We start from the raw sequence: 57,671 nt of genomic DNA, 5'->3' as shown, positions 1-57,671 counted from the left end.
GCTGCCCTTGCACCAGGATGGATCACTCCAATGACAGGAACATCCACCTTGGTCCGGATATATTCCAGTGCTGCGGCTGTCGCCGTATTGCAGGCGATCACAATCACTTTCGGATTAAACTGAATCAAAAAATCAACGATTTGCTCCGTAAATTGTTTCACTTGTTCGGACGAACGGGGTCCGTACGGTGTCCGGGCAGTGTCCCCAAAATAAATGATCTTTTCCCGCGGGAGCTGACGCATCACTTCCTTCGCAACGGTCAATCCCCCTACACCGGAGTCTAATATAGCAATAGCTTGCTGCACGAACACACCGCTTCCTTCTTCATTAAATTCATTCTGATCATCCATAGTAAAAAAGCTTTCTACCTACCCTATGATATTTCCGGCAAAAAGGTACCTACATCTTACCCGATTTCATCGCCGGGTTCAAATTTAAGTCATTGAATCCTGTTGTCATGCATAGCATGAGCACACAACAAAGCAGGCTTTCCACCGGACTGGGGAAAGCCTGCTAAACCCGCATTGCTTAGTTTTCGTCTTTGGACTCATCGGTAGTAAGCTTGACAATATCTTCGTTCCCCTGCTCTGTTGGTACCAATTTCAAGCCTTGAGTTTGTACTGAATCCTCTACTTGATCTTGAACCTGGATCTCAGGTTGGACATGCCCCTGTACTCCTTCAGCTTTATCCGCATCTGCAATTGCAGCAGAAATCCGAATCTCTTTACCGTCCGAAGAACAACGCCAGGACTGGATATCCTTAATAACTACATCCGCCGTTTCCTTCACTTTGGATACGATCTGTGAGCTTTGCTCTCCCACTTTTACAGCCAGTTCTTGACCTTTATCCGTAACTTGACGAGCACCCTCGGAAATATCCTGACGCAATTCACGTCCTGATTTTGGTGCAAGCAGCAGTGCAGTGACCGAACCAACGACGGAGCCGATTAAAGCCCCCCACAACAAGCTTTTATTCGAATCTTTCATGATCCATCTCTCCTCTTCAATGGGTTAGACATCGGTTTATGAAACAACGATAGGATCTGTTCATCTGGGCCAATGCCTACTCTGTTCATGCATTATAAGCAGGATGGGCTTGACCTGACACTCTGGAGTGAAAAAAAAACGGAACAAACGCATCTCTGGGTTAAGATACCCATCCTCATTCTTTTTTACCGAACTGTCTGAGGCGCGGGTACAGCATGCTCTTCTCCGGGGTTCAGATCTACGACGTATCTCCCTGGTGCAATTAAAGCAAACTGATGCTCACAGCGCCAGCGCTGTCCACCAGATGAGCCCAAGGTCTGACCATCCTGCAATACATCTCCCTGATCAAATATGTAGTACGCAGCACCCAGAAGTGTCTGAGCCACCGTATCGGGGTCAAGTCCAGTAAAGTGACATTGCACATCAGGTACGCCAAGCGCAGATAAACCTACGGTATCCATAACCAGTTCTCGCTGTTGCTCCGTCCCCCCCGCTTGATACATCCGCACATTCATCGCAGCATAGAGATGCTCCTCGCGTTCCTGGGATTGAATGTAAGCATCAGGTTCAACCAGTTTGTCACTGCCGTACCAGTAAAGCGCATCACAATCCAGTGTGTCCAGCACAGCCAGCACCGTTTTCTGGAACAAGTCCAGACGCTGTTTACGCGGCATGGCAGCAGTAAACATATCATGAATCCGAATGGAATAACGGGCAGAAGCTATAGCTTGTCCTGCTTCAGGCCAGTGCCATGCTTGCTGTAAAGCCCCTGCAAAACGTGTACGGTCCACAATTTCATGTACGGGTAGCAAGCAAGTCTGAGCGGGGATGCTACCTTCCTGAAAGGAAACCTTATGTTCCATATGGTAGAACACCATCATCTCCTGCGTTCCCTGTTCCTTCTCTTCCTGTTTTACATCCAGTCTCCCTTGTCCCGTTCGATGGATGAGCGCCTCCTGTAACACATGCCGATTCACATCTGGCTTTTCATTAAACAGGAACTCCAACATGTACACGGGGTGAAATCCTGATGACATTTCATCGCTTTCCCGCTTCCCTTGATCTGTCCCTTTCGAATCTTTCTCCATACAGCTTCCCTCATTCCTTACTCTCTCACTTGGCCTTCATTTCCCTGAAAAGGTCCAAGTTCTTTTTCCACATAAGTGCTTACCTGGCCGGAGAACTGTTCAAGCACATCCGGCAAGGCTGCACTAAGTGGATTCAACACGGTTCGCTGCCAGCTGTAATAATCTTGCACAAGCGGTTTACGCAACGTAACGAGTTGACGCAAAACCCCGTATGTTGATTCATCAAATACGTTCTCTTCATAATTAATCTGAATAATATCATCGTAACTGCTTGCATCTCTCATAATGAAACCATCAATGAGATAACTGCCCACATCAGTCACAATCTCAACGGCAAGATGCAAACATCGTTCTTGCACCATCCCCAATATCAGACCACCATCCCAGGCCTGTACAACCTGCCGAAGCCCTTCAGCAACTTCCGGTATCGCGTCAAGCCGGCGAGCGATCTGCTCCCTATTCACATAATACATTCATTCACTTCCCGTTCAGTGAGTTATCGGTTTCGTTTCCCTCTGCGCTTAAGCCAGAAGATCATAACAGGGCAAGCGATCAGAAACACAACAAAAATATATAGAAATTCCATAACGTCTCTTAAATCGCTCATGCAGATTCCCCTTCAAATCCAGAATAGAATGTGTAAAACCTTAGATCACATAGTCAACAGCAATGGATTGTTCTCTCACTTCGTTCATGTACTTGATGACATCCTGATGGAGTGGGTGAACCTGATACGCCTGAAGATCTTCCAGCGAAGCAAACTCCGCTGTCAGTGAAATGTCGAATGATCTGTCCGAACGCAGTACATCGATACCCACCTCAAGGGACATGAGAACATCGATTTTGCCTTCCAGATTACGCAGAACCTGGGCAGCCGCCTCAACGCTTTCTGCAGAGCGATCTTTCATTTTGAACAGGACAATATGCTTAATCATCTTGGTAAACACCTCGTTTGGATTAATAACTAGAACTATTAGCTATGTTTCGTGTATCCAAAATATATCATATCACCGTCTATTACGAAAGGATGCTTTGTATGCGTTTCCCGAACAACAATAATATTCCCCCAGGCTAATCCTTCGTTGAATCCGACTGCCGATCAGAAGACACTCCCCCATTCTCAACCCTTTTCTCCTGACCTTGAACAGTTTGAACATCTTCTTTTGATTGAACCTCTTCTTTTATTGGGGAAGGGATAGCGGAATTTGGCTTAGGCATGTTCCATTCCCGGTCAGGCAGACTGCTCTGTTCCTCCTGTTTCTTAAGTACCGCGATAGCCTGTCTGAGCTTGGCAGGTAAAGGCAATCCAATTTTGGCATAATTCTCTGTGATTGAGATCAATTCATTGACCAAGTAAAAATAAATTGCTCCTCCCTTAATAATATCGGTCCCCATAATCAGATCAATACGGTGAGCAAGCAGAACAACGGTCAGCATTAGCCCTTTTCGTGCAAGTCCCCAGAAGCCAATATTACTGTTCAATCCCGTTCCCGTTCTCACAGCTGCCGCCAGACCTGTAACATAATCAATAGCCATAGCGATCGCAAGCAGACTAAGTAGCTGATCCCACCCGCCAAAAGCGAACGTCACAACCGCTCCCGAAATAGCAGTAACCGAACTCACCGCTGGGCTCACGTTCCTCACCTCTCCCTTGTTCTTTCTTGTTTGAACACCCTACAATATATGTGAGAATGAGAGATTGTGATCGTTCATCTGTCTTGCTGAACATGCGGATTTATCATTTCAGATTTGTGCACTTTTTTGGTTTGAACACCAAAAGTAGATTTACAAATGTAGTAGGAGTTCAGGGGAAAAACAGCATGAAATCAACAAAAATAACACAAAAGTTCTAAAGACCTATGAGTGGGTAAATAGAACTAATTAATTTGTAATCTCGTACAATTCATTCCATCTTTTTTAGTGAATCATTGTAATCTAGGAATATACTAGGATGTGTTTCGCAAGAGGTCTAGTTCGTAGTTCCCTCTTTCATGTAGAATGACGCACAAGCGGTTTTCAAACCAGTAATTGCGGCACTTGAAAGTACCCCTTTATTTATTGTAGTATTTGGTTAAAAAAATCGGAGGAAATATGCCTAATCAACCAGAACAACATTCCATCCAGGCGTGGTCTCTGATCAACCGTAAATATTTGGGAAAAGGTGTCCGTGTTAAACGGTTCCGCAAACCGACACGCTGTCAAATCCGCAATCGTGTTCTTCTTGCCGTGCTGATGGCCAACGATATTAAATTGTCTCAGCTCGCTGAAGACCTCTCGATCTCCTCACGCAGTGTAAGCGCGTGGGTGTATGAAGGGCGAATACCCGGCAGTACCAATCTGGACAAAACTTGTCAGTTGCTTGGCTACCCGCGACATATTCTTTTTAATGAAGAGGTCGTGCGCAACAGTCCTGTCATCTGTCAACCCGAGCCTTCCCGCTTTATGAAGCGGACGGTAACCCGCTCTCCAGTGAGTAACCGTATTTTGACAGGCCTGTGTATGGTCCATGATTTGTCGGTGACAGATGTCAGCCACTGGATCGGGGTTCATCCCGGCACTTTCCGCAAATGGCTGCATCAGGGAACGCTGCCTTCTGCCGCGTTTCAGGAACAAGCGGAACAATTTTTCCGCATCCCGAAAACTATTCTGTTCGCAGATGTCATTCTTAAGGATCGTCGTAATCAATAAAACAGCGAACAGCCAAAAGGCTCTGCGCCCTCTCCCGGGGGCCAGAGCCTATTTTAGTTGGATACGCCAAGATGATGAACGATGCATAATTTACCTGAAAAGACCACAAAATGAAACTGTGTAGCGAGCGGATTATTGCATTACAAAAATGGACCACTCCATACTCTATTTTAGAAGCAGGTGAATACAATGAAGTCATTCAAACATCTGGGGGTCGCCTTGGGCTTTCTCGCTGGAACCACCTTTGGTAGTGGAATTGCGTTTTTGTTTCGTTTCTCGCCCGTTCAATTAATGCTCAGTGTTGCTCTATTCGGTTTAGCTGGTATCCTTTCAGGATTGCTGACCAGTAAAATTTGGTATAACCAGATTCAGGAGCATTAAGGAAAAAGCAAACGAAAAAAGGTTTGTACATTGCCCATTCGGGCAACATACAAACCTTTTTGTTATGCGGTCGAGAGGACTCGAACCTCCACGGGGGGTTAGCCCACACGGACCTGAACCGTGCGCGTCTGCCAATTCCGCCACGACCGCATATTATGTATCTCTTCATCATCGATGAAAAGTATATCCGGTGAAACAATTCCTTGTTTTACTGTAATTCAGAGTATACATGTTACATTTTTATATTGCAACAACTTTTTTAATCCCTTAGAGGGACATATGTCCTTTTCTCACTAATTCAAACCACATATGTTTATCAATAGTAATTTTATAATGACATAAAGCACATATACCAATGAAGGGGACTTTCATTTGCTGAATTCAAAACTATGTTTTATCGGAGCCGGATTCCATGCCTCCACGAATATTTACCCTGCAGCGATCGAAGCGGGTGCAACCATTCAGGCTGTGGCTACAAGGAATCTTGAACGATCTAGGGCGGCCCTGCTTCGCTTTGGCAGTTCAGGTCAAGCCTATGATCATGCCGGCCAGATGCTGAAGCAGGAAACCTGTGACGGAGTCGTCGTCGTTGCTCAGCCAGTGGATCAAACCAAACTTGTGCTGGAATGCATTGAGGCAGGTAAACATGTCTATGTGGACAAACCACTTGGCTGGACTGCAGAAGAAGCCGCTAAGGTGGCCCAAGCAGCAGATCAGGGTGCTGTTGTGGTCATGGTCGGTTTTATGAAACGATATGCTCCGATCTATCAAAAACTCAAGACACTCATTGATGAGAGAACACTCGGTAAAGTGCGCTCGTTCCAGATGAAATTTGCCGTAGATAGCACGCCTTTTTGTGAAAATGAAGAACAGTTTATGAAACTTGCTGCCATACATATGGTGGATCTCATGCGTTATTTGTTTGGCGAAGCTATGCAAGTAACAGGAACGACTGTAAGAGATGGAAAACATATTAACCAGAGTATTTCCTTGATTTTTGATGAAGGTGTCACGGGCAGTGCCTATTTTACAGGGATGAGTGCATGGTCACGTGAAAGCGAAAGTGTGCTGGTTACTTTTGAGCATGGATTCGCTCTAGCCGATGAGATCACCAAACTTACAATACATGAATCTCATAAAGGGGATCTTCTTCCATGGAAGTCTCTTGAAGAACACGATTCGTTATATACTCCTTCCGGCACCCCAATGTCTGGAGCTTATAGGGATCTTTATCTGCGTGGCTTTGTAGGTGAAATGAGACACTTTATGTCCTGTTGCCAGACGGGGGCCGTTCCACTCTCAAGCGCTCGCGATAATGTTAGCACAATGGCTTTATGTGACCGAATCCTGTCATCTTTCATATAGAAACAAACAGAAACAGACCCTGTTCATAAGGGTCTGTTCGTATTCTTCCGTTTCTCTGTTCTTCTGTGCTACTATTTTGCTTTTTCCACCGTCTGAATGATGACGGTTCGATTGCGTCCCTCTTCTTTGGCCAGATAGAGCGCATTATCTGCCAGATGAAACAATTCCGTTTCCGAGCGGGAATGCATTGGAAACTCAGCAATGCCTGCAGATATCGTAACCGTACGATCAACAGCTAATATACTTTCTTCAACTGATATCCGAATGCGTTCGGCTATCTCATACGCCTTTTTGGAGTCGTAATCCCTTAACAGTACAACAAACTCTTCACCGCCAAACCGAAAACAAACATCCTCAGGCCTTACAGACATCTGAATCAACTTCGCGATCTGTTTTAGAACCTCATCTCCGGTCGAATGACCATAGGTATCATTAATTAACTTGAAGCGGTCTATATCGAGAACAATGATCGCAAATGGATTCTCATCATGAGTCCATGCCTGAATCACTTCCTCAAAGGTTCGGCGATTATTCAAACCAGTTAATACGTCCGTTCTAGCATCATACACCAACTGATCCGTCTTGTTTCTGAAACTTGTCATTGCTCCAAGCACCGCTCGAGTAAGCAGATCGGCTTCCCTGTTCCAATGCGGCTTCACGACAGGTAACTCCACCTGCCCTTTGTCCACTTGCTGCACAAGATCAGCCAAGAATACAAACGGATGCACCAGCTTCCGGGCAACTCTTAACACAATTAGAGTCAACAATATAAAGGGTACCGCTATGTATAGCAGCAACAGTCCGATCTGACGGTTTAACTGATCATATACGATTTGGGTTGGAGATACGACAACCACTCCCCAGTTGGTTGCTGGAACTTTGTAATATCCGGCAAGCGTATTAACCCCATCCAAATTCGTATATTGCTCTTGTCCCGTCTGATTTTTGATCAGTTTCTGCACCACTGTATTGGCTCTAATATCTCTGCCAATTCGGCTGACGTTGGGATGAAAAAGCAGCGTTCCCTTATGGTCAACTATAAAAAAGTATGTTCCGTTGTCGGTTTTAAGTTGACTCCCAAACGACAAATCGAGTATATTATTTTCCTGCAAATAGATACTCCCACTAATCATGCCTTTGTATTTTCCCATTGGATCAACAATTGGTTCACTGAGAAAAACAATTCTACGATTCGTTCGCGGTGTCACGTAAGCATCTGATATGTATGAGGCTTTGGATTTGATCGCCGCTTTGGCCGCCTCGGAGCTCACATGTGTACCAATACTGGCCTGAGAATACGGTGACCTCGACAGCACAAGCCCCATCTGGTCTGCCAAGACTACAGCGTTAAAATAATCACTGCTATTATGGATGAGATCCAGCGTAGTGTTCAGTTTCTCCTTATCATTGAAATCGACATTTTTAAAATGTGCGGCTCCATACTTTAAGCTTTTTTTCATGGATTCAAATAAGGAGTTTAACGTTTGACTCATCTGTACAGCACTCGCATAGTTAACAGAAAGAGTATTGTTAATAAGAGACTGTTTCTGCGTGGTATACGAGGTAATCACCATAATGGTTAGCGTCATCAATACGGAGATTGTAACGAATCCACCAAGTAATGCGGTCAGACTGACTTTTTTGAACTTCTTTACTTTTCTGCGTAATCTGGATTTTTTTTTATTTGCAATCATTTTGCTTCCCCCGGATTTTCATAAAAAAGCATACCTACATCATCATATAATAAAGTTGTTAAGAAACAATGAAGAAATGACGTATATTAACTTTGAATTTATAGGATTGACGAATTTATGACAAAATAACGCATCCGGGGAATAAGCGAATTCTCTTCATCTATTTACCCTTCAATGACATAACCCTCTTCCAGGTTTTGCTCCACAAAGCCCGCCATATACCGCACCTGAACATCAATTGGGCGAAGACTTCCCATCAATATGCGATTCTGAACGTCATTAGGCTCGGCCGGAAGTGCAAAGGCACGTACATAAGGGAATTCTATTCCAAGCGTTGTGTAGATTGCGTTGACAAGCTGATCGTTACCACAACGTCCAAACACATTAAGCAGCACAGCACCACCTGCATACAGTTTGTCTTTTGCCATGTTAAAAAAAGAACGGTTCGTAAACTGCTCTGGTGTGCCCGTTGCCGTAAATGCATCTATAACGATATAATCATACGTCCCAGCCTGTTCCCGTTCCAGCAGTTCCCGACCATCCCCCACCAGGACAGGGGACCCTTTGTATCCAAAAAAGTGCTGACTGATTTCCACAACCTCCGCATCCAACTCCGCTACCTTAACTTGTCGATCAGACAAATAAGAAGGGATTGTGCCAATACCCTGCCCCACGACGAATACGCGATTGTAATGCGGGTTATTTCGCTCCATCAGATGTAGCATAGCCCTCGGGTACTCTAGAACAATCCTGGAAGGTTGCTCTACATCGATCGCCCCCTGCACGGCATCATTAGAGAACTGCAATACACGAAAATGTCCTTTTTCCCCGTAAAGCCTTTTCGTCTCGTACACCGTCAGCTCATGTTGCTCACTTTTATTCCGGTATAATACTCTCAACTTCCTGCTCCCTTCAGATGAACCTTTGAACCTATAAAATCCATATTACAAAGACCCTGTGACTCAATCTTGCAAACCAATTGCTTCGTGTAATGCCTGCACATAAGCCACGCCGAGATTGGAAAGTGACGTGCTTTTATGAGAAATCCACCCGACATTAATGGACTCTTCACATTCGAGGGGAACCGGAATGATCTCGTTGCCGTTCAGATCGGCGCTAAGCACTCCAGTCGAGATCGTATACCCATTTAGACCGATAAGCAGATTAAATAAAGTCGCCCGGTCGTTGACCTGAATGCTTTTGGGATGAGATAACGTACTCAGAATTTCTTCGGAAAAATGAAAAGAATTATACTCCCCCTGGTCAAAGGACAGGTAAGGATAATCCTGAAGCTGTTCAATGGCCACAGACTCCTGCTTCGCAAGCGGATTGTTCACACTGATGAAAATATGCGGTTTCGCTGTAAACAGGCTTGTAAACACAAGTCCGGCATCTTTCAACAATTTATTGATAACTTTGGCGTTGAATTCGTTCAGATAAAGGATGCCAATCTCACTCCGAAGACTTTTTACATCCTGAATGATCTCATACGTTTTAGTCTCGCGCAGTGCGAGTTCATACTCATCATGACCGTGCTGCTGAACAAGCTTTACAAATGCATTCACCGCAAAAGCGTAGTGCTGGGTGGATACCGAAAAGTGTTGCGGAGACGGCTTCGCATTCAGATAACGATTCTCCAGCAGTTCGGCCTGTTCGACGACCTGACGAGCATAACTTAGAAACTCCACCCCTTCTTTGGAAAGAGTAATGCCTTTATTGGTCCGTTCAAAAATGGTAATACGAAGCTCCTGTTCCAGATCGCGAATCGCGTTTGATAAGCTCGGCTGGGAGATAAACAACCGTTTGGCTGCTTCGTTCATCGATCCGTGTGTGGCAACCTCGATTACATATTTAAGTTGTTGTAATGTCATGACTTGACTCCTTTTCCTATATCCCTCGTATATCTTATATTCCATCAAGAGAAAGTTTTCTTTTGGGCGATCCCTGTCACTAGATTCTCTGCTTCCAGCGAACAACGTTCAGGAAACATACTACGTTGCTCCAGCTTATCCTGAATAAAATCAACGACCTGTTGCAGCGAGGCGATCTGATCTTCTACTTTTTTCTGATAATTGACCAGCATCTCCCGTTCCTCCGGAAAATCGTTCAAATCCGACTCCAGCGACATCTGTAGAAATGGCTTCATATCCTCAAGTGACATGCCTGTTTTCTTCAGACAAGTAATTAGGCTCATCGTCTGGATGTCCTGTTCCGAATAGACCCTGTGGCTACTTGCTTTACGCTCCGCACGGGGGAGTAGACCAATTTTCTCATAATAACGAATGGTATCTTTGGATAACCCCGACCGCTCCGATATTTCATGAATGGAGAACGTACTTTGCTCACTCATCATTAGCCCTCCCATACCCATACTTCTCTCTATCATATAACTTGGAGCTGGCTCCAAGTCAAGCCTCAAATCTACTCTTGACTTGGAGTCAGCTCCAAATTGTAGAATGACTCGAATACATGAGGAGGTCATTTTAATGAACCCAGTAAATCCGCTTCGCACAGCCGTAATAACCGGCTCATCTTCAGGAATTGGACTGGAACTAACAAGACAGCTTCTAAAGGATCAGTGGAAGATTATCGCTCTTAACCGCTCCGCGTTCCCGGCAGATGATCGTGTAATTCAGTCCGCATTAAGCTCAGGTCAATTACGATCCATTCAAGCCAATTTCACGAATTATGCCAGCCTTCGCTCAGCGCTGGACCAGATTCGATCACAGACGGATTCCATTGACGTCCTGTTCAACAATGCAGGCGGAAGCACCTCTACCCTCCAATACTCCGACCAGGGGCGTGAGTTGCATTTTGAGCTTCAGACGGTGGTTCCTTATATCATTTATCGGGAGCTGTATGAGTCGCTCCGCCAAGGGAGGATGAAAACCGTTGTGAACACCTCCTCGACTGCTTTTCGCATGCTAAAAGCGTTCGACCTTGATACGTTGGAGCGGCCAGCTTCCTTCAAAAAGCTTTTTGGTCCTTACGCTGCGTCCAAGCTCGCCCTCTCATTGTGGACAGCTGAGGCTGCATCCAAAGCTATGGCGGATGGCATTCGACTTCTTAGTGTTGATCCGGGTGGAAACAACACGCTAAGAAGCAACAAAACATCCGGTTTGCCCTTCTATATCAAACCTGTTATGAAATTATTCTTTTCTCATCCAAGTCGAGGTGCATCACTGCTTCATAACGCAGTGCTCGGGAGCGTGAAGCATGATTCTGGTGCGTTTCTGGTTAATAATAAGGCAGCACGCCTTCGTTTTCATGAGCAAGGATCTACCATACTTCAACGTGTGCATGAAATCTATGAGCAAAATTATCTGAATACCTAATTCATGCTTGAAATTTACCGCTCTCGCCCTGAAGAAGTCTGATTCCAGACTTGACCGAATAAGGTCAGGTCTTTTTATCTTTGTCCTTCATATTTTCCAAGCCTTCGTTCATAGGTGTAAGCATGGTGAGTAAACCACATGACGCGGATTGCAGCGGATATCGGAAGGAGACATCAGAATGAGTAAAGAAAAACAACCCAGTGCTCAGCCGTATATTATCCCCCAACCTATTCGAAGCGACGGTGCAGGCGGCCCGGATTATGGACCAAGAGATGTGTTAAGAGACAAGCAAAATCCCGATATGCTTGTCCCCCCTAAGACAGATAATGGCTTGTTACCTAACCTCAGGATGTCCTTCTCCGACACCCATATGCAGCTCAATCACGGCGGCTGGTCACGTGAAATTACGGTACGTGACCTGCCTGTTGCCACTACGCTCGCCGGCGTGAATATGAGCCTGACTCCAGGCGGCGTCCGCGAACTGCATTGGCATCAGCAATCTGAATGGGCTTATATGATCTGGGGTACTGCGCGCATCACTTCTGTGGATCAGAACGGACGGAATTTTATCGCTGATGTGGGTCCCGGTGATCTTTGGTTTTTCCCAAAAGGACTTCCTCATTCGATTCAAGGGTTGGAGAACGGGTGTGAATTTTTATTGGTATTCGATGATGGAAGCTTCTCTGATCTGAATACATTGTCCATCTCAGACTGGTTTGCCCATACGCCACCAGAGGTACTATCCTTGAATTTTGGCGTTCCTGAATCAGCCTTCCAATCGATGCCCAAGGAACAGGTTTATATTTTTCAAGATGATGTACCTGGTTCACTTGAAAGCCAGCGCGTTCAATCCCCCTACGGAACCGTTCCTCTTCCGTTTACCTATCGTTTGCTTGCACAGGAACCTTTGATCACACCTGGAGGAAGTGTGCGCATCGTTGATTCCACCAACTTTCCGATCTCCACTACAGTCGCTGCAGCGCTAGTCGAGATCAAACCTGGGGCGATGCGTGAGCTACACTGGCACCCCAATGCCGATGAATGGCAGTACTATTTGACGGGTGAAGGCAGAATGACCGTCTTTGGTGGCAATGGGATCGCACGCACCTTTGATTACCGGGCCGGAGATGTAGGGTATGTTCCCGTTGCCATGGGGCACTATATACAAAATACCGGAAAAGACACATTATGGTTTTTGGAAATATTCCGAAGTGACCGTTTTGAGGATGTCTCTCTCAATCAATGGATGGCTCTAACACCGCGTGATCTGGTTCGAGACAATCTGAATGCTCCTCCAGAACTGCTGGATGCATTACGGAAAGTGAAGTGGCCTGTCGTATAAAATAGTATAAACCTATATCATATGCACGAAAATGGGGTAAAAGGAAGAGAACCCCACATAGACCAAGGAGGAATATGAAGATGAAAGCCGTTACGTTTCAGGGCATCAAGGACATTCAGGTGAAACAGGTCGAAGATCCGGCACTGCAACAGCATGATGACATTATCGTTCGTATTACTTCAACGGCGATCTGTGGATCGGATTTGCATATCTATCAAGGCGCGCTACCTGCTGCAAAAGACTATGTGATCGGTCATGAACCGATGGGCATTGTGGAAGAGGTCGGACCTGAGGTTACGCGAGTCAAAAAAGGGGATCGAGTCGTCCTGCCTTTTAACATCGCTTGCGGTCAATGCTTCTACTGTAACCACGATATGGAGAGTCAATGTGACAAATCCAATGGAAATCCTGATATTCATACCGGGGGGTACTTCGGGTTCACCGAGCGATATGGTGGTCATCCGGGCGGTCAGGCTGAACTGCTACGAGTGCCTTACGGCAACTTCACTCCATTTGTCATTCCCGAATCCTGTGAGCTGGAAGACGAGGCATTATTGTTCCTTTCCGACGTGTTGCCGACGGCATACTGGAGTGTTGAAAATGCTGGCGTCAAGCCTGGGGATACCGTCACTGTACTCGGCAGTGGCCCTATTGGGCTAATGACGCAAAAGTTTGCCTGGATGAAAGGAGCCAAGCGGGTTATTGCCGTGGATCGTCTGCCTTATCGACTAGATAAGGCTAAACGTATGAATGACGTAGAGGTTTTTAATTTTGAAGAGCATGATGATATGGGTGAGCATATCCGCGAGATCACTCAGGGTGGAACAGATGTTGTTATTGACTGTGTTGGCATGGATGGCAAAAAGTCCATGCTGGAAGAGATCGGTCAGAAGCTAAAACTCCATGGCGGGGCGCTGAGTGCCATCGAAATCGGCATGAAAGCCGTGCGCAAGTTTGGAACACTACAGCTTACAGGCGTATATGGCTCCTCCTATAATATGTTTCCTTTGGGAAACCTGTTTGAGCGTAACATCAACATTAAAATGGGACAAGCTCCTGTTATTCATTATATGCCCGAACTATTCCGTAAAATTACAGCCGGTGAATTTGATCCAACTGAGATTATCTCACACCGTGTATCACTGGATAACGCGAGCGAGGCTTACCGGATATTTAATGACCACGAAGATGAATGCACCAAGGTCATTTTAAAACCCTGAATGAACGAAGGAAAGCTTTGGTAATGGATACTACATTACAGGCTCATTCTTTTGGCAATACAATGAAGGCAACAAGACCAGGAATAAAAATAAAAGCAGGCTTCTCTTACAAGAGAGGTCTGCTTTTTGCTTTTGAAGTTTCTTTATTCTTTAGGATATGAACCGTGCCTCTTCCCCTCTCACACTCCACGCTTGATTGCCTGGATATACACACTTTCTCCTTCAAAGCTGAGAATTTCATCCTGCTCTTTCTCCACGATATTAAAATAACTTCTCACCTTTCCCGTCGCATGTAGCATTCTTGCTTCAAGCTCCAGCCGCCCTTCTCCAAAGAGGGATGCACGTGTGCACCAATCATCAAAATGAAATTTTTTTGCAAAAGAAACCATCGTTTCAACCCGATACCCCATACGTTCCAAAAGTCCAATCCATTCTGTTTTCCGCCATGCCCGAACATGACTTGGGTCACGCCTTTTCTCTATGTCGTTGTAGAAACGATCTAGTTCATCCTGCTCGGGAGCCACATTGTCAATAAACAATAATCGGCCGCCAGGTTTGGTCACCCGATAAGCCTCGGAAACAAACGAGGATACATCCGGAAAATGATGTGCTGCAATCCGGCAGGTCACCAGATCAAAGCTATTGTCCGGAAAAGGAATATGCTCAGCATCTCCCGTTACAAAATCCACATTTTCATGACCATTGCCCTGGATAAAACGTGCAGCCACCTCTAACATTCCTTCAGTCAGATCGAGGGCTGTCACGCGACTTACCAGCGGAGCAAGCGCATTCGCGACATGTCCTCCACCCGTTGCTATATCCAGCACACTCATATGTTCTGCCGCCTGAGATGATGCAACGAGCAACGCAAGGTCCTCACCTTGTGCATGAATTTCACTTGTGACATAATGCTCGGCATTCTGAGAAAATTGCTTCCGCATCTGATTTTTGATCTGATCCTTCTCCATTTTGATTCCTCCTCTTTCTCTCGGACATATCTTACGAATATATCCTTGATTTTACTTTCCGTCATCCCCAAAGTTCCATCTAGTGAAACCGAGTTTCATTTAGTCTAGAATCATCATATCATACCCCCTATCCAAACGAAACAAAAAACACAAAAAAAACATCCCTTCAATGAAAATTTCACTGGAGGGATGCCTAGAGTTGATAATCGTTTTACCATTGGTACAGCAAGTTCACCTGAACTTAAATTAACCTATTTTATTATTTAACAAGTGTAGGTGATTTTTTCCACAATCCCAGAATGAGACCCGAGATGACAGAACCAATAACAACCGCGAGCAGGAACAATATGGTGTGGTTAGCCAAGAGAGCTACAAAGACACCACCGTGCGGAGCGGGAACATTAATGCTCCACAGCTGAGTAAGTCCACCTGCTACCGCAGAACCAATAATACAGGAGGTCAGTACACGAAGTGGGTCAGCCGCTGCAAATGGAATTGCACCTTCTGTAATAAAGGAAAGACCGAGTACATAATTTGTTAGACCGGATTTACGCTCTTGCTCCGTGAATTTGGATTTGAAGAACGTTGTTGCAAGGGCAATCGCGAGTGGAGGAGCCATACCACCTGCCATAACCGCTGCCATCCATGCCCCGTCTGTGTTTCCGCTGGATGTAAATACACCAATCGCAAAGGTATAAGCCGCTTTGTTAAACGGACCACCCATATCAATCGCCATCATACCGCCGAGCAACAAACCAAGCAATACTTTGTTACCTGTTCCCAGGTTACCCAGTGCATCTACAAGCCATGTGTTCAAAGCTCCGAAAACCGGATCAAAAATGTAATAAGCAATCGTACCAACGATCAGCAAACCAAGGACCGGATAGAGCAGGATCGGTTTCAAGCCGTCAATCGCTTTTGGAAGACCTTTTAGCGCTTTACGCAATCCAATAACAACATAACCCGCAAGGAAACCGGCAGCTAAACCACCAAGGAAACCGGCATTGGAGTTTACAGCCATCAATCCACCAACCATACCAGGCATCAGGGCTGGGCGGTCACCAATACTCATCGCAATAAATCCGGCAAGTATAGGAATCAGGAAATGGAACGCGCCTGTTCCTCCACCAATCGTTTGCAGCAATTGCACGATCGGATTGTCAGGACTTGCAAGTTGTTCAAACAAGAAGGAGATCGCAAGCAGGATACCACCGCCGACAACGAATGGCAGCATGTGTGAAATCCCGTTCATCAAATCTTTGTAAATTTTGCTTCCCACGCTTGTCTTGCTATCGCCTGCACCTTCATCGCTCGCTTTTCCACCTTGGCTACGATAGATTGGTGCATCGCCGTTAACCGCCTTGCGGATCAGTTCTTCGGATTTACGAATACCGTCACTTACCGGTCTTTGCAACACAGGTTTACCGTCAAAACGAGCCATCTCGACGTTTTTGTCAGCTGCAATGATAACCCCTTTGGCACGAGCGATCTCATCAGCTGTCAATACGTTTTGTGCGCCTTCGGAACCATTGGTCTCAACACGAATGTTGATGCCCATCTCTTGGGCTTTTTTCTTCAAAGCATCCTCAGCCATAAATGTATGGGCAATCCCCGTTGGACATGCTGTAACAGCAACAACAAATTCTTCTGTATTGGCGTTTCCAACAATGACACCGGAGTTGTTTTTCACGTTGTTAGCACCACTTTCAGTCGAAGATGCTTGAGCTACTCTCTCTGCTTTAGCCTTCTCTTTCGCAGCTTCCTTCTCCGCAGCTTCAGCTTGTTTCGCATCAAACAAAGCGCTAACTTCTTGCGGCGTATTCGTGTTCATCAGCTCAGCGATGAAATCGCTATCAACCAACAGCCTTGAAAGAGCCGCTAGTGTGCGGAGATGTGTATTGCCTGCGCCTTCTGGTGCTGCAATCATGAAGAAGATATGAGCAGGCTCGTCATCCAATGCTTCAAAGTCCAAACCCTGTTTACTTTTTGCAAAAACGACTGTTGGTTCATTGACCGCTTTGGTTTTTGCGTGTGGCATAGCAATACCGCCGCCGATGCCAGTGCTGGACTCGGCTTCTCTTTTGTAGATCATTTCTTTAAACAATGCTGGATCATTAATACGTCCACTCTGGTTAAGACTTGCAATCAGTTCGTCGATCGCCTCGTCTTTGGTTGTTGCTTGCAGATCCATAATCATCGTTTCCTGGATCATTAAGTCAGTGATTTTCATCTTGGAACACTCCCTTAAGTTCAGTCGGCCTGCACATGGCAGGCCTTATATCAGTTATTCAAGGTAATTAAGGTAATTAAGGTAATTAAAGCGTTGTAATCGTCACCTGATTACGCAATTCGTCAATAAACTCACGTGTAGCGAGGTCATCTGAGAAAGCTGTCGCACTGCCGGAAGCTACCCCTGTACGGAATGCTTCAAGCAAGTCTCCTTGCAACACATAGGTACCAACAAATCCGCCAATCATCGAATCACCAGCACCAACCGAATTTTTAACAGTCCCTTTGGGTACAGTTGCGTGATAGACATTCTTCTCGGTGATGAACAATGCTCCTTCTCCAGCCATGGAGATCAACACATGTTTGGCACCTGCTTCGAGCAATTTACGTCCGTAAGAAACCAATTCCTCACGTGTTTCGATGGTTACGCCAAACAATTCAGCTAGTTCATGATGGTTCGGCTTCACCAGCAGCGGCTGGTGAACGAGTGCTTCCATCAGAGCAGGCCCTGTTGTATCAATAACAAACTCGGCTTCTGTCTGTTTGCATACATGAATAAGCCGATCATAGAAATCTGAACCAAGTGATGGCGGAACGCTACCAGAGAGAATGACGATATCTCCTTTTTGCAAGGAAGATAGTTTATTCAGTAATTGCTCTGCCTCTTCTGTACGAATCGCTGGTCCAAGACCGTTAATTTCTGTCTCATCCCCGTGCTTCAGCTTAATGTTGATGCGAGTATCATCTGCAATGGTGACAAAATCCGTTTGAATCGCATCCTCCTGCAACTTGTCATTGATGAAACGTCCCGTGAACCCACCCAAAAATCCAATAGCTGTGTTCGCAGCACCGAGTTGATTCAGAATTCTGGAAACGTTAATGCCTTTCCCGCCAGGTAATTTCAAATCCCGATTCATGCGGTTAAGTCCGCCGAGCTTCAAATCGTGCACTTCGACGATGTAATCAATGGACGGGTTGAGTGTTATCGTATATATCATCGCTATCCCTCAATTATTTTAGTTTTCTGGGTGATTACTGCACGCCAATGTTCAGGCATTCGCTCCGTAATCAAATCTGCCTCCTCCAAATCAAACAATTTGGCAAAAGTAATATCCCCGATTTTGCTGGAATCAGCCAGCACATAAGATTTCCCTGACAATTGATGTGCACGCCTCTTAATCAAGGCTTCCTCTGGATCAGGAGTTGTATACCCCATTTCCGGATCTACTCCGTTACTTCCTAGAAAACACTTGTCAAATCGGAAATTGTCCATGTTCTGTAGCGCGATACTGCCGATCACCGCTTTGGTATGAATTTTCATCATGCCACCCAGCAAGTAACTGCGAATTCGTTTGCTTACCAGCGCCTCCACATGGGATAGTCCATTGGTGACCACGGTTACATCCCTGGCTTCTATAAAAGGGATCATAGCGAGTGTTGTTGTGCCGGCATCTAGATAAATGCACTCCCCGTTCTGGATTTCCTGCGCTGCCAGACGGGCAATCACTGTCTTCTGTGGAATGTTTTTGAACGTTTTCTCCTCCATGCCTGGTTCTAATGACTTTTCATTCACCAGTGAAGCACCACCATGAATACGTTTGAGCATCTGACGGCTTTCCAGATCAATCAAATCTCTTCTAATCGTGGATTCAGAAACACCCAACACATCAACAAGCTCTTGCAACTTCACAATTCCCTGTAAATGTAAGCGCTCTACAATTGCAGCATATCGTTCTTCAGTCAGCATATGCATTCCTCCAACTGCTTCTATAGTATCATAAATCCCGTAAAAAACAATCATTTTCATTCAAAATAATTCGAAAACCTTCAAAAACTTTCACCGTTCGACTTATTTTCTTGTCCAAGTGTCCCTATCCAATAGTCCATAGTACGCATCTGATAACCTAGTCCCTACAACGGAGAGGTGATGACTTCAATGTCAGACCGTACAATCAAACGACGGAAACCCTGTGTGTTACATCCAACCAAAGAATCTTCACGCCCGCGTTCGGGCTGGATTTCCTTCAATTGGAGCGGTTACGCAAAAAGAAAAACAACTCATCCCTATCGGCGGATTTCTGCTGATTGGACTGTACCATATGTTCTTCCTTCCTCCCGCAATTCGTATTCCTCTGCATGGATTGGCATTGACGGCTTCGCAAACACAGATCTGATTCAGACGGGAACAGCCCACGATTGATACAAGGCAAACCCGTCTATTATGCCTGGTGGGAGATTCTTCCGGCAACCGAAACCATGATTCCCAACCCAGTAAGCCCAGGTGACTGCATGCGCGGTATCATTACGAAGTTAACTCGCCATTCCTGGTGCATTAGCTTGATCAACCTCACTAAAGGCTGGACTTTCCGAACCATTCAACGATATACAGGCCCTCAAAGCTCTGCCGAATGGATCGTTGAGGCTCCCTCCGTAGGTGGTTCCATTGCCTCCATGTCTCGTCTTAGTCCAGTTGCTTTCAGAAACTGTCGTCTGAACTGCCGCCCTCCTGCCTTCTATACTAGAGATAAAGGAATCCTGATTCAGGGCCAGCGTATCTTATCGATACCTGGATCTCCCAATTGTTGCAGAGATGGATTTGTAGTTCGTCGTGCTCATTAAGACTTGTCATTAAAAATCCTGCAACTATCGCCCTTCTGGTGGCAGTGCTGCAGGATTTTGACGTTTTTGTATAATACGGCTTATTTCTACAATAACTCCGCGCTTTCCACTTCCGGTTTGGGTTTGAGCCATTTTCCTTCTTCATTAATAAAAGCACCCTTGAATCTTCCCATCTCCAGTTGCTCGATTAGCTTCTCCTCATCCGTTGCCAGGATCTCAATTAACTGTTCTAGGGTGTAATATTCATCAGGGTCATAATCCATCAAGATGGGGACAGCAGTATCATATAATTCACGGATCAGATTTTCGAAAGAAAGCCGCCCAAGATTGGGCATCTGCCGATAGACCTGTAATGGTTGGGACACCATATTACGGAATGATTTGTTCTCAAGGTTCATCCACAACGTATTACAGGCCTGTACACTCATATAATTTTGCTCCACATCATAGAACTGTATTTCCTCAATTTTCATAAATTTCTCTTGAAATGCCACAATTTTAATTAGAGGTACATTGCGTATACGTGATGCCTTTTTCACATGAGCCCTGAATTGCTCATAATTCATTTGTTTTATTTGTTTCTTTTGTTCCATTTTTTATCCCTGCCTTTAACATGATCCAAACGACATTTTACAATAAATCGACACCGAGTGTAAGTCACAATGTAAAAAAACAAAAAAAACGTACAGCATCCCATCGCTGCACGAAATATATCATATGATCGCCTCAGCCAAGAACCCGGCGTTTCACCCATGTCTCCGTAAATTCCAGCTCATTGTAATCATAAAACCCACGAAGTGTCTCCTCCCGGTCATCGAGGAACAATTGATCAGCTATACCTGCAACCAGTTTGGGGATGGCACTTCTGGTGCCCGATATCGCTGAAGCAGACAATCCACAACTGGCCAGTGCAGAATAATTGAATATAAACAAGCCATGCAGTAGCGTTTTTCCCTGTTCACTTTTACTGGTCATTGCAAATCCAGGGCTTAAAAAGGGGTGTGCATCAAGTAGCACATTTCGAACTTCCAGCGGGGCTTCGTAACAATCTTGCCAGCGAGCAATGTGCTGTTCCACGAGTTGCAGTTCGGGACGAAGAGCGGGATCGCTGAGCAGACCTGTGCTTACAATAAGAAAATCAAACGTATAAATTCCATGTGCCGTTTCAACCTTTGCTCCTTGATCCGTAGCTTGCACGCTTAACCATGGTGAGTCCAGATGCAACTCGAATCCAGGCCAAGATGCGGCCCGGTTGAACGTATCATTGGTAGGTGGCTGATTATATTTGAAAAAGTGAGATATCACCTGATACTTATCAGCTATAGGTAAAGCGTGAAACCGCTCGATCATGCCGGATTGTTCCATTTGGCGAATCGGATTGACTCGTGGTAATTGTTCACGTCTGACAAAAACATGAGCTTCAGCCACACCTGAGGATAGCGCGTGGTTTGCATTATCAAAAGCTGAGGCTCCACCGCCGAGCACTGCAACCTTTTTTCCTTTTAACCGTTCAAAATCAATCATTTCTGAAGTATGGGCATACAACTCTCGCGGCAGATGATCTGAGATCAGTGAGGGTACATGCCACTCGCCGCCTCCTTGAATACCCGTTGCAAGCACAACTTTCCGAGCCAAAATGTGCTTTTCACGAATTCCTTGTTCGGTTACATGTAGACGATGAATTCCATCCTGCCCAGGTTCAATGAGGTTCAACTTAAATTCGTTCTGTACTGGAAGGTCCAGGATTTCCCGATACCAACGCAAATAATTCATCCAGTCACTGCGAGGAATTTTATCGATCTTCTGCCATCCCTCAACACCCTCCTGAGCCTCCCACCATGCACGAAACGTCAGAGAGGGAATACCCAGGTCAATGGAAGTTAGATGTTTCGGCGTCCGCAACGTTACCATCCGTGCATAAGTTTCCCATGGCCCTTCTTGCCCTGCCACATTTTCGTCGATAATCAGAATATTCGAGATCCGTTCGCGCAAAAGTCCAAATGCAGCCCCAAGGCCACTCTGTCCACCGCCTACAATAACAACATCATAGACATGCCCCTCTGCATGCTCTCTTGTACGAACCCAGCTGGTACCTCCAAAACATAAATACGCTAAATCATGCTTCACACGTTCATTCAAAGCTTCGAGGCCCATACTTCACCAACCCTTTCATGATCTATCTGGAACAGGCTCCGTTGCATTCATACATACTTATCTCTAGGTTACATTGCAATATCCGAATAGAATTAGCGTTATTATATGAGTTGAAATCCAGTAGGGGAAGCTAACAGAAACGTAATTGTCATTCAACCTAAAAAAGCTGGGGATACTTGTTTCCCTATACTAAAGAAAATTACTATGTTTAAAATTTGCGCTGAGATACTCTTTATTCTTTGAAGATCACTTGCGCTCTTGTCAGGGTATACCACTCATAAAAACAACTCTCTCTAACGCAAAAAAACAGCTACCTTCGGAGATTAAAATACACCGACTGTAACTGTATTTTTATAAAACAAATTCTTTAATCATCCGATTTCAAAAGCATGCGCCATCGCGATTCTGAATCTAGTTTTGGACAAGTGTTACAATAGCCATGGGCAGAACTGCCGCTACCCACTTGATACGCCAGACAGCAATACCTGCGGATCAGAAGCTGAGGGCCCTGCCATTCCGGATGTTCAAAACGTTGTAACCGAGTGAAAAATGTATTATCGGTTGACTCCTCTAGCCATACATGTGCATCATGCTTAATGAGCTCAAGACGCTTATCCGTCTTCCATATCGCGTGATCTTCGATCGCTCGTGTAAATAATTGTTGTACATTATGCGCCACCAGTTCATTCATAATCCTTGTGCTTGCTCCTGTTGCCGCAGCAACTGATTGGAAAATACGTCTCAAGTGTAGCTGTAAACGATCCCGTAGCATACTAATTTCTGTCCTGCGCTGAGCCAAAACCTCATTAGTTGGAGCTACATTTTCCCCAATCCCCAGCCCTGAACCATTATCTAGACTTCTTTCCATCCGGGTCTCATAGCGCATGCCGCCCGTGCCATTCAATTCGATTCGTACAACATCATCCTCGATATTTAGAACAGTATCGTATAAACTGCAAGCTGAGATTACAGCCATAACCCATACCGAATATCGTTTGGCAAAAAGGGTACCCACCGCTACACTTCCTGTGCCGCCTTGATCGAGTCCTTGTTGTATGGCTTGTTGGTGTAATATCAAGTCTCTCTTCTCATCATGCAGCAAGTCACCGGCAGCAAAAGCATAGGTGGAAGAATCATCGGCCCCACGGATACTCGTCACAAAAGACGATTCCAAAAGAGCCACCATCTCTTCACGGTCATTCCCTGAATAAAGTACCATCTATTGAATCATATCTTTAATTTCATTTAATATTTCGATTCGTCCTATAGCTCCCCATCCTTTAAACAACCAGAAGGAATCGGTTTGATAGACCTGACCAGTTACAACAGCCGGGACGTTTTTCCAAAGTGAGCTTTCTTTCATCTTACTTAAATAATCCTGGGCATTGGGATCTGCTTCAAGCACAACATAATTGGCATCGATATCTGCTATCTTCTCCATAGACAGATCCTCACGTTGTTCTGCAGGTGTCACTGCAGAAGGTTCAAACCCAAGATCATGATACAAGAGCGTGTTGGTTGGGTGACCTGTTGCCGCATAAATCTGCAGGTTCTTCTCCCTTACTCTTAGGTAAGCCAGTTTTTTCTGATCCAATTGCTCTATTTTAGCTTTAAGTTGATCGGCTTGTTGCTCTACTTCCGCGATTTTTTCTTTAGCCAAATCAACCTTATTGTACATTCCAGCAATAGTCAGTAAATCTTGAGTCCAATACTCTGTATCGCCGTTGTAATCCATCCAATCGTCACCTAATACAATCGTAGGAGCAATTTTCTCCAACTGATCATATGAATTTTCAGCTGTTCGACTCTCAATTACAATCACATCCGGATCAATCTGAACAATGGCCTCAAGGTTGGGACTATCTGCCGAACCTACCGTTGGAACCCCTTGAAGCTGATCTGCCAGATAAGGCAAGTAATCTCCACCGTAGCGTATTTCTACATTAACACCAGCAGGTTTCTCACCAATGGTAAGCATGTGATCAATATAAGCAGCAGATAACACAACCATACGCTCTATTTTTTTGGGTACAACCGAAGTACCCTTTAGGTGTTTAATTGTTTGTGTGCTCTTGTCTTCCACCGTGGTTGCCTTTTTTGAAGATGTTGCATCTGTTGCTTCCGTTGTCGACTTACCACATGCTACTAGAACGAGCATGAGCAGGGACAACAAGATCATATAGGCTGTTCTCTGTCTTAGCATTTCTTTTTAATTCCCCTTCTCTACTTAATAATAATAATCATTATCATTATGGTAGAAAAAAGCAAACAAGCTTTCCATGGATTATTCCACTCTCTTTACGTGTAAAATATCACCCTACGGTAACACCAAGCTGCTTGGCCACATACTTCATAGCTCTTACACGCCCGGTTGGACCCAGCGTTTGGAAGAACATATCCCCTGCATCATAAACATGACCTTCCTGTACAGCCTTCGATGTTATCCATCCATCAGATTTCATCAAACGTTGAAATTGAGTTCTCGCTTCTGCTGTAGGATCCACCATAACAAATAGATGATCCGCGTTGTATAGCTGTACATCATTGATGTTCATCTCCACAGCCCACTGTTCGCTTGGGTAATTCTCTGGCATATGTAATCCCATATCATCATACAGCAAGGAACCGGTCTGATTATGCAATCCATACATCCGATAGAATTCGGAGGAAACGCGGATAAACATTGCCGACTGCTTTCCCCATTCGGAGTGAATACGATTTTGAAGAACATGGCTTAAATCCGCATGCTGTTCAATCCAGCGAATAGCATATTCATTCCGTCCCATGATATTTGCCATATAAAGCAAACTTTTGCCTACTTGATTCGTGTGTTTAAGGATAGCCGTAGGAGCAATATGATGCAGAGATTCATTCGGTTCCATACGGTCACTCGTAATGATTAAATCTGGCCGCAATCCCTTCAACTTATCATAGTTCTGACCGGAACTGTCCAGAATAAGTCCTTGAGGAGAATCGGCTTGATGTGCAGGCATAAGGGTAGGATGAGTCACTCTCTGAACATAAGATAAAGCAGACACAGGTTCCAACCCGAGTGTTAGAACAACATCATCCAGTCCATAGTATAATGTTGCAATACGGTTAACTTTATTTTTCATATAAAACGTTGGAGCAACACCTTCATTTTTTTTAAATACCCGGCTGAAATAGTGCTCGTCCTTGTATCCGACCTGCTCCGCGATCATCTTGATTTTATCTGTAGAAAACAATAGCTGTTTGGCCCGAGTCATCCGTTGTTTCTGAATATAATCCATCGGTGTTATCCCAAACTGACGTTTGAATGTTCTTATAAAATGATTCACACTAAGCCCTGCAAGGCGGGCCATGTCATGCATTCGAATGTCCTTCGTATAGTGATGTGTCATATAATCTATGGCCAAGTCCATTGCAACATGAGGTTGAACAAACGATTTAACATTAGTCATCAACTGAATTAGTAGCTGGTGCAAAAGATATTTCTTGCCTATGTTATCCGATTCGGCTGCAGCAAAGTTTGTATAGATGAATTGATCCATCATTTCTTGAATATCTCGTCTATTGGTTTGAAGTTGAAGCTTACCCGTAATAGGAAAATCAAGCGGCTTCGTGTGCCAAACATTGTTTGTTCGGACAAGTTCAACACCGGAAAATAAGATTAGTTGCACTCGGACAGGGGCTTCAATATCTGTCTGTAACTCCACGTTCATGCCTGGACTAAGCACAAACCAATCGTCACGGGACAATGTATGCATTACGTTATCAATTGTCAAAGTCCCTTTGCCATCCATTACTCTGCATACGGCGAATCTTTTCCATACCCTGTGCTGGGCTTCTCCTGAAATACCGACATATTGGCAGATATGAACAGATGAAAGATATAATTGTTCCAGTCGTTTAATCCAGCCATTCCTCTCCATGATAACTCCCTTTCCATATGGTAAGCCGCTACTTCTCACCAAATTAATTATCTAATTTACTCTTCATCAGCAAAATCCGACAATTTTTTATTTTCATTATAGTTTGAATGATAATAATTCTCAATATAACTCATACCGAGTTAAATTATTCTTTTAGGGACAACCTATATTATTAACCTCTCCTTTTTATGAATATCTACGTTAAGATAGGTTCTGAAAAAATCTATTTTTTCTTTTTTTCAACCTGTTGCATTCTCATCTATGACATGTTATATTAATTGAGCCATCAATGATTGACGTATCAACTATTGATCCATCAACGATTGAGAGAGCTACAGAATCATGAAGCAATGGCATTGTATACTGGCAACTTTAATTATTTGTTAACATACGCCGTTGTTGATTGGATTCACCCGGGAGGTCTAGTCATGACACGTATGGTTTCCAAAGAAGAGCAGATCATTAATCTGCTGAATGTACTGGGGAACAAAATCAGTCCCAAGTTCGAACGCTGTACCGGGATCAGTTCCTCTCGCTTTGAAATTCTGCACGAGCTGGATCAGGTAGATGAGATCAACCAATCTATGCTCCAGAAAATCATTAACATCGACAGTGCTGCCATTACTCGCCACTTGAAACAACTTGAAGCTGACCTCATGGTTACAAGACGCAAAAATCCCGAGGATAATCGGGTAACTTTTGTTCGTCTCACGGATCATGGGCGCAAACAGATTGAAGGATATAAAGCAGAGAAAACCAACTATATTCATCAGATTCTGGATGGTTTCAGTGAAGATGAGATTCAGGCACTGGCCGATTTCTTGGAACGTATGCAAAACAATTTTTAAACCATATATAGAGGAGAGATTTCCATGTCTACAACACAAAGCAAATTCCAAAAAACAAATGATTTTAACGAAATTACGTACGGTCGTCGTTCCGTCAAATTGTATGATCCAGAAGTGAAAATCAGCCGTGAAGAAATGACTGAAATTTTGGCAGAAGCTTCTCGCGCTCCATCTTCCGTAAACATGCAACCTTGGCGTTTCCTTGTTGTTGATACACCTGAAGGCAAAGAAAAGCTCGCACCACTTGCAAAATTCAACCAAAATCAAGTGCTGACTTCTGCTGCTGTTATCGGTGTGTTTATTGATATGAAAAACGGTGAGTACTTGGAAGAGATTTTTGGTAAAGCTGTGGAGCATGGATTTATGCCAAAAGAAATCGCTGAACAACAAGTTAAAGTGGTTAAACCTTATTACGACAATATGCCTGCTTCCGATCTGCGTGACGTTAACCTGATCGATGCTGGTCTGGCTTCCATGCAATTGATGCTGGCTGCACGTGCCCACGGTTACGATACAAACCCAATTGGCGGATACGAAAAAGCTCAAATTGCTGAGACATTCGGCATGGATAAAGACCGTTATCAACCGGTTATGCTGATCTCGATTGGTAAATCTGCCAAAGAAGGTCACCCATCTTATCGTCTGCCTGTAGATACGATCACAACTTGGGCTTAAGCGAGTACAACCGCGTTTATTATAAATTGCTCAATCTGCTTCTTAAGATGAAACACATAACGTTATTGTCTTGTATTGATTAAATCTATTTGTAAACATACAACTATCTGGAGGTCACAACTATGATTATCATTCATGCACATTTGCAAGTACAAGCCGCTCAAGAGCAAGCTTTCTTGGCTGCTGCCAAAGAACTGATCGCTGCGACACGTCAAGAAGAAGGCAACATCAGCTATGATCTGGTGAAAAGCACAGAACGTGAGCAAAGCTACACGATGATCGAGCTGTGGAAAGATGAGCCAGCAACCGCTGCTCACAACTCTAGTGCTCACTTCCTGGCCTTTGTTCAACAAGCTGCGGCATTCATGGCTGCACCAATGAACGTTGAAGTGTTTGCCGGCGAAGCTGTTAAACAATAATACAACTAAAAGGAACCGTTTGGATCTCACCTAGAGGTGATTTTCAAGCGGTTCTTTTGCATGTTAAACAGCAGGAAATGTTGCAATATTTCCCATGTTCCTCCTGAAATGGTACAATGATAAAGGTGACATACATAATATATTCGGAGGTATATGCTGATGAAGATGAAAAAAGGACTGCTTTCAGGTTTCCTGGCTCTGGCTTTAACTTCCACTCTCCTCGCATCCACAAATGTAAGCGCAAACAATTCTACCGAGTCACGCACTCCTTTCTCCTACTCCCTCGTAACCAAAGGTTATGACTGGGGTCCGGGTGTTTACAAGATTATTCTGGATACAGGTGTAGCCATTCAAGGAAATACACTGACCAAAGACACCTTCAAGGTTCTTGCGGAACGTAATTATCCAATGATTAATTTTCAAACGCAGCAAAAGTATGATGGCTCAGACAGCAGTAGCAGAACGATCGAGAGAGCTTATCTTTCGGACAAAGACGGCAATAAAACCTCCCTCTCCGCAGGACAATATATTACGATTGAGATGAAAGTCCATCCCGATCTAATGACCGCAAGTCCGTTTATGTTTGATCTGCAATCGTTTACCAATAAGTATGTTGAGCTTCAATATACGATTGTTCAGCAAAAATCCCTTCAAGATACCATGGGCAATGCCGTTGAGCATTTGACCACAAGACCAGACACCCCGCATACCATGATCGAACAAGGTGTCGACGTGTTTGATACATCCGGCAAATTCAGTTACAAGGACTCCAAGTTCGGTCAGATTAATCTAACGTACGCTTCCTATATGCCGGAAACCAACAAGAAAAAACCACTGATCATCTGGCTTCATGGTGCCGGTGAAGGAGGTACGGATCCGCGAATTGCCCTGCTGGGTAATAAGGTGACCTCTTTAGCCGATGAATCGATCCAAAAGTATTTTGGAGATGCTGCTGTGTTGGTGCCCCAGACTCCAACCTTCTGGATGAATGACGGAACCGGGCAATATACCAAAGACGGAAAGAGTATGTATACGAAATCGTTAACTGCGTTGATCAAACAATATGTGAAGCAGCATGCTACGGATATTGATACAGACCGAATCTACATTGGCGGTTGCTCCAATGGCGGATTTATGACTTTGAACATGTTGCTTGCGAACCCGGATTACTTTGCAGCTGCTTATCCTTCCGCAGAAGCGTACGAGGATCGTTTGTTGAGCAAACAGGATATCGCCAAACTTAAAAATATTCCGATCTGGTTCACGGCGGCAGGAGCGGATCAGACGGTGGATACGTCCAAAACGTCAACAGCTACCTACAAACGCCTGATTGCTGCGGGAGCCAAAAATGCTCATTACTCCTATTTTGATAAGGTGCTGGATTTAAGTGGAGTATACACCAAAGGAAATGGCGATAACACCCCATACGAGTATAATGGACACTGGTCCTGGATTCCTGTTTTAAACAATGACATTTCCAAAGACTTCGATGGTAAACCTGTGAAAATCAAAGGTAAAAGCGTAACGCTTATGGAGTGGCTGGCTAACCAGAAAAAGTAACAGGCCAGGCATGTCTACATCGCTGGAGCCGCACCAAGCGGCTCCTTTTCTATTCCTTTGATATAACTACAGGCCACGTGCCGGAGGAATGCTTTGCGGGTTGTTGAACACATTTTGGGGATCGTATTTGGCTTTGACTCTGCGTAATCTCGCGTAGTTCGCCCCGTAGTACACCGGACCTGAGCGTTTGATGCCTTGATCCGGTACATTAATGTAGGAACCGACGATGTAAGGCTGTAATTTTTGGCGTGTGTTACGCACAATGGCAATATTTTTGGCTGCCTGGGACGGTTTCGTCCAGGAGCTGTTCCATTCCACATAGAACTTGGCTTTACGCCAGTAGAATGCTGTAGATGTAGGTGATTTACGACTGACAGCTCCGCCCCAGTTGAGGAAAAAGAAACCGGCGAATTCGCCTTCCACATTTTCCAGAAACGCTCGCATCGATTTGATTGCCCGATCCGGGAACGGCTTTCGTCCAAATCCGGAAGAAAATTGATTGCTGTATCTCTGAGTAAGCACAGGATCTGGAGGTAGAAGAAAAGTAACCGCCTCTGTATAAGGCACTGAACGTATGATCGTCTGGGATGGTGTGCCCGTGCTGGTCATCGGCTTTAACAAACGCAGTGCCTCGGATTTAGAACCAAGAAACAAACCTTCCATACTGACATTGCCGCCTTTTTTGGGGCCGATAGACAGCTCACTCCCGAGCCGGGTATCGACGGAAGGCGCCCACTTTTGCCACACTTTGAGTACCTTCTCGAACTGAGCCCAAGGCCAGGTGATCCGATATACTGTCGCTCTGGCTGGTGCCCGGCGTACTTTGAATTTGTAACGGGTATAGACTCCAAAGTTTCCTCCGCCACCACCTTGCGATGCCCAGAACAGATCAGCGTTACATTTTTTGTTCGCACGAATGATTTTCCCGTTTGCATCCACCATCTCGAATTCCAGCAGATTATCACTGATCAGACCGATCGTTCGTTGAAGAGGCCCGATCCCTCCCCCAAGCGTAATACCACCTATACCAACGGTTGGGCTATCCCCGAATGGAGCAATGAATCCCTGACGTGCGAGTGTATGTGCAATTCTGCCAACTCGGTTTCCCGCTCCCACAACGGCTGTTCCTGTTGTTTTGTTCAGCTTGATGGTGTTCAGATCACTGACATCAATGACAATCCCGCCGTTCACCTGTGACAGATTAACCTCAAGCGCATGTCTTCCACTTCGCGGACGAATCGGTACGTTGTTCTCACGAGCCCATTTGATGGCATTGGAGACATCTTTCGTTTTTTGAGCAAAAACGAAGACTTTAGGATACCTGTCGGTATGCGGGTCCCAGTTTTTACGTGCTGCCTCATACCCTGGATCCCCTTTAAAAATGACACGTCCGGTTAGTTTTGTTTTACTGTTGGTTTTCACATATCCCACTCCCTGCGTTTAGCATCGTTATACAGCATTTCTGCATTAGGCATTTTATACTGTATGAACGACATTCGCGGAGGGAATGGGCTGTAGAATGTCCTATACGCAAAAAAATTCCCTTAAAGCGTATAGACCGCTGTAAGGGAATTAATTTTCATTTCGTAATTTTCATCAACTATCCGGTTCGATTTTGATGAGTTTCCACGGCTCTTGTTCTTTTTCACCATACCAGACAAGCACATCAGCGAACAGATCCATGATACGAATAAAGCTTTTTTTGTCGGCTTCCGTAATCTGATCTGCGAGCTTAAATATGTCATCAAAACAAAGCTCACGAACAAATGCGGTGTACTTCGTGTATACCTCTCGACCTTTGGCAGACGGTTTGACGTAAATATCTTTGCGGTTACCACTCAGATGATATTTTTCAAGTAGTCCTTTTTCAGTCAAATTCTTCACATTTTTAGAAAAAGTACTGCGGCTAACGCCCAAACGAGCAGCCATCTCGGACATCTTCTCTTCCTGATCCTCTGCTTCCAGAATGTATTCAAGCGTCTGAATCTGGGCTGCAGAGAATGTCATATCTGTTCCGTAGCTTCGTTGCAGCTTATAGGTGTTCGAGTAGGCATTGCCGTATTTGATGATCTTCTCGACAAGCTCCCGATGGTCACCCATCCAATCTAATTTCATGCGTAATCCCTTTCGTCTTCGAATTCTCTCTCTATTACTCTACTGAAATCAGATTCGTTTTTCAATCCATGAGATCGCTTCTTCAATCACTTCATCCCGTGCTGTCTCATTAAATATTTCATGCATGAGATGTGCATAGATTTTCAGTGTTTTATCTGCCGAAGCGATATCTCCGTAGAAGTCACGGGAATCCTTTTCGCTAACAAGTCCATCATTCGCTCCATGTAACACAAGCACCGGATCAACAAATTGCTTCGCATGTTCTTTCAGCCATTCTACTCCATACCCCAGACTGTTAAACAAATCTACAGAAATCTGCTTTTCTACCAGCGGGTCATTAGCGTAAGCGGATACAACCTCAGGAACACTGCATACTCCGCTGCCGAGTTCATTCGGGAAATACGTGCCTGCTGGCAGAGCCATCGGCAGTTCTCCAGCCACTTTCGTATTAAATCGAGTAAGCGCTCCTGATAATACGATACCTTTCACTTTTCCCGGATATTTCGTTCCAAATGATGAAGAAGCAAAACCGCCCATACTATGTCCAATAATATACAGTGGCGTATCGCCGCTCTCCTCCAGTGCAACCTCCACTACAGCGTTGACATCATCAATCAGATGATGAAAATCACTATAAAATGTTCGTTGTCCTTCCGATCTTGCATGACCCCGATGGTCAAAACGGTATACGTTGAATCCACGGCCGTTCAATTTCTCTGTCAAATAATCATAGCGGCTGGCATGCTCTGCCAATCCGTGTACAATGACTATGGCGGCCTTCGCATTTTCAACTAAATTTTTGCTGAAATAAAGCTGTGTTCCGTCAAAGGATTTAAGTGTTGTTTCGATGCTGTTCATCGTGTATCCCATCCTTTTATTCATTTTTATATTCGTTATAAATAATATTGTTTCTTACAGAAACAATATATCACCCTTATGAAGCGTTTGTCCATGAATTTTTAAAGCGTTTACAATTAAGTTTTTACGGAAGTGCATCTTCTTAAGGCATGTCATACTTTGTGCTCCTAAACGGTCAAAAAAGCCTCGTTCTTCTTCTTTTCCGCTTATTATTTCTGATGAACGTAACAACAATAAAAAAAGGACAGGCACTGTTTAACAGTACCTGTCTTCTCTCTCTGTATTGCTCTGTATTTATTCTGGTTCTATTACTACTCTATATCCAGTGTAAATCCAAGACTCGCATTTAACATGAGCAAAATCATAAGCAATGATTCCGATCTTGTAGCATTGGCATTGGGTTTAAATGAACTAACTCTAGATTAATTCTAGCTTAACAACGTTTGTTGGATGATAAGCCTGCATCTTATGTTTGTTCGACGAATTCCAAAATTCTACTCACGCCCTCCACCATACCTCCCGTTTCAAAAAAACTGCTCCCCAATCTCACCGCTTCAGCTCTCATCTTCTCACTTCTCATCGTTTCAAACGTCATGTCCTTTAGATCTGAAGCAGGCATGTTCATATCACGGCCATACACACCGACTCCCAATTCTTCCAATCTCGATGCAATTGCAAATTGATCAGCCCCTTGAGGGAACAGAATCATTGGCACGCCAAATGCAAGGGCTTCGGACACACTGTTATAACCGGCATGAGAGATAAAAATATCTGCCTTGCTTAAAATCTCCAACTGAGGAACAAATGCAGATACCGTCATATTTTCGGGAATGTCTCCCAAGGATGAAATATCAATCCTTTTCCCTACTGACATAATGATTTGAGCTTCGCTGTATCTGAAAGCTTCAATACATTTCAGGTAGAAATCCGGGCGATCTGTATAGATGGAGCCAAACGAAATGTAAATCAGGGGAAGCTCATGCTCCTGTTTCGTTCTTATCCTCATGGATTGAAGCATTTCAGAGCTAACATTAGGGAACTGTGGACCTATAAACACAAAACGGTCATCAAACACATCCGAATGTGGCTGGAATACTTTTGACGTATATACTAGATTTAATTCTTCATTCCCACTAAACGCATCTACCAGGCCAAAATCTTGAATATGATGCCTTTCAGCCAGTTCTCCCGCCAAACGGTTTAGTTCGCTGGCCGTCGTGTCTGCAAATGCGTAGCCTTCTTGGATTCTGAATACCTTGTGTATGAGAAAATGATGGTCTTTCTCCAAAAGCGCCTGATTGATCGCAAACGTTAGGACATAACAGGCCACTGGCACCTCAAGCAGTTCTGCAATCAGTTTGCCCCAATGAGCGTCACTGTCCCTGACAATGTAGTCCGGTTGCTCAGCCATAACTTCTGCCAAAATCGCATGAAGAACGGCCCTGCTTTTCTGGATCACTCCAGGAACTAGATGCTCCAGCATCGTCTGCGGGTTACTCAAAAATAGGCCCGGATCATTGTCGTCCACAAACAACTCTCTCATATTCCCATAGCTTCGAAAATCCACATCATAATCGGCAAGCAACCCTCTATATTGTTCATCCGAATAATAAATCACGGTCTCTCCACGTGCCAGCAACTCTGCAACAAGGGGTAGTGTTGGTTTAACATGGCTGAAAAATGGAAGGCTAAATATCATTACCGTTGCCATAGCGGACTCCCTTCGTCATACGATTCACACGTCTTACTCATTTGTATTACCTATCAGAACTCCTTCGTCAAGATACGCAAAAATACCGTCAACGCCCAGCTTCACTCCGCCTTCCGTACGGATCTCTTCCCCGACCCTCTTGCAGGACTCAGCATAAGCCTTATCATGGAGGATACGTTCCGTCATAAACGAAATATCTGAAGGTGTGCAGTGTTGGCTATCGCCGATGCTTCCTGCCCCCAATGCCTCAATCCGGCTGGACACAGCAAACTGATCCGCTGCTTGCGGGAACACCAGCATAGGCACTCCGTGGTAGAGTGCTTCATTGGTACTGTTATGACCTCCATGTGTAATGAACACATCCACATATTGGAGCAGTCTTCGCTGAGGAACATGGGATCGAACAGTAAAATGCTCGGGAAACTCCCCCAATTCTTCAAGAGAGATTCGCTGTCCGACAGACATGATTACGTTCCACCGATGTTCCTGGAATGCTTCGATACATTTTCGATAAAAAAGAAGACAGTCGTTATATACGGTTCCCATCGATATGTAGATTACAGGCAGATCCTGTTCAACATGCGGCAGGTCTCCGCCCTCTTGTTCCTCCTCACGAATCATCGGACCCAGAAACAGATAATCCGAACCAAACGACTCTATAAATGGCTGGAAAACCCGTGAAGTAAAAACAAGATTAAGGTCGTCCGCCCCGGAAAAGGCATCGATCGCCCTATATTCTACAGAATATGGAAGAGAGAGTTGCCTTGTATATTCATTCAAATATTCGCTGAAACTGCCGGACTCGGGAAGCCACGCCATACGTCCTGTCGTATTTCCGAATACATTGGCAACAAAATAGTCATGATGAATATCCATCATCGTTTCATTCAAAGCAATGGTAGTGATATAACAAATCACCGGAATATCAAGCATAGTGCCGATCATTTTCCCCCAATAAGATTCGCAGTCCCGGATAATGTAGTCTGGATCATCCTCCATCACCTGTTCAAGGAGTAAACGGACCATCTTCTGATGTTTATTCAGTTTATGTGGAACAAGCTGGTCTAAAACTTTCAATGGGTCTGTCGTAAGAATAGGGATCTCTTCGTCCAACAGTGGAAGCACATCTCCATAACTTCGACATATCACGCCTTCCATTTGTACATATTTCATATACGCATCTGTTGTATAGTAATAGACCTGTTCCCCTCGGTTGGCCAGTTCTTGAACCAACCCCACTGTAGGATTAACATGACCAAAATACGGAAAACTGAACACAACGGTTGTGCCCATTGCTGCACCGCCCTTTCGTACATCAAGTCTGAAATCTCCGAACATCGCAACATGCCCGGAGATTTCAAGAAAGTTTTAGTGATTTGAGCTACTGCACCGTAATCATTCCTGCTGTCAGTTTCTTCTCCAGTTCTTCGGCACTCGTCTCGAATGGAAGAGCGATATGCACTTGCATGTTGCAACCGACATGTCTGACGTAGAAATAAATCCCATAATGATCAGCCGCTTCTGCAAAAGAAGGTCCCCCATCAGGTATGACGTTATCTTCTGGTTCCGCTTGTATAGCTCCAAAATAATTGAGCAGAATCCCCTTGCCTGTGCCTTGATCCTCCATATCAGTGAAACGGATCTGGTGAGCGGAAGTCGTTTGATTCAATGCTTGAATTTGCTGCAAGAGTTGCTCCGCTGGGGAATGGGTATTCAGCACCAATGGGATATAGTCCGTAAAATTACCGACAAGATGATAATAGGTATGCTCCCCATATCGTCTTCCACTGCTGACCAATTGTACAGGCAATTGCGGTAGTTCAAGATATTCCCGCCCAAAAACCGCTAGCAAACCGAGCACCTTCAGCCAGCCTTCCTCCGGGTTTCCTTCTGCAAGTTCCCATTCCAACGTGATCGATGTGCTCTTCTGGGCCGGGAACTCCGCGAGCTTGTTACTTATGCCTAGAAGAAGCTGACGATACGTTCCCAGTTCGAAGCGACGCTCCAGTTCCATAAAGCTGATTCCGATCGGCCCCTCCTCGATCCGTCGAAGGTAATCACGATATCGGGTAGGATGTTTTCCCCCGTGCAACGTGGATGCCGCCCCTGTTAATACCTCAGCAATTAAACTGCAACTTAACCCGTCGGATAAAGCATGATGAGAAGAGTACACCAAAACTTTCGCTCCGGTTCTGCTGTTCTCAATGACTACCATTCGGTACAACAAACGGTCTGGTCCATCCTCTTCAAATCTGTCATAGTACAATTCCGAAACCAATTGTTCCATTACTGCTTCGGAGCAGGTTGACTCAAGTTTGACGTGTGGTACTTTAAATCCGGCAGGATGCTCCCGCAAGCTCCAACTTTTGGCCATAGTGCCATTGTACAAACACCTCATCATTTCCTGCTCCTGCACCAATCCATGAATGGCTTGATGGATATCCTCATATGTCTTGTCGGCAGGGAAATGCATAACAACACCAACGTTTTCTGCGCGTCCGAGATGTGTGGACTGGGAAGCGGTAAGAGGCAATATGGCCAATTCCACCTCTGCGGTCAATTGTCTTCTGTATACCTCTTGTTGATCTGCAATGGTTGCACGGGCAACCATCAGTTGCTTCCGTTCCGAATCACCCAAAACCTGTTGCAATTGCTTCTGTTGTGAACCGAATGTCTTCGCTCCACCGGATATTCGTTCTGGTAAACCTTCCGATTGAAGCTGCTGATCATCTTCAGATGTAGTTTGAAGTAACCGTTTCCCTAGAGCAACAGGAGATTGATGAACTAACAAGTCTCTCACATCCAGAGCAACCCCCTGCTCTTTCAACAAAAAGCTGGCTTTCATTGCCGAGATAGAATCGCCACCCAGTTCGTGGAACAAGTCATCGGTTCCGATTCCATGAACATTCAAGACTTGTTCAAACACACGAACGATCGTTGCCTCCAGTTCATTCTCAGGCATACGGGATAGCTCCCCTGCCTCTTGCAACAGTTCCAAACGTTGAAGTGCACCATGATCTACCTTGCCATTTGACGTCACAGGGAGCCCGTCCAGCTTCACCAAGAATGATGGAAGCATATAATGAGGAAGAACAGTCGTAAGCTCGATCTTCAGTTCGCGCGATGCTGGTGCATGGTCACCCGTGTAATAGGCTACTAGTGAATTTTCATTTTCCCACAGTCTAGGCAATACAACGGCTTCACGAACACCCGTTATTTGTAGCAGTCGTGCCTCAATCTCACTTGGTTCAACACGGTATCCTCTGATCTTAAGCTGATTGTCCATTCTGCCTTGGTATATCATCCTGCCATCTGGTAACAGTTTGACTAGATCTCCCGTGCGATACATCCGTTCAAACCCTGGCATGTCTGAGGAGACGAAATGTCTCGCAGTTATTTCCGGCAGATTCAAATAACTCCGCGCAAGTCCAGTACCTGCGATGCATAGTTCTCCAGACACCCCGACAGGCAGTGGGTTCAGTTCTGCATCTACAACGCACAGTCTGCTATGAGGGATGGAGTATCCAATAGGCACAGATAACATATCGGCCTCTTGTTGATATTCCCATATCGCTGCACATACAGATGCTTCGGTTGGTCCATAAGCATTCACACAGCGCATATGCTGGCTCCATGTCGACAGCATGGCCGATGACGGCTCTGAACCAGCTGTGATCATGAGGCGAAGACCAGGTAAATGCTCAGGTTGCAAACGTGCCATGTAAGGAGGCGGAAGCGTCATAACTGTAACATTCGCCTTTTCCACGTACCGTTCGAAGTGAACCGGATCAGCAATGGTCTCTGCTGATACTAAACACAGTGTTCCTCCGGTAGTAAATGCCATGGCAAACTCCCATATTGATGCATCAAAAGAGCAAGAAGCAAATTGAAGAATGCGATCTTCGGAATGTATTCCGAGCGTAGAGATAAAGAGTGTCGAAAGATTAGCTAGTCCTGCATGTTCTAGCGCCACACCTTTAGGTCTGCCTGTAGTCCCTGAAGTATAGATAATATAAGCCAGATTGTTTCTTTGTGGTCTGTGCAATGCGTTGTTTGTGTTCACATCGGTAAATTGCATATCCTGAGGCAGATAAACAGGCATATGATTTGCGGTATGCTGTGTATCTGCCTGATCCGTAATCATTAGCACTGCTCCGCTGTCCTGAAGCATGTATGATGTGCGATCCGCCGGAAATTCCGGATCGATTGGCAGATATACCGCTCCTGCCTTGAGTACCGCCAGAAACGCAATGACAAGTTCGAAGGAACGCTCCATTCTGACCGCTACGACATCTTCCAGGCCCAGGCCCCTTGAACGTAGCCAGTTAGCCCATAGTTCTGACTGTGTGTCCAGCTGTTCGTACGTCATATGTGAATCCCCAAACAACAAAGCTTCCTTATGGGGAGATCGTTTGGCATGCAGGGCAAACTGCTCCAGTAAAGTCAGGTCAGGTGCATCATATCGATTCTTACTGTTAAGTCCCTTCCATTGTTCATGCAAAAGCTCTTGGGGTAGCAGCGTCATCTGCGATACCAGTATCTGCGGATGTTCTATAACGGTCTGCATAATATGCATAATATAGTCCACATAACGCAGTACGCTGTCCCTTTGGAAAAGACGGGTGCAGTACTCCAAGTCGAAATACAACACACCATCCCCGCCCTCAAACCCGGCTAAAGTAAGATCAAATTTGGACACAGTTTGCTCGAAGCCAACATGTGAGAAATGCAGTCCTCTAAAATCAAAACGATTCTCAGCCATATTTTGAAGGACAAACATCGTGTCGAACATCGGATTACGGCTGGGATCTGGCGTGTATCCCAAGTTCCGTGCCAAATCCTGATATTGTATCGCCTGATGCTCAAACGCACCCAGCGCCGTATGTTTTACCTGAGTCAGGAGCTCAGTGAAACGTAATTGCGGTGACACCTCGGCACGGATGGGAACCACATTTACAAACATGCCCATCGTGTGTTCCAGATCGGCCTGTGTTCTGCCGGAGACTGGCGAACCAACGACCAGTTCCTTCTGTCCGGACAGCTTGGAGAGCATGGTCTGGTACATTGTCAGGAGCAACATGAATAACGTAACGCCATTTGCGGCAGCGAGCCTCTTCAGAGACGACGTGCGAGTTGCATCAACGGTAAAGTTAATTCTGCTACCCTCCAAACCTTTAAGCTTCGGTCTAGGGTGATCATATGGCAGACTCAAAACGGGAACTCCGTTTTTGAACTGATCTGTCCAATACTGCCCCTGAGCCTGAAATGCACGATCCTCTTTCTGTTTATGTTGCCATACCGAGAAATCCTTGTAGTGAAGTTTGATCTCAGGTAATGAATCTCCATTGTAGATGCTCGCCAGTTCTGAGATGAATATGCCAATGGAGGCTCCGTCAGCTACGATATGATGAAGATCAATCAGAAGCAGATGTTTTCTCGGCCCCATCTTCGTTATTCCTGCTCGAAATAACGGCAGTCTTGCCAGATCAAATGGACGGATAAATTGTCTTATCGTTTCTTCAAGATTAGTTGAAGCCTGCTCAGAATACTCAAGTGAGACGACGTTCTCATCGTGTACTTCCTGAACAGGATCACCATTGATTGCATAAAAAGTCGTTCGAAGAATTTCGTGTCTCTTCGTCAGTTCCTCAAGCGCATACCGAAGTCGCTGATCGTCGAAATCCCCTTCGATAACAAGAGCCTCTGGCATGTTATAAGCGGTTGAATGCGGATCATTACAGAACAGCGTGTACATCTGCTCTTGCGTAAAAGATAAAGGATAATGCACCCCCGGATTTGCAGGCGAAATTGCCGGACAAGCACTGATTTCTTTTAAAGTAATCACTTCCGCTAACGCCTTGACGGTCTGCTTTTCGAAAATATGATCTACACTGATCTCCACACGGAATTCTTTCTGAATTCTGGACATCAGCATCGTCGCTTTAAGGGAATGTCCTCCTGCAGTAAAAAAATTCTCATCTGCGGATACCCTCTTCAATCCAAGAACATCAGCAAATATCTCACATAACTTCTGTTCCGTTTCATTTTCCGGCTCTCGGAATTCAACATCCAGGTTGATACAATCCATGGAAGAGATCACCTTCTTGTCCAACTTTCCGTTTTCGGACAGCGGAAGCTGATGAAGTCGATAATAGCGCGCCGGAAGCATATAGAAAGGCAACTCTCTTGCCATGTAATCACGTAATTCAACAGCCTTGATGTCGTCGGTTTGAAGATAAGCAATCAATCGGACGGGAATGCCTTCTTCTTCCTCACATATAACCGCTGCCGCTTGAACACCTGGGTAGCTCTGAAGACACTGTTCAATCTCGGGAAGCTCAATCCGATATCCTCTTAACTTCACCTGAGCATCCTTGCGCCCGAGACAACAGATCTCCCCCTCTTCCGTCCATTTGGCCAGATCTCCAGTCCGATATAGTCGCTCACCCGCAATAAACGGATTGGGTACAAAAGCTTGATCAGTAAGCTCAGGCTGGTTAAGATAACCGCGAGCCAGACCCGGACCCGACAAACAAAGTTCCCCAACGATTCCCGGCGAAACAGGCTCGTTCCAATGATCGAGAATATATGCACGCATGTTCGATATCGGACGACCAATCGTCACCTTCTCTCCCTGTTCCACATCTCTTTTACAGAGAGCGACGATACTGGATTCAGTAGGACCATACTCGTTGTATATCTTCACATCCGGAAGCCGTTCTCTGCTTTCCTGAACCAGTGCAGGAGAGACACTCTCCCCTGCAAGCGTAATAAGGTGCACACACAGTTTGTCTTCCGGTTTAATCTGTTGCAAAAGCAGGCGGTACAACGAAGGCACACATATAAAATGAGTGATCTGATATACGATAAGCAATTGCTTCAGACGTAGTGGATCTTTAACCTGAATTTCGGTAGCCATAAAGAGACTTGCTCCCGACACAAGCGGGGTCAAGAATCCCGTCATGAAGCCATCAAAGGAATAGGAAAAGAGCTGGATCGTGTTGTCCTCTACTCCCAATGCGTACTCTTCTTTTCTCCATGCGATTGAATTGACCAGTCCTCCATGAGATACGACTACTCCTTTTGGATTCCCGGTTGTTCCCGAAGTATATATAATATAAGCGGGTAGTTCAGCCGTGATGGGAACAAGGATCTCACCATCATTACTTGCTGCATCCAGGTCTTCACACGAAAGTAATCGTTCCACGTCTTGGAACAAAGAAAGACTAACATAACGGGCCTGTGTGAGCAGACGATTTACCCCGGCATCTTTCAGTATGAATCGAACTCGCTCTGCGGGCGTCTGCACATCTATTGGCAAAATACATGCCCCCGCCCTCCACACGGCTAAGATTGCAATGGCCGTCTCCAGGCTTCGGTCAAGGTAAAGTCCTACGATATCCCCTTGCTTTGTTCCGTCTTTAATCAATGCAGTAGCCCAGCGGTTTACTTTTTCCTCCAGCTCTGCATAACGTATCGAAGCATCCGATGTCACGATGGCTGTAGCCTCTGGTGTCTGCTGGACTTGCTCCGCAAACAAACCCATTACACTGGAACCATAGGTCCGGCGCGGCCCTGTTGCATATTCATTCAACAATCGGTCGCGTTCTAGTCCAGCAAGCACCCCACTGGCCTCCACCGGACGATCCGGGTTCTCTATTAATTGTTCAATGATAACCCCATACTGTTTCGCAAAACGCTCCAAATCAGCGGTGTTAAAGAAGCGGGTATTGCCGGCTAACACACCGCACAGCTTGTCCTGACTCCAATACATATGAAGCCGCATGCCCAGCGTCTCACTCTCTACATCTGTTACGTTGTACATCCCCTGAATGGAAAAACGAATATGTTGAAGAAAAGCGTAATCCCGGTCATGGACAACCTTCATATCGTCTACAAGGCGGTCCATCGAATAATCACTGTGTTTGACTGTCTCGATATATGTCGATTTAAGTTCATTTAGCCATTCCCGGAAAGTACAGCCTTTCGGGGAATGGTCGATGAGTGGAATCCAGTTTGGCTCCGGCGAACATTCGCTTGTGTCTTGTATTCTGTTCACCGGGTAAGCAACGGTAAGCGAATCACTGCTGGTATGCTTGTGAAGAAGAGTCTTTAAAGCTGTCAGTAAAATCAAAAACAGAGCTTCTTTGGATTCCCCGCTCATGGTGCGCAACCGTTCGCTTACATTCTGTGCCAACTTAAACGGGTAGGATTGAACAGCGGACTTCTCATGCTGAGGTGTAAAGGATGACGTGAACAACGTTTCCTCCGTTTTGAGTGCCAGCATTTTTTTTACCCAGTGCTTCTTTTGCAATCTTAGTTCCTGTGCGGAAACAGCCTCTTTTTGCGACGTTCGATCCATGTCACTTCATCCCCCTGGTTGTCTAGAAATGGAATTTAATTAGACTTTCTCCTTCATCTGAACTCGTTACAATTTCATCCGGGAAAAGATCTTTCAACAACACATTCGGATTTTCACTGATTTGACTGAGAACAATGAGCAGACAGTTCATCCAATCTTCCAGCTCTTCTACTCTATGTGCGGCACTATTGTAAACAAATCGAATGAGGAAGTTCTCATGCGGCTCAATGATCAGGTTAAAATCATAGCTTGTATACTCATGTAAATCGTAATCTACCATTTCCAGTCCGGAAGGAAGCTGCAGTTCCAGCGGATAATTTTCAAATACAAGGATATGATCCAGAACTACCCCGCCGCCAGACTTTTGGATTGAAGAAAGTGGAATATGGGAATAGGGTTCTTTTTCCATCTGTTCCCACTGAAGTTGTGATGCGAGTTCCAAAAAGGTACCCGAAGCTGACTTTACCCGAACAGGAATCGTATTAATGAATAGCCCCATCATGTTCTCGATATCTTGTACCTCGACACTTCTGCCCGATACAACTGCGCCAAAGATCATATCTTCAGTTTCGTTGAGATTCTGCAATACCGTCGCCCAAGCAGCCTGAAACAAAATATTTAGCGTCAAACCGTATTCGGCGGATAATTGCTTAAGTGCTTCCTGGAGCGTTTCTGGCAAGTTACGGGTTAGTTCCTCCCGCACATACGCACCACTCGATCCATGTAACCGTGGTAGCACATTTTTACTTCGGTATTCCGTTAAATACGTCCCCCAGTACGATTCAGCCACAGAAGGATCTCGCCGTTCAAGCCACCCGATATATTCCCCATAGTGCGGCGCTGAGACAAGTGATTGTATATCAGACAGATCGGCGTATAGATCGAAGACACTACTAAGAAGAAGGCCTACACTCCACCCATCAAGCAAAATATGATGAAAGCTCCAAACCAGACTATACGCGTTATCGTCTGTTCGAATAAGCGTTACTCTCAGAGGGACCTCAACAAATAGATTAAAGCGCCGTTCACGATTTTGTTGAAGATACTGTTGAAGCTTCTCGCGCTCACATCCGCCATGTTCCGCCGTCCAATCCATAAACTCAAAGGGAAGATTCCATGACTTCGCCACTGCCTGAAGCGGCCGTTCGAGCCCACGCAAGGCAAAAAATGTACGAAGAATGTCATGTTGATTAACCACCTGCTGAAAGCAGTCTCTAAGCCGTTCTGGGTTAAGGTCACCTTGCAAATGAATGACACATTGCTCTTCGTAAGCCGAGGAATCCGGAAACCGAAGGTAATGGAACAACATACTTTCCTGCATAGGTGACAGCGGATAAGCTTTGAGCATTGGAAAAGGCGCTACCTGCTCAAGGACCTCCCTTTCTGCAGAAGGTACCAGCTGAAATCCATCGTGTTCCTCTTCTGTAACTATCTCTCCCTCACCGGCATACATCATGTCTTGCAAACCATTAAGGAAACCTTGCAACATTCTCTGGATGGTTTCTGCTTGGAACTGATGTTTATTGTAATCAAACTCCACCAGCATCCGCCCGTCCGATAAGAGCACATTGCAAGTGATTGCAAATGGGCGGTCCGCATCTGGACTCTCTGTTCCGTGCATCGGAAGCTGCGAAAGCCGAAACAGATTTTGATAACGACGGTCATCCATTTCACCAAGGTAGTTGAAGCAAATCTGTGGCTCAATCTCAAATCCATGGAATGATCTGGTCACTGCTTCGGGCAGCATGTACTTCATTACGTTATATCCAGCACCCCTGTGAGGGATACGCTGCAACTCACGATGAAGCTGTGCAACATAAAGGTGTGGCATTTGGGCTACTGAAGTATCCAGATAAATCGGGTAATGCGATGTAAACCAGCCGACTGTTCGTGAATAATCTACAGCTTCACCGAAACTTTCCCGGCCGTGTCCCTCCATGTTGACCCATAGACCATCTCGAACACCCATTGCCTCCATTGCAGTACCTAAGGCAGCAAGCAACAAAGACGCGGTATCCGCCTCGTATCGCTCGGTCGCCGATTGTACGAGGGTCGTAGTGACTTTTTGTGTAAAATAAAGACTTGCCACTTCACTATCTCGAACCTGACCCTTCGTGTGTATCCCGTCCCCAATGAGCGACGAAACTGGTCGCGCCATTTCATTCTTCCAATATTGCGCTTCATGTTTCCATTCACCAGTAGCAGCATACGTATGCATTCTCTGTGCGTAATCCTTATAAGAATCGGATATAGAAGGCAGAACTGGCTGGATATTCTGTTCGAGAGCAATGTAGATATCATAAAAATCATCCAGTAAAATGCGCCAGGATATGGCGTCGATGACTAAATGGTGAATCGTAAAGATTAGTTCGTCCCGATCTGACCCCTGGATGAGGCCCGCCTGTACTAATGGTCCATGCTTCAGATCCATTGCCCGGTGCATTTCTTCCATCATTCGTTCCTTGACAGCCTTGAATTGCTCGCTATTCGTCTCCTCTATTGACTCGGCTACTTGGAATGCAAAAGCCTGCCGATCTGAATGTTGACAAGATTGCTGAATGTGGTTGCCATTTCGCTTAAATGTCATTCGCAATGCATCATGATGAACCGTGAGTAATCTGAGTGATTCTCTGACAAACAGTTCGTTGAACCTCGTAACACTAATCAGCGTCACACTGTTATTCCAATAATTCATTTCGGTAAAATTTTGCTTGAAAAACCATTGTTGAATAGGCGACAGTGGTACATCACCCTCTACAGGCCCTGAAGTTTTACGGGGGGATGTCTCTTCCAACGCTATAAGCATTGGGGCGATGTTGCTCACCGTTTTCAAACGTAAAATTTCAGCCGATTCAAGCCGATATCCACACTTTTTCATACGAGCCGCAATCTGTATCGCCTTGATCGAATCCCCGCCAAGTCGCATAAAGTGATCATCTCTGCTGGCATCAGGCGCTCTGAGTATTTCACGCCATGCCTGCAACAACTCCACCTCACCAGGGATTTCAACCAGGGATGGATGCTCGAACGGAGTCGGTTCTGCCAACGTAACAGGCAGTTTCTTGATATCCACCTTTCCATTGGCAGAAAGCGGGAGTCGATCCAAACGAATATATTCGGACGGCAACATATATGGAGGCAGATACGTCGAGAGGTACCTTTCCAGCTCCGCAATCTCCAAAATTCCTGTCGAGACATAGAACGCGCACAAACGCTTTCCGCTACTTTCCGTCTCTTTGACAATCACTGCCGCTTCTCGAATAGATGAATATGTGAGAAGCAAATTGCGAATCTCTCCCATTTCAATGCGGTGACCCCTAATTTTAACTTGTTCATCGATTCTGCCTAGATACTCCATTCCACCTGCTGGCAACCAACGCACCAGATCTCCGGTACGGTAAACTTTGCCCGGTTCATGGAATCTGTCCGATACAAACTTCTCCTCGGTCAGCTCAGGCTGGTTAACATATCCTCTGGCTACGGCAACACCGGCAATGCACAGTTCTCCGGGAAGATGTTTCGCCTGCAAATTCCCTTGTTCATCGAAAACATATAACCGCATATTGTCAATCGGCCAGCCAATAGGCACCTCGCTATATGGTTCAGCAGGGTCGTATTGATGGATCATACAGCCAACGACCGTCTCAGTAGGGCCATACTCGTTGTAAATTTCAACATGCGGACCGAACATAGAGATAATATCCGCTGCCGCGGAGCTCTCAAATGCTTCACCACCTACAATAAAACGCTTCAAGCTTGATCCTTTTGTGTTATAAAGAGACAGGAGTTTTAGATGGGAAGGCGTTAATTTAATGAGATCCGCTTCACCATCTTCACAAATCCGTTCAAGCGCAAACTCCACATCTTCCGAATAAATAATAATTTGGTTCCCCGACAATAAGGGTGTAAACATCGATGTTACCGTCAAGTCAAATGAAATGGATGAATACAACGAAAAACAAATCTTTTCCCCTCGTACATAGGTCTGATCTGCCCAACGAATGTAGTTGGTCAAACCTCGATGTTCTACCATAACGCCCTTGGGCTTGCCCGTAGAACCTGATGTATAGATGATGTAGGCCAGGTCGTCAGGCCCGGCAATCTGTTCGAGGTTCACTGGTGTTAAAGGTACGTTTCCGTGCACTTCCTCCGTCAATATTACTGAACCCGAGAAATTGCACAATTCCTCATAGGCTGCATCCGCAATGACCCACTGTGCCTTACAGTCGTCTAATATATGACGGATACGGTCCCTCGGGTACGATGGATCGATCGGCACATAACAGGCACCTGCTTTCCATATACCGAGAATGGCTGCCAGCAGATCGGGAGATCGCCTCATAACCAGGCCAACGGCCATCTCTCTCAGCACTCCCTGCTCCTTCAACACCTGAGCATATTGATTGGCTCTCATGTTAAGCTCAAGGTAGGTGAGTTGCACGCCTGCACAAGATACTGCTATTGCACCAGGTGTACGTTGAACTTGTTCTTCAAATAAAACGAAGATGGGCTGATCAAGGAGCAGCGGGTTATCCGTTTCATTAAATTCATGGAGCAACTGCTTGGTTTCCGAAGCATGGAGCATACTGATTTCCGAGATAGAAACGTCGGGTTGATGGGACACAGCTTCCAAAATGGCAATCAAGTGTCCAGCCATTGCTTCTATAGCTTCAGGGTGAAATACTGCCGTACAATATTCAAGATCGAGATACAGTTCATTTTGTTTCTCTACAACTTCCAGTGTCAGGTCAAACTTGGCCATTCTGTTTTTGTACTCGGAAGCCGTGAACTTGACACCACCACTTATTTGCGGATCGATAGAAAGAGCCTGATGTTGGTAAACATAGACCGCATCAAACAAAGGATTCCGACCCGAATCCCGCTCCTCGTTCTCGAGAGCAATCCATTGTTCCAACGGATATTCCTGATGCTCCAATGCATGCAACGCATTTACCTGCACTTCATGGACCAGCTTGGAGAACCACTGGTTGCTGGCGAGATCGCTTCGCAACGGAATGGTGTTGACGAACATACCGGGAGTTCGTTCGATATCCGAATACAACCGTCCCGATGCGGTTGTGCCAACCATGATGTGCTCCTGAACAGAATATTTAGACAACATCACCTTATATGCAGCTAGAAAATAGCTGTATAACGTGACTTTCTCAGCCGCGGCATATGCCTTGATACGTGCCAGGATTTCGTCAGGTAGCTTGAAACCGTATCTTTCTCCTTCATAACTGCGTATAGCAGGCCGCTGATGATGAATTCCCCAATCCAGCCGCGGTATTCCGTCCTTGAACTGCTGAGCCCAGTATTTCTTGCTTTCCCTCATATCTCCTGCGCCGAAGCGGCCCAACTGCCATTGGGTGAAGTCCTTCATGTGCAACGTGACTGTCGGCAAACTTTGACCGTCATACAACTGGATTAACTCTTCCAGCAGCAGATTCGCTGAAAGTCCATCTGCGATCAGATGGTGCATATCCATCAGCAAATACTGCCGTCCAGATTCCTTTTGCTCAGTCCAGTACTCCATCCGCATCAGCGGTGCTTGTTCGAGGTCAAACGGCCGAATCGTGCGCAGGATCATCTCCTCCGTCGTATCACTGTCCAGCAAATGCATGGGAATTTCCATGAATGACTCACTGAGCACACGCTGTACCGGCTCGTCTTCATCCAGATCAAAAGTGGTTCGCAAACACTCATGCCTTTTGACCAGCGAGTTGACCGCCACTTTCAAGCGCTGTAGGTCAAGCGAGCCCTCCACAGTGATCAGTCCCGTGACGTTGTAGGCCGTACCTGCTCTACCCAGTTTCTCTACAGCAAAGATCGAACGCTGAGAAGCGGACTGTGGGTAGCAATCGGCTGAACGCGCCTTCGGAATCCGAAGGGATTCAGCCGTGGGAACATCGTCCAACACCTGTGCTAACTCGGCGATCGTTGGATGGCGGAACAACAGACTTAGCGGAACGTTGATCCCTAACTCTTCCTGAAGTCGGGCCGTAATGACTGTCGCTGCAAGTGAATTACCACCCACTTCCAGGAAATGATCATGAATGCCGGCGTTTTCCAGCTTCATCATTTCAAGCCATATCCGATGAATCCTGATCTGCATTTCCGTAACCGGAGGGGTATACCCTGCAGCTCTATCGTTTACGTTTTTCCGAGCTTGCTCGGCAGTGAGATCATTTCTGTACGGATTAAGGGAAGCAGCAAGCTTCTCGGATGAAACAAACGATGGTGTCGATAACAAAGTATGTATTTTACTACACCGAGACTTTGGTTCTGCCTCTCCTTCCTTCCATACTTTGGACTCAAGCGTATCCAGTAATAAGGTGTATGTTTCAAGCCAGCCTTCGGCCTCTTCCCGTCCACATACTCCATCCCCCACATCTAATTCCAGCACCAATTCTTGATCCACCTCAAGAACATTCATGCTGATCGGGTATTTGAAGGACGATGGCGGAAACGACTCAAGCTGTACTCTCAGGTCTTCGAAGTGAAATTCAGGCGTTTTGTCAAAATTAAAAATGGTATTGATGACTGGAGGATAAACAGATCCTCCTTCCGTGACTAGCACTGTAACGATATCTACGTAAGAGCAACGTTGGTGCTCCAGTAGCTCAAGCATTTCGCTCCTTACTTGTGTCGCGTATTCGGATAGTTCTACCTTAGCTGGCAACTGGCTTGAAAAGGGCAGTAAGTTGACACATTGACCCACCAATTGTGGCAGCCCCATCTGGAGCTGACCAGCCACGGGAATACCAACCGTGATCTGATGGAGACCTGAAATTCGAGATAACAGCATGTTGTATGCCGCAAGCATAAGCATAAATAAGGAGACACCCTTTTTTTTGCCAAATGCCCTCAACTCTGCCGTGAATTCAGTATTTAAGTTCCTGTACAGACGCATTCCCGGATAGAGTGAGACAGACTCCGAAGCGAGTCTAGCAGATACAACCAACTCCGGCTTCGGAGCGGAGAGTCGTTTAGTCCAAAACGCCCTAGCATGTTGCTTCTCCTCCAGCGGCAGATTATGTTGCCACTGTGCAAATGCAGAAAACAATACAGGGTCAGGAGACTGCAACCGATTTTGCATCGTGTAGTATCCGGCAATCTCTTTCAAAATCTGAACAATGGACCAGCCATCTGCTACTAAATGATGCACTTGCATGATGAGTCTATACTGATGCTGTCCATGATGTAACAGACAAAAGCGGATCAAAGGACTGTTGGACAGATCAAATCCATTGGTCCATTTTTGTTGAATGGATCTGGGCAAACCCTTTGACTCTTCTATATCTTCCGCTTCTTCAAACATAATTTTCGAAGCTACATTCTCAAACAGCTCCGTGTAATACAACCCTTCATCGTTAGAAAAATGGGTTCGCAACATCCCGTGTCTTTGGACCACATAACGAACGGCTTCCCGTAACCTTTCGCTATCCACTGCTCCTTCCAAACGAAGTACAACAGATTCCACGTAAGCATCGCTCATATGGTCATTGGCCAGAGATGCAAACCAGAGTTGCGTCTGTTCCGATGTAAGCGGATGGGGCTCGGCTTGTCTCCCCACTTCTACGGTCAATGCTTTGCCGGCTTGCTTTCTCCCGCCTCCCGGCGAGGTCGGTGAACTCGGAGGCAGGAATCCGGCACTTTGCAATTCCTCTACGCTTGATTGCACGGCATCTACAATACGATCGATATCCGCTTCCGAATGAGCTGTGGATAAAAAGCAGTTTCGGCCTTCCCAAATATAAATTCCTTTCTCGATTAACAAGTAGTACAGAAGCTCCAGATCAGACTTTTGCACAAAACGGAACAAGGAACCAAAATGCACAATCTCAAGCGGCACCAGTTCTTCTGCAAAATAATGATTCAATCTGTCTGCCAAAGCCGCCGTTTTCCTGTTCAATTGCTCCTGAAGGGCCGGACCTTCCTCCTGCAACCGCTGCAGGACTGCCAGAGCAGCATTCATAGCCAACGGATGCTGGCAGAACGTTCCGGCTACAAATGTTCTCCGTTCTTCATGCGGAGGGAACGAGGAATCCCCAAAAGACCACATCCCTCCGTCTATGCCGTCCAAATATCGTTCTTTTCCAGCGACGATGCCAATCGGCAAACCTCCACCGACCACCTTGCCATAGACCACCATATCGGCTTCAATGCCGAACCATGCCTGTGCACCTCCAGGATGAATCCGAAATCCGGTGATGACTTCATCAAAAATCAAAGCGATGCCCTCTGTGGCGGTCAACGAACGCAGCTTTTTGAGAAAAGCGGTTGGCTGAATGTCTGGCCTACGGCTTTGTACCGGTTCTACAAGTATTGCTGCCAGCTCTCCAGCACGCTGTTCGATGATCCGCAGTGATTCGGGATGATCGTAATTCAGGACAATCAGATCATCCACCATACCTTGCAAAATCCCTGGAGCGATTGGTGTGCTACTGCCTCCAAGTCCTGCACTCATAGCCAAAACACCATCGAAAGTACCGTGATAAGAACCTGAAAAGATCACTATTTTTCTTCGGTTTGTAGCCGCTCGAGCCAAACGCATGGCAACCATGATCGCTTCTGTCCCGGAATTAAAAAACGCAGCACGTTCTACGCCAGTCAATTGATGCAAGGCAGAAGCAACCTGACCAGCCGCTGCATTGATCGGGCCAACACACATTCCTTTTTGCATAGCCTCTTGCATTGCTTCGTTAATAAAAGACACCTGATGGCCGAACAGGTTCACACCGAAGCCCATCGTCAAGTCAATATAGCGATTCCCATCGATATCCGTAATGCCAGATCCTTCGGCCTGATCAACAACGATCTGATAGACGATATCCTTCCAGTAGGGGCGATAACCTGCCACATTGCGATTATTGGCCACCAATTTACGGAATGCTTGTGTATGAAGCTGTGATCGAACTGTTTTGGCAGTATATCTGGAAATAAATTCGTCTATAAAATGCTCTTGCACAGGGCTCAATCCTGTCTTCGAATGCGTTTCAAGCTTCTGGAACGGGACGTAGGGCCGATTGGTCTGCACACGTTCTTTTGTAAGATTAGAGGGCACGCTCTGGCTATCCGTCGAATTGTCGAAATAGTCTTTTTCCACCGATTTATTCGCCTGTACCGCCGTCGCCGCCGACAAACGAATTGCAGAAGCTTCCGATCCCGCCGAACCTGCCTGTAGCATGGAAAGTTGGAGAGTCATCAAGTCCAGTTGCTTCTGTACAATGCCCTCCAGACCTGAACCTGCTACGGATAGATTACTCGATTCGCGCTCTTCCTCTGATGACGCTGCATACGGATGTACATATACATTTTGCAAAAGTACGGCATCCTGAGGCACTCCCTTATCCTCTGTTTGCCCGTTTAGAATCGGAGACTCTGGCAATTGCTGAGATTGACTGGCAATATATTTCCCTACTTCAGCGACGGTAGACATTTCTTCGAAAAACAGATGCATCGGAATATCTACGCCAAATTCATTTTTGATTGCATGTTTGACATTGACCAGCAAAATAGAATCCATGCCAAGCTCCATGAAGTTTCGATTTATCCCGATGTTTTCTGGGGAGTACCCTGAAATATTCGATATCATTTCCTGTACCGCGCTTGTGAAAAAATGAATATTTGCGCTCTGGACAACCCGATGTTCCATCGTTGAATTCTCCTTTTTATCCTCCGGTTTGTGGGGTACTCCCCCACTGCTCTCTTCCACCATCACAGGAACAATCCAGTGGCGATGTCGATCGAATGCGTATGTCGGAACTGAAACTACACGCTTGTTGCTTCCAGCATGGAGACCTTTCCAATCGATGGGTTGACCACAAACATACTGGGTAGCGATCTGATTCAAGACATTAACATTTACCAGACTTGGCTTGGCAACGTTCAAGTTCAGGTCGGAGGAAGTTGAAGAGCCATCCTGTTCAGGTCCACCGAACCAGATTCCCTCCGCCAATTCACCGTATTGTCCGGTGAAAGTCTCGTACTGCAAAAATGCCAGCTTGTCCCGTAACTCTTGATGGTGATGTGCTATTACTGCAAGTTTGTACTCATACAGGCCTCTACCAATATTCGAGGTATAACAAATGTCTGTAAAAGATTGTGGGTCAGATGTAAGAAGAAAAAGACGATATTTATCGATCAGAGACCGCAAAGAGGTTAGCGTTCTGGCAGATAAAGTAAACAAGGAAGGTCCGTTCTCTGTATTCGGCGAAAGAACAACCTTTCTTTCGCTTGCCTCTTCCAGCACAACGTGACAATTGGTGCCACTCATACCGAAAGAGCTTACTCCGCATCGGCGTACATCCGTACCTCTCTTCCAATCCGATAAGTGAGCATTGACATATACAGGAGAATTCGCAAATTCGATTTGCGGGTTGGGCTTTTCAAAATAGAGCGAAGGCGGAAGCTGTTCATGATGAAGCGCCAACGCTGATTTAATAAAACTAACAATGCCAGCGGCATGATACAAATGTCCGATATTGGGCTTAAGTGAGCCGATCGCACAGAACTGGACTTTATCGGTATACAGACGGAACGCATTATGGATAGCACGAACCTCAATCGGGTCGCCTATGGGTGTTCCTGTACCGTGCGTTTCGATATAGGACAAGGAAGACGGGTGAATACCTGCACGCTCCCAAGCACGAATAAGAAGCTGTTCTTGAGCCGACCGGTTAGGTGACGTAATGCCTATGGATTTGCCATCTTGATTGGAGACACTTGCTTTAATTACGGCGTATATAAGATCATTGTCCGCAATGGCCCTGGACAAAGGTTTAAGCAGAATAGCGCCCATGCCCTCTCCTCTTACCGTCCCGTCAGCTTCTTCATCGAACGCCCTGACTTTAGACGAAGGGGATTCAATTCCGATCTGGGGCTGTTCGGCTTGTGGATCTAGAATTAATTGAATGCCTCCAGCGATAGCCATGTCACATTCCCTGGAGAGCAGTGCCTGACAAGCTAGATGAACAGCCATTAACGATGAAGAGCAGGCCGTATCAATGACCAAACTTGGACCTTTAAGATCAAGCAAATAACTGATTCTGCTCGCTATAGCGGAGGACATGTTACCTACTGCCGCTGCCGACAACAGATCTGTATTGTAAGAAGAGATCATTTGTTTATACTCGTTTTCATGTCCTGATCCGACATAAACACCAGTCCGACTTCCTTTTATGCGATCCCCGCCATAGCCTGCATCCTCAATCGCACTCCATGCTATTTCAAGAAACAACCTTTGATACGGGTCCATTAACGTTGCCTCTTTAGGCGGGATTCGAAAGAAAAAATGATCAAACGTGTCAATCTCGGTCAAATAACCACGTCGTGGTGCCTTTATTCCCCCCTCTGACATTCTGACCTTTGGAGCTTCACGAATCCAATCTTCACCGCGACACAGATTGCTCCAGAATTGATCCAGTGAATCCGCACCAGGGACTTTGAGCGACATGCCGATCACCGCGATATCCTTACCTGACTGCTCCTCAATAACTGCAGCTGGAATATGATCTTCTTTCGTACGGCGAGGCAACAAACTTTTTTTCATCGACTCTCCCCTTCTCACTTACTGTGATACCGAAATGTTGGTAACCCTATCAACACTCAGTAGAGACTCAATGGAGTCCGCGACTGTCTGGAACAACTCTTTCATAAGAACCCCGTTCATTCTGGAAGGGTTGTAGCGGAAAAAAAGCTCTGATGTATCTTTTAAGTCCTCCCACTCCATGATCATGTCAAATACGTTATGAAGGGCATCTTCTGTATGCAACCACCCTTTTTGTGCGAACAGGCAGCGGACATATCCAGGTTCAATGCGAGTCACATGTCTTTCAATATCTCTCGTATGGTACACTTCTGCTTCACCCACTTTTTTCTTCGCACCAGCCAGGATGAGCAAATCTTCTATTCTTTCAACTTGCGCAAAATCCACGTGAAAAGGCACAATCCAGCCTTTGCCGTCCATCATGGTATGCACGGTCACTTTAGGTCCGGTCGATATTTCATAAATAGCGTTCGAAAAAAGGGCGAGCCATACCGCTTCGTCTGCAACTTGCAACTCGTGACAAAATGTCTGGAATCGATCTCGTTGCGACGAGGACATCACCATACGGTACTGATTCTCTGCTCCGCTCCACTCCGCTTCGAAGTACGGCGCTTCCAACTGGACTGCTTGGAGCGGTATCTCCTTTTTTGACAATCCATCTGAACTGGAAATCAGCTGTGCGAGCTGTTCCACAGAAGGATAGGCAAAAATATCAGTTAGTGTGATGACATCTGGATATAAAAGGTCTACTTCCTCAAGCATCTGAATAACGAGAATCGAAGTCCCACCTATCTCGAAAAAGCTGTCATGGACTCCGAAATATTTCTTGCCAAGCAGCTTGCTCCATATTTCAAACAGCGCTTGTTGCGTCGCATCTTTAGGTCTATGCACCAACGCTTCCTGTTCCCGCATTTCCTGCCACTTGCTTAGTTCGTCTTCGACTTTCTGAAATGCTCCTTCTTTATATTTTTCAATATATTTATAACGCTGTAACTTGCCGCTGGTCGTTTGATGTATCTTGGAAATCGGTAGAATAACACTTAGATGAATACCCATCACATGGTTTACATGTCTGCGAATCTGATCCGCGTGACGTCCGAACTCTTCCAGCTTGTCTCTGTACAAGACAAACAATACAACCTCTTCCGTGCCTGTAGCTTCGTTATATACTCCACAAGCAATCATTCGTTTGATTTTCAGATCCGTACATTCCTCTGCAATGCGTTCAATATCATAGGGATAATAGTTGGAGCCGTTAATGATGATGATGTCCTTGGTTCTCCCCGTAAACACCAGGTGATTATGGATTAGAAAGCCCAGATCACCTGTATGAGCCCATTCGTCCGGCGTAAAAAGTTTGTTGGTCGCTTCTTCATTGTTATAGTATCCGTCTGTAATATTCGCACCCTTGATCTGGATATATCCGATATAACCCTTGGGGAGCGTACGACCAGAATCATCACAAATTCTCACCTGGCTATTTCGTAACGGGGTTCCCGTTCCAGAGAGTGCCAGCCCTGCTTCATCCTCACTTGATAGAAAAACAGCCTGGTCCCCGACACTGAGATTATCTCTACGGACATAATACGTTGTGAACGCTTCGTTCTGCTCCTGAATACATACCGCCACACAAGCTTCAGCCATGCCATATCCCATTTTCATCGATTTCCCGTCAAGTCCGAAAACGGCCATCTCATCTAAAAATTGTCGACATGCGTCCACATCGATAGGTTCTGCACCGTTCACGATCGCTTTAATTGGAGTTAAATTCCAATCAAAAGAGCGCTGGTTCGCAGCTTTGTGATACGCGTTTAAGAAATACTTGATTCCGAAATTAGGCGAAGCGAGCATTGTTGCCTTGAAGTGGCTGGCGGTTTGCAACCAGAGAACAGGCCGTCTTATAAAAAGCCATGTTGGCATCTGATACTGATTCAACCCGGCCACGAGCGGGAGCAAATGGAACATAATCATGCCGAGGTCGTGAGTCAGTGGCATCCAATTTAGAAAAGCATCTTCTGAGGTGGCTCCCAAACGTTCTTCCAGATCATAAATGTTCGCGAGAAGTTTGCGATGAGTCAGTTTCACACCTTTGGGTTCTCCCGTTGTACCCGAAGAAAACTGAATAAAGGCAACATCGTCAGGGTTGGCAGAAATAGGTTGCTCTTGATGTTTCAGGTTCTGGTTTATCAGATCCTGGATATTGAGTAGAGCACAATTTCGATCTGGAATACGGGACAGATGCTCACGAAGTTCTTCCACATGCCGCGATTCCGCTACAATAAAGGGACGGTTCAGAACACTGGTTACACGTAACGTTTTGGCCAGCGATTCTTCATTTTTACTCACCGTCAATGGAACAGGGATGAACCCACCCAGCAGGCATGCCCAGAAAATAACGAGGAATTCACGGGTGTTATCCAACTGCAAAATCACTTCAGATCCTTCACTTACTCCGTTCTTCCTTAGAAGATGCAGGGCAGACATTGAGGACCGATAAAGCTCCGCAAAGTTGCAAAATTCGCTCTGGGATTCTCCTTCAATAAAGGTGATCCCTCGCTCTTCCAGAACAGTGTGATGATTCAGGGCCTCATTGAGTGTGCTAAACATGCCGAACCACTCCTTCTTCAGCTATATGACTGAGAATATCTCCCCGTTGTAAAGCAGGAGTCATCTTACAATCCAAAATGTGATGTAACGCTTCGAGTGCTTTAGCATTACCGCCTGCAACATCGCCTGCCCTAGCAAGTTGCTCCAGTTCCCGAAACGGCCCCGCGACCTCTTCCAGATAATCCGAAGTTCCCCCGTGAATATTGTAGTTTTTGGCGCAAAGTGCCGCCTTTAAATAACGGGCATAGGAGACTGCTCCCGTCCCCTTAGGCATCCTCTCCTTTATCAGCTTCTGCAGATTCTCCTTTGTGTCTATAGACTGGATCATACATGCATCAAGCTTCTCTCTTCGCAGCATATTACTTAACACGCTGCCTGGCCCAACCTCGATCAGGTTGTTAACCTGCCTCTCCATTAGGAATTGCACACATCCCTGCCAGCGGACTCTTTCTACCATTTGTTCCGACAAAAAAGAGGGGATGCAAGTCACAGAAGGATAAGGAAGTGCTGTAACATTGGAAAGCACGGAATAGCGCATGGAATGAAAAGGGATACGACCAAGTTCATCATACAATTGCATGGCCGCATTTTTCATGAATGGGCTGTGGAAGGCACCGCCCACTTGGAGCGATGTAACATGACCTCCTAAGTCAATAAAGCGTTCTTTCATCTTTGTAAGCGCATTCACTTGACCGGAAACGACAGTTTGGCGACTGGAATTCAGATTGGAAATGACCACCAAGCCTCGATATTCAGGCTCAAGGCATTCCTTCTCAATGACTTGAGGGGTAAGCCCATGGATAGCCATCATGGAGCCTGCTTTATTCTTCTGGGCATCTCGCATCAGCATGCCTCTAAAACGGACAAGGCGAATGGCATCTGCAAAATGTAATGCTCCCGAAGCAGTAAGCGCTGTAATTTCTCCAAGACTGTGCCCTGCCAAATAGACTGGCTCACGTTCCATTCTCTCCATTAACACAC

General features: G+C 45.6%; 40 protein-coding genes, 1 tRNA gene and 1 pseudogene (2 of these 42 only partly in view). 13 read left to right on the top strand and 29 right to left on the bottom strand.

Going from position 1 to position 57,671, the window contains the following annotated elements; translation table 11 throughout:
* The 6 genes and pseudogenes from racE to MHI38_RS26040 form a co-directional block, all read right to left on the bottom strand.
* Positions 1-305, bottom strand: partial view of a glutamate racemase gene (racE, locus tag MHI38_RS26065; protein WP_090920530.1) — the start only. It extends 505 nt beyond the left edge of the window; the window shows 305 of its 810 coding nt (coding positions 1-305); it begins with the start codon at positions 303-305; its stop codon lies off the left edge, out of view.
* A gap of 223 nt (positions 306-528) precedes the next feature.
* On the bottom strand, positions 529-987 hold the full coding sequence (locus MHI38_RS26060; RefSeq protein WP_154886629.1) for a YtxH domain-containing protein: 459 nt from the start codon (positions 985-987) through the stop codon (positions 529-531).
* Between the two features lie 185 nt (positions 988-1,172).
* Positions 1,173-2,075 (bottom strand): DUF4261 domain-containing protein, encoded by a 903-nt coding sequence (locus MHI38_RS26055; RefSeq protein ID WP_154886631.1) that lies wholly within the window; start codon positions 2,073-2,075, stop codon positions 1,173-1,175.
* A 17-nt stretch (positions 2,076-2,092) separates the two neighbouring features.
* Positions 2,093-2,548 carry a HepT-like ribonuclease domain-containing protein gene (locus MHI38_RS26050; RefSeq protein ID WP_154886633.1) on the bottom strand — a complete coding sequence of 152 codons (456 nt, stop codon included), beginning with the start codon at positions 2,546-2,548 and terminating at the stop codon, positions 2,093-2,095.
* A 174-nt stretch (positions 2,549-2,722) separates the two neighbouring features.
* Positions 2,723-3,010 carry a Dabb family protein gene (locus tag MHI38_RS26045; RefSeq protein WP_090920446.1) on the bottom strand — a complete coding sequence of 96 codons (288 nt, stop codon included), beginning with the start codon at positions 3,008-3,010 and terminating at the stop codon, positions 2,723-2,725.
* A gap of 316 nt (positions 3,011-3,326) precedes the next feature.
* Positions 3,327-3,719, bottom strand: a pseudogene (locus MHI38_RS26040) (phage holin family protein); the annotation flags it as partial.
* A 447-nt stretch (positions 3,720-4,166) separates the two neighbouring features.
* Here MHI38_RS26040 and MHI38_RS26035 point away from each other — a divergent pair.
* Both MHI38_RS26035 and MHI38_RS26030 read left to right on the top strand, forming a co-directional pair.
* Positions 4,167-4,763, top strand: a complete 597-nt coding sequence (locus MHI38_RS26035; protein WP_090920440.1) for a helix-turn-helix domain-containing protein — start codon at positions 4,167-4,169, stop codon at positions 4,761-4,763.
* Positions 4,764-4,952: 189 nt separating this feature from the next.
* Positions 4,953-5,144 (top strand): hypothetical protein, encoded by a 192-nt coding sequence (locus MHI38_RS26030; protein WP_154886637.1) that lies wholly within the window; start codon positions 4,953-4,955, stop codon positions 5,142-5,144.
* Positions 5,145-5,209: 65 nt separating this feature from the next.
* Here MHI38_RS26030 and MHI38_RS26025 read toward each other — a convergent pair.
* Positions 5,210-5,294: transfer RNA gene (locus tag MHI38_RS26025), tRNA-Leu, on the bottom strand.
* A 222-nt stretch (positions 5,295-5,516) separates the two neighbouring features.
* Here MHI38_RS26025 and MHI38_RS26020 point away from each other — a divergent pair.
* Positions 5,517-6,509, top strand: coding sequence for a Gfo/Idh/MocA family protein (locus tag MHI38_RS26020; protein WP_154886640.1), 993 nt, complete (start codon positions 5,517-5,519; stop codon positions 6,507-6,509).
* A gap of 71 nt (positions 6,510-6,580) precedes the next feature.
* On the opposite strand, the gene MHI38_RS26015 is transcribed toward MHI38_RS26020, so the two are convergent.
* The 4 genes from MHI38_RS26015 to MHI38_RS26000 all read right to left on the bottom strand — a co-directional run bounded on the left by MHI38_RS26015 (position 6,581) and on the right by MHI38_RS26000 (position 10,553).
* Positions 6,581-8,203, bottom strand: coding sequence for a sensor domain-containing diguanylate cyclase (locus tag MHI38_RS26015; RefSeq protein ID WP_154886642.1), 1,623 nt, complete (start codon positions 8,201-8,203; stop codon positions 6,581-6,583).
* 164 nt (positions 8,204-8,367) lie between these two features.
* Positions 8,368-9,102, bottom strand: coding sequence for a spermidine synthase (locus MHI38_RS26010; RefSeq protein ID WP_154886645.1), 735 nt, complete (start codon positions 9,100-9,102; stop codon positions 8,368-8,370).
* A gap of 63 nt (positions 9,103-9,165) precedes the next feature.
* Positions 9,166-10,074 (bottom strand): LysR family transcriptional regulator, encoded by a 909-nt coding sequence (locus MHI38_RS26005; protein WP_090920428.1) that lies wholly within the window; start codon positions 10,072-10,074, stop codon positions 9,166-9,168.
* A gap of 44 nt (positions 10,075-10,118) precedes the next feature.
* Positions 10,119-10,553 carry a MerR family transcriptional regulator gene (locus MHI38_RS26000; protein WP_154886647.1) on the bottom strand — a complete coding sequence of 145 codons (435 nt, stop codon included), beginning with the start codon at positions 10,551-10,553 and terminating at the stop codon, positions 10,119-10,121.
* Positions 10,554-10,689: 136 nt separating this feature from the next.
* Here MHI38_RS26000 and MHI38_RS25995 point away from each other — a divergent pair, with 136 nt between their 5' ends.
* The 4 genes from MHI38_RS25995 to MHI38_RS25980 all read left to right on the top strand — a co-directional run bounded on the left by MHI38_RS25995 (position 10,690) and on the right by MHI38_RS25980 (position 14,261).
* Positions 10,690-11,538, top strand: coding sequence for an SDR family NAD(P)-dependent oxidoreductase (locus MHI38_RS25995; RefSeq protein WP_154886649.1), 849 nt, complete (start codon positions 10,690-10,692; stop codon positions 11,536-11,538).
* Positions 11,539-11,716: 178 nt separating this feature from the next.
* A complete protein-coding gene (locus MHI38_RS25990; protein ID WP_154886651.1) occupies positions 11,717-12,880 on the top strand; it encodes an oxalate decarboxylase family bicupin in 1,164 nt (387 codons plus the stop codon).
* A gap of 80 nt (positions 12,881-12,960) precedes the next feature.
* Complete coding sequence (locus tag MHI38_RS25985) at positions 12,961-14,100, top strand: zinc-dependent alcohol dehydrogenase (RefSeq protein WP_154886654.1); 1,140 nt, start codon at positions 12,961-12,963, stop codon at positions 14,098-14,100.
* A gap of 23 nt (positions 14,101-14,123) precedes the next feature.
* Complete coding sequence (locus MHI38_RS25980; protein WP_341181857.1) at positions 14,124-14,261, top strand: hypothetical protein; 138 nt, start codon at positions 14,124-14,126, stop codon at positions 14,259-14,261.
* 18 nt (positions 14,262-14,279) lie between these two features.
* Here MHI38_RS25980 and MHI38_RS25975 read toward each other — a convergent pair whose 3' ends face one another.
* The 4 genes from MHI38_RS25975 to MHI38_RS25960 all read right to left on the bottom strand — a co-directional run bounded on the left by MHI38_RS25975 (position 14,280) and on the right by MHI38_RS25960 (position 19,044).
* Positions 14,280-15,068, bottom strand: a complete 789-nt coding sequence (locus tag MHI38_RS25975; RefSeq protein WP_154886656.1) for a class I SAM-dependent methyltransferase — start codon at positions 15,066-15,068, stop codon at positions 14,280-14,282.
* Positions 15,069-15,327: 259 nt separating this feature from the next.
* Positions 15,328-17,298 (bottom strand): PTS fructose transporter subunit IIABC, encoded by a 1,971-nt coding sequence (locus MHI38_RS25970; RefSeq protein WP_090920412.1) that lies wholly within the window; start codon positions 17,296-17,298, stop codon positions 15,328-15,330.
* An 85-nt stretch (positions 17,299-17,383) separates the two neighbouring features.
* Positions 17,384-18,295, bottom strand: a complete 912-nt coding sequence (pfkB, locus tag MHI38_RS25965) for a 1-phosphofructokinase (protein WP_154886658.1) — start codon at positions 18,293-18,295, stop codon at positions 17,384-17,386.
* A 2-nt stretch (positions 18,296-18,297) separates the two neighbouring features.
* Entirely contained in the window at positions 18,298-19,044 is a 747-nt protein-coding gene (locus MHI38_RS25960) for a DeoR/GlpR family DNA-binding transcription regulator (RefSeq protein ID WP_341181856.1), read from the bottom strand.
* 189 nt (positions 19,045-19,233) lie between these two features.
* Between MHI38_RS25960 and MHI38_RS25955 the strand changes: the two genes are divergently transcribed.
* The gene (locus MHI38_RS25955) at positions 19,234-19,497 is read left to right on the top strand and encodes a G1 family glutamic endopeptidase (protein WP_341181855.1); all 264 of its coding nucleotides are present in this window, start codon (positions 19,234-19,236) and stop codon (positions 19,495-19,497) included.
* Positions 19,494-19,916: a G1 family glutamic endopeptidase gene (locus MHI38_RS25950; protein ID WP_341181854.1), complete on the top strand. Its 423-nt coding sequence runs from the start codon at positions 19,494-19,496 to the stop codon at positions 19,914-19,916. Before MHI38_RS25955 ends, MHI38_RS25950 begins: the two co-directional genes overlap by 4 nt.
* Before the next feature lie 86 nt (positions 19,917-20,002).
* On the opposite strand, the gene MHI38_RS25945 is transcribed toward MHI38_RS25950, so the two are convergent.
* The 5 genes from MHI38_RS25945 to MHI38_RS25925 form a co-directional block, all read right to left on the bottom strand.
* Positions 20,003-20,509 (bottom strand): hypothetical protein, encoded by a 507-nt coding sequence (locus MHI38_RS25945; protein WP_154983076.1) that lies wholly within the window; start codon positions 20,507-20,509, stop codon positions 20,003-20,005.
* Between the two features lie 133 nt (positions 20,510-20,642).
* Positions 20,643-22,070: an NAD(P)/FAD-dependent oxidoreductase gene (locus tag MHI38_RS25940; RefSeq protein ID WP_341181853.1), complete on the bottom strand. Its 1,428-nt coding sequence runs from the start codon at positions 22,068-22,070 to the stop codon at positions 20,643-20,645.
* Between the two features lie 367 nt (positions 22,071-22,437).
* The gene (locus MHI38_RS25935; protein ID WP_341181852.1) at positions 22,438-23,289 is read right to left on the bottom strand and encodes a (2Fe-2S)-binding protein; all 852 of its coding nucleotides are present in this window, start codon (positions 23,287-23,289) and stop codon (positions 22,438-22,440) included.
* Positions 23,290-24,273, bottom strand: a complete 984-nt coding sequence (locus MHI38_RS25930; protein WP_154886667.1) for an ABC transporter substrate-binding protein — start codon at positions 24,271-24,273, stop codon at positions 23,290-23,292.
* A 109-nt stretch (positions 24,274-24,382) separates the two neighbouring features.
* Positions 24,383-25,984 (bottom strand): AraC family transcriptional regulator, encoded by a 1,602-nt coding sequence (locus MHI38_RS25925; RefSeq protein ID WP_341181851.1) that lies wholly within the window; start codon positions 25,982-25,984, stop codon positions 24,383-24,385.
* Positions 25,985-26,412: 428 nt separating this feature from the next.
* Between MHI38_RS25925 and MHI38_RS25920 the strand changes: the two genes are divergently transcribed.
* From MHI38_RS25920 to MHI38_RS25905, 4 genes are all read left to right on the top strand, one after another.
* Positions 26,413-26,832 carry a MarR family winged helix-turn-helix transcriptional regulator gene (locus MHI38_RS25920; RefSeq protein ID WP_090920382.1) on the top strand — a complete coding sequence of 140 codons (420 nt, stop codon included), beginning with the start codon at positions 26,413-26,415 and terminating at the stop codon, positions 26,830-26,832.
* 24 nt (positions 26,833-26,856) lie between these two features.
* Entirely contained in the window at positions 26,857-27,507 is a 651-nt protein-coding gene (locus MHI38_RS25915) for a nitroreductase family protein (RefSeq protein WP_090920378.1), read from the top strand.
* 122 nt (positions 27,508-27,629) lie between these two features.
* A complete protein-coding gene (locus MHI38_RS25910; protein WP_090920375.1) occupies positions 27,630-27,926 on the top strand; it encodes a putative quinol monooxygenase in 297 nt (98 codons plus the stop codon).
* Positions 27,927-28,085: 159 nt separating this feature from the next.
* On the top strand, positions 28,086-29,486 hold the full coding sequence (locus MHI38_RS25905) for a prolyl oligopeptidase family serine peptidase (protein WP_186809559.1): 1,401 nt from the start codon (positions 28,086-28,088) through the stop codon (positions 29,484-29,486).
* A 66-nt stretch (positions 29,487-29,552) separates the two neighbouring features.
* On the opposite strand, the gene MHI38_RS25900 is transcribed toward MHI38_RS25905, so the two are convergent.
* The 9 genes from MHI38_RS25900 to fabD form a co-directional block, all read right to left on the bottom strand.
* Positions 29,553-30,908, bottom strand: a complete 1,356-nt coding sequence (locus MHI38_RS25900; protein ID WP_154886676.1) for an FAD-binding protein — start codon at positions 30,906-30,908, stop codon at positions 29,553-29,555.
* A 174-nt stretch (positions 30,909-31,082) separates the two neighbouring features.
* A complete protein-coding gene (locus MHI38_RS25895; RefSeq protein ID WP_341181850.1) occupies positions 31,083-31,601 on the bottom strand; it encodes a MarR family winged helix-turn-helix transcriptional regulator in 519 nt (172 codons plus the stop codon).
* 48 nt (positions 31,602-31,649) lie between these two features.
* On the bottom strand, positions 31,650-32,459 hold the full coding sequence (locus MHI38_RS25890) for an alpha/beta hydrolase (protein ID WP_090920360.1): 810 nt from the start codon (positions 32,457-32,459) through the stop codon (positions 31,650-31,652).
* Between the two features lie 466 nt (positions 32,460-32,925).
* The gene (locus tag MHI38_RS25885) at positions 32,926-34,158 is read right to left on the bottom strand and encodes a macrolide family glycosyltransferase (protein WP_341181849.1); all 1,233 of its coding nucleotides are present in this window, start codon (positions 34,156-34,158) and stop codon (positions 32,926-32,928) included.
* A 45-nt stretch (positions 34,159-34,203) separates the two neighbouring features.
* Entirely contained in the window at positions 34,204-35,463 is a 1,260-nt protein-coding gene (locus MHI38_RS25880) for a macrolide family glycosyltransferase (protein WP_341181848.1), read from the bottom strand.
* A gap of 88 nt (positions 35,464-35,551) precedes the next feature.
* The gene (locus tag MHI38_RS25875) at positions 35,552-42,532 is read right to left on the bottom strand and encodes an amino acid adenylation domain-containing protein (protein WP_341181847.1); all 6,981 of its coding nucleotides are present in this window, start codon (positions 42,530-42,532) and stop codon (positions 35,552-35,554) included.
* A gap of 22 nt (positions 42,533-42,554) precedes the next feature.
* Positions 42,555-54,086 carry a non-ribosomal peptide synthetase gene (locus MHI38_RS25870; protein ID WP_154886684.1) on the bottom strand — a complete coding sequence of 3,844 codons (11,532 nt, stop codon included), beginning with the start codon at positions 54,084-54,086 and terminating at the stop codon, positions 42,555-42,557.
* An 18-nt stretch (positions 54,087-54,104) separates the two neighbouring features.
* Positions 54,105-56,690, bottom strand: a complete 2,586-nt coding sequence (locus tag MHI38_RS25865) for an AMP-binding protein (RefSeq protein ID WP_154886686.1) — start codon at positions 56,688-56,690, stop codon at positions 54,105-54,107.
* On the bottom strand, positions 56,683-57,671 hold the 3' portion of the coding sequence (fabD, locus tag MHI38_RS25860; RefSeq protein WP_154886688.1) for an ACP S-malonyltransferase. It continues 220 nt past the right edge of the window; only the last 989 of its 1,209 coding nucleotides appear in the window; its start codon lies beyond the right edge, outside the window — the gene reads right to left on this strand; the stop codon is at positions 56,683-56,685. The genes MHI38_RS25865 and fabD overlap by 8 nt, the downstream gene beginning before the upstream one ends.

The sequence above is a fragment of the Paenibacillus sp. FSL K6-1558 genome (genome assembly GCF_038002565.1).
In the GTDB taxonomy this organism is placed as follows: domain Bacteria; phylum Bacillota; class Bacilli; order Paenibacillales; family Paenibacillaceae; genus Paenibacillus; species Paenibacillus polysaccharolyticus.
The sequence above is the reverse complement of the archived record's forward strand: the minus strand, read 5'-3'. Positions and strand labels throughout refer to the sequence as shown.

Coding starts and splice junctions, on each gene's coding strand:
- MHI38_RS26060 (WP_154886629.1), bottom strand. CDS start 987: ATGAAAGATTCGAATAAAAGCTTGTTGTGGGGGGCTTTAATCGGCTCC.
- MHI38_RS26055 (WP_154886631.1), bottom strand. CDS start 2,075: ATGGAGAAAGATTCGAAAGGGACAGATCAAGGGAAGCGGGAAAGCGAT.
- MHI38_RS26050 (WP_154886633.1), bottom strand. CDS start 2,548: ATGTATTATGTGAATAGGGAGCAGATCGCTCGCCGGCTTGACGCGATA.
- MHI38_RS26045 (WP_090920446.1), bottom strand. CDS start 3,010: ATGATTAAGCATATTGTCCTGTTCAAAATGAAAGATCGCTCTGCAGAA.
- MHI38_RS26035 (WP_090920440.1), top strand. CDS start 4,167: ATGCCTAATCAACCAGAACAACATTCCATCCAGGCGTGGTCTCTGATC.
- MHI38_RS26030 (WP_154886637.1), top strand. CDS start 4,953: ATGAAGTCATTCAAACATCTGGGGGTCGCCTTGGGCTTTCTCGCTGGA.
- MHI38_RS26015 (WP_154886642.1), bottom strand. CDS start 8,203: ATGATTGCAAATAAAAAAAAATCCAGATTACGCAGAAAAGTAAAGAAG.
- MHI38_RS26005 (WP_090920428.1), bottom strand. CDS start 10,074: ATGACATTACAACAACTTAAATATGTAATCGAGGTTGCCACACACGGA.
- MHI38_RS26000 (WP_154886647.1), bottom strand. CDS start 10,553: ATGAGTGAGCAAAGTACGTTCTCCATTCATGAAATATCGGAGCGGTCG.
- MHI38_RS25995 (WP_154886649.1), top strand. CDS start 10,690: ATGAACCCAGTAAATCCGCTTCGCACAGCCGTAATAACCGGCTCATCT.
- MHI38_RS25990 (WP_154886651.1), top strand. CDS start 11,717: ATGAGTAAAGAAAAACAACCCAGTGCTCAGCCGTATATTATCCCCCAA.
- MHI38_RS25985 (WP_154886654.1), top strand. CDS start 12,961: ATGAAAGCCGTTACGTTTCAGGGCATCAAGGACATTCAGGTGAAACAG.
- MHI38_RS25980 (WP_341181857.1), top strand. CDS start 14,124: ATGGATACTACATTACAGGCTCATTCTTTTGGCAATACAATGAAGGCA.
- MHI38_RS25975 (WP_154886656.1), bottom strand. CDS start 15,068: ATGGAGAAGGATCAGATCAAAAATCAGATGCGGAAGCAATTTTCTCAG.
- MHI38_RS25970 (WP_090920412.1), bottom strand. CDS start 17,298: ATGAAAATCACTGACTTAATGATCCAGGAAACGATGATTATGGATCTG.
- pfkB (WP_154886658.1), bottom strand. CDS start 18,295: ATGATATATACGATAACACTCAACCCGTCCATTGATTACATCGTCGAA.
- MHI38_RS25960 (WP_341181856.1), bottom strand. CDS start 19,044: ATGCTGACTGAAGAACGATATGCTGCAATTGTAGAGCGCTTACATTTA.
- MHI38_RS25955 (WP_341181855.1), top strand. CDS start 19,234: ATGTCAGACCGTACAATCAAACGACGGAAACCCTGTGTGTTACATCCA.
- MHI38_RS25945 (WP_154983076.1), bottom strand. CDS start 20,509: ATGGAACAAAAGAAACAAATAAAACAAATGAATTATGAGCAATTCAGG.
- MHI38_RS25940 (WP_341181853.1), bottom strand. CDS start 22,070: ATGGGCCTCGAAGCTTTGAATGAACGTGTGAAGCATGATTTAGCGTAT.
- MHI38_RS25935 (WP_341181852.1), bottom strand. CDS start 23,289: ATGGTACTTTATTCAGGGAATGACCGTGAAGAGATGGTGGCTCTTTTG.
- MHI38_RS25930 (WP_154886667.1), bottom strand. CDS start 24,273: ATGCTAAGACAGAGAACAGCCTATATGATCTTGTTGTCCCTGCTCATG.
- MHI38_RS25925 (WP_341181851.1), bottom strand. CDS start 25,984: ATGGAGAGGAATGGCTGGATTAAACGACTGGAACAATTATATCTTTCA.
- MHI38_RS25920 (WP_090920382.1), top strand. CDS start 26,413: ATGACACGTATGGTTTCCAAAGAAGAGCAGATCATTAATCTGCTGAAT.
- MHI38_RS25915 (WP_090920378.1), top strand. CDS start 26,857: ATGTCTACAACACAAAGCAAATTCCAAAAAACAAATGATTTTAACGAA.
- MHI38_RS25910 (WP_090920375.1), top strand. CDS start 27,630: ATGATTATCATTCATGCACATTTGCAAGTACAAGCCGCTCAAGAGCAA.
- MHI38_RS25905 (WP_186809559.1), top strand. CDS start 28,086: ATGAAGATGAAAAAAGGACTGCTTTCAGGTTTCCTGGCTCTGGCTTTA.
- MHI38_RS25895 (WP_341181850.1), bottom strand. CDS start 31,601: ATGAAATTAGATTGGATGGGTGACCATCGGGAGCTTGTCGAGAAGATC.
- MHI38_RS25890 (WP_090920360.1), bottom strand. CDS start 32,459: ATGAACAGCATCGAAACAACACTTAAATCCTTTGACGGAACACAGCTT.
- MHI38_RS25885 (WP_341181849.1), bottom strand. CDS start 34,158: ATGATATTTAGCCTTCCATTTTTCAGCCATGTTAAACCAACACTACCC.
- MHI38_RS25880 (WP_341181848.1), bottom strand. CDS start 35,463: ATGGGCACAACCGTTGTGTTCAGTTTTCCGTATTTTGGTCATGTTAAT.
- MHI38_RS25875 (WP_341181847.1), bottom strand. CDS start 42,532: ATGGATCGAACGTCGCAAAAAGAGGCTGTTTCCGCACAGGAACTAAGA.
- MHI38_RS25870 (WP_154886684.1), bottom strand. CDS start 54,086: ATGAAAAAAAGTTTGTTGCCTCGCCGTACGAAAGAAGATCATATTCCA.
- MHI38_RS25865 (WP_154886686.1), bottom strand. CDS start 56,690: ATGTTTAGCACACTCAATGAGGCCCTGAATCATCACACTGTTCTGGAA.